This window comes from Arthrobacter sp. GAS37, assembly GCF_044908325.1.
GTDB lineage: Bacteria > Actinomycetota > Actinomycetes > Actinomycetales > Micrococcaceae > Arthrobacter > Arthrobacter ramosus.
The window spans coordinates 57672-114820 of the sequence record NZ_JBIYDB010000002.1 but is presented as its reverse complement, the minus strand read 5'-3'; the positions used below and the strand labels follow the sequence as shown (position 1 = coordinate 114820).

The following is a 57149-nucleotide window of genomic DNA, read 5'->3' as shown; positions in this document are numbered from 1 at the left end:
ATAGAGCGCTGCTGCGGCGGCGGCCTGCTTTTGCGGGATCCGGTCATTCTTGGACAGAATCCGGTGTCGGATGCGGAATGTTCGTGGCTGGCGGGCCTGTTGGTACCACCGCCAGTTGATCCAGCTGGAGGCCTGCCACGCCGTGCGGACTCGGGCGCGGCCGAGGCGTGTGATCAGGTTTCGGTGGTGTCTCCAGGCAGTCGTGATTTCCGGGCAGTCGCGCAGCGGGAGCTGGTCGACGCAGGAGTTTGTTCCCTCGCCGATCCAGAGTCCGTGACGGGGACAAATGACTTTGTCGTGGGTGGTGTAGATCTCGATGTTTCCGCCGATGCTGCGGGCCTGCGCGCACCGTCGGCAGGCGATACCGCGTATGGTGCGGTTGGGCCGGCCCGCGAGGACACGGTCAGGGAAGTGGTGGTCTCCGTCGCGGAGTAGCTGCGGCATGGCCAATGAGAGCACGTCCGGGTCATGTCCACTCCACGCCGACAGCGTGTTCAGCCAGGGCTCTCCCTGGCTGCGCAGTGCGTGGCGCAGTTGCCCCGGAATCAGGGCGTTTGCGTTTTCGAGTCGCCGCAGGAAGGAGGCCGTCGTTTCATCCGGGTAGGGGCGTATCGGGCGGGGGAGAGGCCGGAAGGCACCGGAGACGCTCACGGCGCGGTCCGCGCTGCCGGGCTGGGACCGGCGACTTCGGCAGCATGGTCGATGACGGTCTCGTCAAGTAGCTGACGGTCGATGCGTTCGGTCTGCAGCAGAATGGCGCTGATGGCGGCCTGACGGATGAGGTGCGAGAGGCTGCTGATGCCTCCGCCGGTGCGCCGGTGCAGATACCGGGCGTTCCGGGTGAGTGTTCCGGGAGCGTGGTCGTGGAGCCGGAGCGCGTCTTCGAGGGTGGCGATCAGGGATCTGAATTCCTCACCGTAGGGAAACGGGCCGGTGGTCTTGAGGACGGACCGGGCTGAGATCTGGCGTCCACGCAGGCCCGTGAACAGGCCTGAGTTCTCGACGTTAATGCCCGCGTAGACGAACGTGGCGGGCAGGTGTTCGGCGAAGTACTTCAGGTGGTCGGACATGTCCTCACCGGCACTGGTAGCCAGGTTCAGGTTGTGGATTTCATCGACGATGACCAGATCGGTCCGCGCGTCTGTCAGGACCTGGCAGACGGCGTCGGCAATGTCGGTGACGTTGTGCCGGGGTCGCTGGGGGATGCCGAGGAAGTTGGCAAACTCGCTGGCCAGTTTTCGCGGGGAGCCTTTCGGCGGGGTGGTGATGTAGACGACGGGGATACGGTTCTGACCCGGGTAGCGGCGCCTGATGCGCAGCTCATGGGTCTTTCCGAGTTGTTTGATGGCGGTGGTTTTTCCTGAGGCCCACGGACCCGAGACGACCAGGCCGCGGCGCGCGCTGACTTCGCGCTGGTTCAGCATGGTCAGCAGTCGTCCCTGATGGATGATGCTGCGGACTGTGGAGGTTTGGACGATGACGAGTTCAGAGTGGTAACTGATCCGTTGCTCGTCGTAGAGTTCACGCCGCACCGGAGTGAGGGCTTCCAGATCGCTGTCCGGGAGCGGGGCCAGGTCTGCGGGCTCGGCGTCCACGAAGCTGCGCCAACCCTCCAGCGTGGTCGTCGGCGCGCGGCTGAACATGGGAAGTTCCGGGGCTACCACCATTTCTCTGCCTCTGCTCTGGCATCGTAAATCTTCAGCGGGATGATTTTTGCGAGTTCCTCAGTGTTGTCCTGATCGTCGGAATTGTCATAGACGTCCGTAGGCGTGTTCTGGTTGTCTTCGGAAGCCGGCTGAGCCGGCGGGCGGGGCCAGCCGGGTGTGGCAGTGGCGGCTTGGCGGGCAAGAGCTCTTTTGTCTCGGGCCGACTTCCGGGGATTTTTCGGTGTTGGCGCGGCTCGATCCAGCAGTTCGTCCACGGCTGCTGCGATGCTTTCCTGGGAAGGGCTGGTGACGCCGCGGTCAGCGACGATTTGTCGTCCTCGTTCCCAGATCACTTCCCCGAACGGCTGGGGCGCGGAGTTCAGGTGTCGCCAGTACGCGATGATCCAGCCGCCATCGTGGTGGTTACGGACCCAGACCCGGGTGATGTCGTAGGGGTCGTAGTGGATTTCCCAAAGATTCTTCAGCGCCTTGATGCCGGAGTCCTGGCCTCGGTACGGGTTGAGTTCTTTGGCATCGTAGATGCGGTGTCTGATCTTGACGCCGTAGGAGTTGATGACCCGGGTCTCCGCCGGGAGCAGCTCGATGTAATCCGCGCCGGTCAGCGGCACCGGCACATAGCCAGTGACGGCGAGCAGGGCAGCATATTTTTCGTTGGGGGTGAGAGTCCTGTCAGGTGTGAAGGGATCACGCAGCCCATCGTGGGGACGATTCTGCCAGCCGGTAATGACCCACTCATCCAGAAGGTCCTGTAGCTCCGGAAGGGAGAAAACCGCCTCATGTTCGGCGTTCTTGCCCCGCCGTTCGACGGACGATCCAAGATAGCCGGTGACGTATTGGGCGAACAACGTGCCGACGGATTGCAACGTCCGTTCGACGACGGGCTTGTCCGTGGGCGTGTCCGGGTGGGCCGGCTGCAGGCTGATGCCCAGGGAACGGCAGGCGCTTTTGAACGCGGTCGACAGGTAGGCCTTGCCGTGGTCACACACTATGGTTTCGGGCACGATCACCGGTTTTGCCGCCGCTCCCTCCAGCCGATCGTCGATCGATCGCAAGGACCGGTAGGGCAACGCTGAGGCGGCCATCGCAACGGCCTCCGGCCAGCCAGGGCGCATCAACTCAGGTGTCATGCAGCGAGCCAACAGCAGGGCGGCATCGACGGCTTTGGTGGTCGGGCGCAGCACCGCCGCGCAGATGCTGCGCGTGGCAATATCAACCAACGCGGTCAACTCCACCCGCCCAACGGTTTCCGAGTCGAGTTCAACGGCAATGTCCAGAGGGGTGGAATCAATCTGCATCAATTCGCCCGGACGCACCGGATACACGGCTCCGAACGGGCCATCCGGTTGCTGATCCAGCGTCCTCCTGGTCCGGGCCGAACCAGTCGCATGCCGGCCTTCCCGCACTTTGCTGACCAGGCGCCGGAATGTTGACAGTGACGGCATAGGGACAGTTCCATCCCTATTCTCAGCAGCAACGCGCGTCTTCACATCCCGGAAGAGCCGGTCCATGGTGCCCGAGGAGCGGCCTGTGTTTTCTTCCAGAACCCGCAGCAGCACCGCCACGACCCGGTCGTCCACCCGGCCTGCCACTGGCGTTCGGCGGATCAGCCGTTGGTCAACGAGTGCAGTGATGCCGCGCTGCTGATAGCCGGCCCGGAGGCGTTGAAAAGACCGAAACGGCAAGTTCTCTCCGCCGGCTGTGAGCTCGTGGTGCTTGGCTAACTCGCGCTGCCGGAGGGTCCTATGGACTGGATCAAATGCGGGTCGGGGCCTTGCCCCCAGTTCTGCCGAGACAGGCACCCCGTCAATGACTTCCGTAATGTGCTCTTCCAGCCATCGTGCTCGTTGCTGAACGTCTGCCGGCAGTGCTTCGAAGACCGCCAGAGAAGCCGGTGACCGGCGGCCAGGAGCCGGGCCCGTCCCGGGCATGAATGTCGGGTCGGCGAAGAGTTCCTGCACGTTGACCGCTGTGGGGGCCATGTCAGCGGCTGAAAGGACGGCCATGTTCCCGTTGAGGCTCAGCAACCGGTATGCCTGGCCGCGGAGTTCAAGGTGTCCGCCGACCCGGAGTACATGTTCCGCGATTGGTCTCATCGCTATCTGGCGATCCGGAGGATACTGTGGGGCCCGAGCGGGGTCCCGTTGAGATCGGCGCTGATGGTGCCCCACCACATCAGATGGTAGAGGGTGGGATACGTGGCCACGGGATCGCCGACAACGCCCGCTACCTGCCCAAGCGCACGGGAACCAGGAGCACCGCTCAAGTACCCGGTGATGGCTGCGGAGATGTCCTGCACCAGGCACCGCGGATGCCGGTAGCCCGAGAGCCATCTCAGATTTGCCAGGTAGACGCGGGGGAGTCCACCCACACGCTTGTACTTCCAACCAAGTCCGCGGCAGAGGGAACCGGTCGCCTCGAATACCTGGCGGTCCCGGTCCTTTATCCTGCTGTCGGGCCGGACATCAACAACAAGTGCGGATCCGTCCTTGAGGCGCGCGAAGAAGTCCGGGACATGCCATCGCGGCCCGTCGGGCAGTTTGAAGTCGATCCTGAAGGGTTGGGAGGCGATACCAATGATTCTCGGGGCGCGGTCCATGCTCATCAGATGGTCGCGTTCAAGCCACGACTCATACGGAACCATCCGGCCGTTGGTTGAGCACCACCATTCGCCGGAGAAATTACGCTGACCCTTAAATACGGCGGTCGACCGGACGGGAGCGAAGTCCTCAAACTTCAGCCCCAAGGCTCCCGCCACGCCCTGTGAACTCAGCGACGCACCAGCGTGTTCACGAACCGTGAGTACACACGAACTGGCGAGCCGGTCAAGCCAGCTTGCCTCGTTCATTGCCAGCGCCACCGACGCGAACATGCGTCAACTGTAGTGACACCGATCAGCCCAATGCGTCACCTGTAATGAAACACGCCGGACAACGCGTCAAATAAGCTGGAACTGCGTCACCTTAGATGGAAAAGGACACTGACATCTGGAATGAGAACGGACATTGTTGGACGAGGCCCAATGCAACTTCCGTGCTTTTAACGCCGATAATCTACATTATGTAAAGTAGTACTTTGCGTATCGCATCAGATGAATCAATCAGACCCTCTCCCGCGGAATTCCGCGCCATGCGTTTGAGATGCCTTGCGCCGCGGCGTTCAGGGGTTTTCTCCGACTTCAATAACCAGAAGCCCGAACGGGTCGCTCTTCAGGTCATCGCTGCGATCTGCGACATCTTCTCCTGCGGACCCGAAGACCTCATCACCGTCACCGCCGCCGACGTCCGGGCACGCAAGACGGGAACCGCCAACTCCCCCAAGGTCGTGGACCTCAACCGCACCGTCCGCCCGCGCCGGGCCCGCATCATCGACGATGACCACTGAACTCCCGGAAGGACTCCTCCCGCGTCACACCGTCCGCGGACGGCCCCGCACAAGCGGAACCGTCCAGTGCGCCCGCTGCGGCCGCAACGCCGACAAGACCCGGGCGAGCTGGCCGGAAGGCAAGATCTGCGGTCCCTGCTTCACCGTGGCGACCCGCACCCACGGCACCTGCCCCGACTGCGGCCACCGCAGGCTACTCCCCGGCCCACCCGCACAGGATGGAGGACCACGATGCGCACCCTGCGCCGGTATCCTCCACAACTTCCACTGCGCCCGTTGCAACCAGGAAGGTGAGTTCTACCGCCGCGGCATCTGCGCCCCGCTGCGCACTCAGGGACGACCTCACCGCCTTGCAGCTCACGAATGCGGCGGATCGGATAACCGCAAACCGCTTGGTCGATGTCCTCTACCAAGCCGATCGACCGGAAAGCATCATCACCTGGAAACGCTCCGCCAAGGTCCAGACGCTCCTGACCTCCATCTCGAGCGGACAGACTCCCCTGACCCACGACGGCCTCGACGGTCACCGCGAAACGGCAGGACGGGCAGCTGACCATCTCCGGGCACTACTCGTCCATCACGGGCTCCTCCCCCATCAGGACCCCTACCTGAACCGCTTCGAAGCCTGGATCGACAACAAGCTCCGCCCCCTGGCCGCCGAAGTTGCCAAACCCGTCGAGCATTTCGCAAAATGGCACCACCTCAGACGCATCCGCGCCATGGCAACGCCGGACAAATCGGTCCAAAGCCCGGTGCACGCAGCTAAACAGGAAATCACCGAAACCATTAAGTTCCTCGACTGGGTCTGGCAGACCCACCACCGCACCGCCGGCACCTGCACCCAGCAGGACGTGGACACCTGGCTCACGAGTGGACCGACCACCAGAAAAGCCATCCGGACCTTCTTCATCTTCGCGAAAAAGGCCGGCACGAATATGGGTATCGAAATCGGGCACTACGCCGCTAAGGGCAGGCCTGCCATCCCGCAGGAACAACACCTTGCCTGGCTAAAGGAACTGCTCACAGGCACCAGCGAGTCCCTGCCCTACAGAGTCGCCGGGACACTGCTCCGCCTCTATGCCCAACCACTGGTCCGGGTCGCCGAGCTCCGCACCGATGCCATTAGCATCAACGACATCACCGGCACGATCACGATCTCACTTGGCACGCATCCAGTGCCTGTCCCGCAGCCTTTCGCAGAACTCCTCAACCAACACCTCCGGAACCGCCCCAACCTCAGAACAGCATCGGGCACGGAAAGCCCGTGGCTCTTCCCAGGAACCAGGGCAGGGCAGCACCTCCACCCGAACACGATCATGCTCCGACTCCGTCGCCTCGGAATTGAACTGCTCGGCGCACGAAACGCTGCACTGGACCAACACCTCTCCGTCACCCCGCCACCACTGGTCGCCGACGCACTCGGCTACAGCTACCAAGTCGCGTTCCTCCACGCCGACGCAGCCGGGGACGCATGGTCCCGCTACGTCGACCAGCGGACTGAACCCCGAATGAACCGAGGAACCCGATTTTCAACCGAGGCGGGAATCGGACGCGAAGAACCCTAATTAGAGGAGCCTTGCACCACGAATACGCTCATTGCACCGAAGATGGGAGCATTTGGAAGCCAAGGTGGTTCACCAGTCCCGCGCGCCTTCAACTCCGGAGAGAAGAGCCGATCGCTCGGCCACGAGAGAACGGCCCAGCTCCAGTTCCCGCTCAGTCATAACCGTGTTGAGTGCGGCGAACAACTCCTCGCGCTCCTCCGTCTCGATGAACGGGGACCGCCCATCGAGGCGATTGAACGCAACCGCATATCCGCGCCCAAGTTCCATCAAACGGGCCAAGGTGGACTCATCCTGTCGAGGGCCGAGCATAGAGAGAACTTCGCGCCGCGTCTTCTTGAATTGTTCGACAGCTTTCTTGAATCGGGCTGCGGTAATGTGCTCGCGCCCGTCCCAGTCGCGAAGCGGGTTCTCAAGATTTTCTTGCACCCACTCGGGTTTGCGTGCCTTCGAGATGTCCACGCTCGTGCCGTTAACCACCTCGGACCGCCACCGGGCCCGCATCGCAAGGGCGTACTCCTGAGGCACGCTGTGTAAGTCGAGGTATTCGAGATCGGGAACTTCGGCCGGGAGCAGACAGTCGGCCTTCGTCATGCCGAATAAGTCGGAGATGAAAAGGCCCTTGAGCGAGCTGAGCTGGTTGAGTTTGCCCGCGTTCGCGAACTGCCCGAGGCTTCCGCTTAGCGTCAGACGCGTCAGGTTGGGGAAGATGGCGGTTAGCCGGTCGCCGTCTACTTCGGACAGCGCCGTTGCCTTGAGGCTGCGTACCGCGTTTTGAGATGGTGCGCCGTCGGCGAGGGCCTGCTCAAATTCCGTAGGGGTCAGTTCGAGCGCGCCTGTTTCTTGCCAGTCATGTTCGCCCCGGTCCCACACGCGTTGTCGGACAAGTTGGTCACCCACGCGCCAGCGGCTGGTGTAGCTATTCGACCGCTGATCGTGCACCAGTGGCAGCCTGCCGAGGACTCGATAACTCCGAGGGAGCACCCAATCGCAGTTGGCGTGGGACAACTGGCCCTTCCAGGAATGGTGGGTGAGCCGGAGCGGCTCAACTGCACCCAAGTCATCCGTTGTGGACGGCTCGGGACCCGACCAATTGAGTTCGAGCACCCCGACCTTCTTCCAAGCGGGATCGATGTTCGTGATCTGTGCAGCGGCCCACTCACCAAGAAGGTCGTTCGGGCAGACGACGACGTCCCCGACGCTCAGGGGGCGGGGCGGACCGTCCGAAGTTGCTGGTGACACGGAGGCAATCCTACGGATCATCTGCAAATACTCAAACGAATACACCCGTACCTGATACGCAGAGGTGCCAGCAGAATCGTGATTATTGCATCTGATGCATCATCATCCTTCCTCCGCACCCGTCCCCGAGCCCTTCGCGTCGTTGCTCAGAGAACATCTGGCCTCACGTCCGAACATGCGAACCGGGAGCAGCATCGGCAGCGAGTGGTTGTTTCCTGGCTACCGTCCCGCGCAACACATCCACCCGAACACGCTCGTGGAGCGACTGCGGGAAGTGGGGATCAACCTCCTGGGAGCCCGCAACGCGTCCCTTCGGGGACTGGTCGTGGAAGTTCCGGCCCCACCTGTGGCCGAAATGCTTGGATACAGCTACCAAGTGACCCAGAAACACGCCGCCGCCGCCGCAGAACATTGGCAACGCTATGCGCTTGGCCAAGCGGCGGCCCGCTAGACTGCGATTTGAATTCCGCGACTGGCAAGGAGCCCCATGGAACAAGAGACAGGCGCCAGTTGCACTATGTGTGGGCGCAGCACGGCTGAGCACGAAAAGAATCTCCGCTTCCAGTTGCCGGATCCAGTACTCCAAAGCCCAGAGCAACATTTAGTACCCGGCGCCTGGTTAAGCCACGAGAACCCCAACACCTCTGTAATGATGCAGACCCCAGACCTAGGACCGTTCGTGAGGGCGCTCCTACCAATCAGGCTGGCCGGCGGCCGCAAGATCACTTTGGGAGTCTGGGTATCCATCCACCCCGACGAGCTTCAACGCGCGTACTCCGTAGGGTGGGAACCTGAATATGCAGATTTGCGCCTAACCGGCTACCTCGCTAATGCCATCAATCCGTGGGGCTTGCTGGGCGCGCCCGTGGAGCTTGCCGTCAGAGACACAGAGCAAACGCCGTATTGCGTGAGCAGTCCCCGCCAGGACCTTTCGGACCTACTCCTAAACGAGTGGCCGCACGAGATCCTCGACGAGATCTCGTAGAACGTCCGCAGCATCGAGGCCAAGGTCGCATTACGCGAGCATCCAAAGGGCATCAGAAGATTTAAGGTTGCGGCCCCGTCGACGGTAATCGCGTGGACAATGCAATCGTCCAAGCTCACGGAAACTGGAGAAACAATTGGTGGAGGACGAATTCATCTCGGCACTGGCATCCGAGTTCCCAGATCAAGTGAGCGTCGACGAGTCAACTGTTCTAATCGATATCAAGATAGTTTTTGAGGCCCTAGACAAGGCGCAGCAGCTTGGATTGAGGCTTGCCGGCCTGGATGGTTTTAGATCGGATCCGGACGGCGGCCTATACCCGATGCTGGATTTCATCATCGATCTCTCTCCCCTTCTTGAGCAGCGAGCTGCACTTGCCGAGCAGTACGACAGCGCCCGCAAAATACTTCGGAACTGGGGCACAGGGCCAGACTTAGTCGAACTTGTCCTACTCGAACCTAGCTGAGAGCCGACGAGAGGTTTGGAGGCTGACCGATGCTGAATGGGTTCTTTACCCGTGGCGACTCGAACCAAAACCCACGGCTGAGTTCCGAAGCGCACGACCGGTGAATAGTTTGACCACGACCGGTGAATAGTTTGACCACGAATATGCACGGTTACCAGTAGTACTCTGTATGACTCATCGGACGAACGCATTTCACTCCGCGCGTCGAAGTCCTTCGACCACTGGCCTAGAGTTCCCTGAAGTAGACCGCCACGGGAATCAGCGTGCAGCCAAGGCTCTCGTAAAGCGCGCGGGCATGAAACGGATCTCCGCCGGTTCCGATTTCGACGATCTTCGCCCCGAGAGCCTTCATTCCACGAATTGCGTGCTCGCAAAGTTCGCGGCCGATATGGCCGCCGCGAAAGGCGGGAGTCACCGCGAGGAGGTTGATCGTCCCGCGCTCCCGCAGTGGTTCGACGCTCCAGTCAACATAGCCCGCAACGGAACCTTCATCCTCAGCAACATCCACAAATCGGTGGTCAGCAGGTTTATGCAATTCGGGGATCACCAACGTGTAATCTTCGCGCCGAATCACACGCCAGCCCAATCATTGTCGACCACCCCCGCTCCCCTGGGCCATACGCCCGAACTTGATACGCAGGGGTGCCGGTAAAACCGCGATTTCGGCCTTAGAACACATCCTCAGGGCCGACCGTGGACGTTGCGTACTCCGGACGCCCGGCAGGCCGATAAGTCTGGATGGTGATGCCGCGGGACGTCGTCCGCGAGTTGACCAGCTCGAGCGCGAGGTCCGGACCGGATTCGGGGAACAACCGTGTGCCCTGGCCGACGATCACGGGATAGGTGACCAGCTCGAGCTGGTCGACCAGGTCGTTGGCGAGCAGCCATCGGACCAGGGCACCGCTGCCCGGCACCAGCAGGTCGCCGTCGTAATGTGCCTTCAGCTCGCCGATGGCCGTGGCGAGGTTGCCCGACAGGACGGTCGTGCCCGCCCATTGCGGATCGGCGAGGCTGGTCGATGCCACGTACTTGGGCCGGCTGTTCAGTGCGGCCGCGATCGGGTTCGTGCTCGGATCGATCATCGCTCCCCAATAGGGGGCGAAAATCTCGTATGTCCGCCGGCCGAAGAGGAACGCAGCCGCACCGCCGTAGACCTGGCTGAGATAGTCCCCGGTTTCGGTGTCCAGAAGTGGTATCGCCCATCCCCCGCGCTCGAAGCCGCCTCGGCGATCCTCGTCTGCTCCGCCCAACCCCTGCATCACGCCGTCCACTGAGACGTTGGTCGTGGTCGTCAACCTCATGTCGTTTCACCCCGTCGAACAACGGCCGCGGACCCCTTCTGGATCCACGCTGCTTGCCCTCATTCTCCCAAGCCTTTACGCCCAAGGCGGGGTACCGCCGTCGAACGCTGAGTTAATGGCAAGAGCGGTTCGATCATGACGGCGCCTTCCGTGCGACGATATCCGGATGGAAAAGACCCCGGATGTACTGCGTTTTGCCGCCTTTACCGCCACGTCCGACGGAGGAAATCCGGCAGGAGTAGTCCTGGACGCAACCGGCCTCGACGACGCCGGGATGCAGGCCATTGCGGCCGACATCGGTTATGCGGAAACGGTCTTTGTCACGGAGAAGACCGTTGACGGGGACTCCCGCCGAAACCGTGTGCGGTACTTCTCCCCCATCGCCGAGGTACCGTTTTGCGGCCATGCCACTATCGCTTTGGCTGTCGCTCTGTCAGGTCGTGATGGCGCGGGAACCTTTGTGTTCGATACGAAGGTAAGGCCCGTGGTGATTGAGACTGCGGCCCACGGCGCTGCGGTCACGGCAAGCTTCACGAGCGTGGAACCCCGGGTTGCCGGGTTCCCCGATGGTGTTCTGGATTCCCTGCTCGGGTTGCTCGGCGTGGGCCAAGGCGAACTGCACCCGGGCTACCCTGCGATGGTTGCTTTTGCCGGAAACTGGCACCCCATTCTTGTCTTCGCCGAACGGGACACCTTTGACTCCTTCGCCTTCGACCCGGATGCCATGCGCGCGCTGATCGATGCCCAGGGCTGGGCCGGCACCGTCACGACGCTCTGTGAGATCGGTACAGGCGAGTTCGACTCGCGCAACCTATTCCCGGTAGGAACCATCACTGAAGATCCGGCGACGGGTTCAGCAGCCGCGGCTTTCGGCGCATACCTCCGTTTGCTTTCGCTCGTGGAGACGCCGAGCCGGGTGATTGTGCACCAAGGCAGCCACGTCGGCCGCGCGAGTGTACTCACTGTGGACATTCCTCCGCAGGGCGGAATTGTCGTGAGCGGCGAAGCCGTGGAGATTGCTGAACCCTCGTAGCCAGTCGCGCCACGAAAAACATAGATAGTAAGGCAACCTTTTCAGTTTGCCTTACTATCTGCTAGCGTCATTGTTATGAACCCCCACCCGGATGCAGACGCGGCGGGCATGCTCGAAGCTGCCGCCGAGCTTCGTGTCCTCATTGGCCAGTTGACCCGGCGGCTGCGTGAGCAGTCCCAAGTGGACAACCTGACGAATGCGCAAAAGGCCGTGCTGATCCACTTGGAGCGTGACGGCCGTGCCACGCTGTCTGCGCTCGCCCGCGCCGAGGGAATGCGTCCCCAGTCCATGGGTGCCATCATTTCCGCCCTTTCCGGCGCCGGACTCGTTGAGAGCGGCCCTGATCCGGCCGATGGCCGTCAGAGGATCCTGTCCCTCACAACCGAAGCCCGGGAGAGCATCAGCGCCAGCCGAGCGGCGAAGGCGGATTGGCTTTACCGCACCATCCAGTCCAAACTCACGCCGGACGAGCGGGAACGGTTGCCCGGCGCCATTCACCTACTCAAACGCCTTTTGGAGCCGTGATACATATGACCATCACCACCTTGGACCCACAGACCGCCCTGATCATTGTTGACCTTCAGCGGGGAATAGTTGCCTCCCCGAAAGCTCATCCCCTCGAGCCGGTCGTCCGGAATTCCGCTGCACTCGCGGATGCCTTCCGCAGCCAGGGACTGCCTGTGGTGCTGGTCAACGTCACCGGCGGCGCGCCCGGCCGGACAGATCAAGGCAGCACAGGGGGAAGGGAGTTCCCCGCCGATTTCGCCGAACTGCTCCCTGAACTGAACCAGCAACCAAGCGATCACCTTGTCACGAAGAAGACGTGGGGCGCCTTCACCAACACCGGTCTTGGCGCACTCCTGGAAGACCTTGGGGTGACCCAGGTGGTGCTGACCGGTGTAGCCACCAGCATTGGCGTGGAATCCACTGCGCGGAGCGCCCACGAAGCCGGCCTTAATGTCACTTTGGCCCTCGACGCGATGACCGATCTGACCATGAACGCCCACGAAAACTCCGTCACGACGATTTTTCCCAGACTGGGCGAGACCGGAACGACGCAAGAGATCCTGGACGTGCTCAAAGCCACCCGGTCGTGACCGCGCCCGACGCTGCCCGGCCATCGAGCCTGTCGGCGGACTCGGGCAATTCACCACTGGCTCCCCCACGGAATACGGCCGGCGCCCCGGCTTCAGGCGAAGGGAATCGGCCGTCGAACCCGCTGGGCTGGAGGTTTACAGCACCCCTGCTGCTTGGCTCCACCCTGAACCCGATCAACAGCTCGATGATCGCCACTGCGCTGGTGGGCATCGGGGCTGACTTTCGCTCGAGTCCGGGCGCCACCGCCGGGCTCATATCCGTCCTGTACCTATGCAGCGCAGTGGCCCAACCGACCATGGGGAAACTCTCTGTTCTCTTCGGACCCAGACGCGTATTCCTCTCCGGTGTGGCTATTCTTCTGCTGGCTGGAGTCGTCGGAGTGCTGGCTCCAAACCTGGGCGTGCTGCTCGTTTCGCGGGCACTCATCGGCGTCGGGACCTCAGCGTGCTACCCCACGGCGATGGCGCTGGTCCGCAGGCGAGCCGATGAGTCCGGCATCGGCGTGCCGGGCCGCGTCCTGGGCAACTTTTCGATCGCAGCCCAGGTGACCGCCGTCGTCGGCCTGCCCCTTGGTGGAGTGCTGGCCGGCGCGTTCGGCTGGCGGGCCCTGTTCGCGGTCAACATTCCGCTGGCCCTGCTGGCGTTCACCTTCACTTTGCTCGGAGTGGCGAAAGACGCGCCGGTTCGCAAACAGGGCCTGGGCAGCCTGCTCACAATGCTGGACCTACCGGGGATCGCCCTCTTTGCTGGTGCGATCATCTCGCTGCTGGTGTTCCTTTCGGCGCTCACGACGCCGGCCTGGTGGCTTGCCGTCCTCGCCGTGGTGCTGGCGGGGGTGCTGCTGTTGCGGGAACGGCATGCGCGCAGTCCGCTGATCGACGTCCGGATGCTGGGCAGGAACGGACCGCTGCAGCGTACCTACCTGCGTTCGATCCTTGCCGCACTGGCAACATATGCCTCGATGTACGGGGCCAGCCAGTGGATGGAACAAAGCATGGGACTGAACCCGGCGATGGTAGGGCTGATTCTGATTCCGCTGAGCCTGCTGAGCATCGTCGTGGCACGGGTCGTCTCCGGTCGGGCCTGGGTCCGTTGGCCGTTGATCCTTTCGGGCATCGCTTTGACGCTCTCCGCAGGCGTGATGCTGCTGGTGAACCACGGCTCCGGCGTCGTGCTGCTCATCGGAATGACCCTGCTGCTGGGCCTGACCAACGGTTTCAGCAGTTTCGCCAATCAGGCGGCGCTGTACCTGCAAACGACTGCCGCGGAGATTGCGGTTGCCTCGGGGTTGCTGCGGACGTCAATGTATTTGGGCGCGATCGGGTCCTCCAGCCTCATCGGCATCGCCTTTGGGCCGTCTGCCACCGACGCAGGTTTCCACACTTTGGCCTGGATTCTGGTCGCCATCGGTGCATCGATGGTGGTCCTGACGGCGTTTGACCGCAGCGTTCCGGCCGTCGCCGCGGGGCATTGAGCCCGATGATCAGAAGGGATGACGCAGGCGCGTGCGGGCTTGGCTCGGGGCGGAGCCTTCAAAACCGGCAGTGAATAGCTGACCTAGTTCCCGGCGGGAGCGGAGGCCAAGCTTGGCCAGAACATTCCGAATATGGAAGTTCACAGTTGCCGGCGAAACAAATAGCTGGGCGGCGATTTGCTTATTGGTCATGCCGCGTTCGGCATAGAAGGCGATTTCCCGTTCCCGTCCAGTAAGGGACTCGAATGCGTGGAGGTACGGATTGCCGGGTCTGTCGCTCAGCCCGTCGAGCAACTTCATCGCGCGGCTGAGGTACGGGGCGGCACCGAGTGCAAGGAAGATCCGTACGGCGCCCCTCAGCGCGGTGGCGCCGGCTTTCGTGTTTCCAAGCGAGATGAGCAGCCGGCCAAGATCGAGGTGGGCAATACCCTGCGACAACGGGAAGCGTGATTCCTTCGCCGCGAGCCGGTAGTACTTGGCCGCCTGGTTGGATAGTCCATACGCTTCGCTGACCCTGCCTTCCAACCAGTCCAGCGAGCCATACACCGGCCACCATCCGCGACCGTTCATATCCTTGCAGGCCTGCAACAACGTGTCCGCTTCCTCCGCACGACCTAGTCCGGCCAGGGCGTCAATCCTGTAGCTGTGTGTCGATGGCGTGGCTAAGGTGATCGCCTCGGATGCGTCCAGCTGCTGTTGCCATTCACCTAGGGAACGGGCCCGTTCCAGCCTTGCGAGGCTACTGAGCTCGACTCCAAAAGTGTCATATTCGCTGATTCGGACTTCTTCCGCGCGGCGCAACGCAGCTTCGTATGTATCCGAGCGGCCTTGTACTGCCTCGAGGACCGCGGACATCGAGAAAACGAGGGGGCGGGAGGAGACATCGCTGACATCCAGAGAAAGCAATTGCGCCGTGCGGATCACCGTCAGCATTTCCTGCACCCTCCCCAGCAGGAAATAGCAGTATGCAAGCACGACCCTGGTGTGCCCGATTGCCAGGCCCGCACCGGTTGAAGCGGAGACCTCCATGGCCCTCTCCAGATCGACCGTGGCCTGCTCGATGCCACCAGTCACGCTGAGGAAGCCGGCTCTGCAGGTCAGCGCGTCGGCCAGGGCAGGACTGTCATTCGCACCAGCGATCCGTACACTGAGCGACGCGAAAGCCTTCGAGATCAGGTCCGGATCCTGGGTGCCGCTTGCGCCGATGAGGTTGAATCCATCGAATTGCAGGCCCAGTTCCGTTCCTGACGGCAGGTGCCGAAGCCGGGGGTCGTGGACTGCCCCCTTGGTCTGGCTCAGATGCTCCAGGTACCGGTGCGCTTGGGCAACAGCGACGGCGGTGGAGGACTTGTCGTCGGAGACCATCCGTGAGACGACTATCGCCAACGAAATGTGGGCCCGCAGCAGGGCTTCGTCAGGGTGGTTCAGTTCTTTGGTGATCAGATCTTCGGCAAATTGGCCGACACGGTCCAGATCCGGCCTCATTTGAAGCAACTGCAACAGCGCGAAGTCCCGCACTGCGCCGGGACGCATGGATTGCACCTGAGGCAGAAGGTCCATTACTTCGGCAATGCAATGGTGGACGGACGCAACGATGCAGGCTTCGATGGTGCAGTCGTCCCGGCGGCTTCCGCTGAACCTGTGCATCGCCGAGCGTAGGTATTGCAACGCGAGTTCCGGCTGGCCATCGGCTAAAGCTTGATCGACGCCGGAGGACACCTCGGCAAAAAGTTCGGCCGTCCCGGGTTCCTGCACAAGCAATCGATGCTGCAGAGCAAGTCTCGGATCATCGACTTCGCCTGCAATTGCCCGATGGATGCAAGACAAGCGGTGGCTCTTGAGGTTGTCCCGCACCCCGACAGCGAGCAGATCATGAAACGGGCGCAATTGAACGGTCTGCCCGATCCGTGTGCCCCGGACCAGCCCGCTCGCCAATGCCGCCGCGACATCCGTTGGTTCATTCAAAGCGTCGCCAATTCGCAGCACGCGCTCTTGTTCAATCGGGTCGCGACTGACACACACAAACTCGACGACGGATCGGGCAGGTCCAAGCTCCAATGCGTCGAGCATGGCGGCAAAGGGATTGTTTCCGGGGGCGATATACGGGACCGCGTCGGGCCAGGGGTTCTGGGCGGAATATTCCGGCCCGGCTGCATGCTCCATTGCGGCGTTGATCAACAAGGGAGTACCTCCGGTGCTCCCTCGAAGCCGTTCCGCTGTGCGCGCCGACATCGTTCGATCCCAGACTCGCGCCACGTAATCCTGGACCTGTTCAGGACTCAGCGGTTCGAGGGTGACCCGTTTGACAAAGCCCCAGGACAAGTCATCACACACCATCCGATCGATGGCGGCGGTACCGGGCCCTGAAACACCTGCCAAGACAACTGTGATCCTGTCGTCGGCGAGTCTCTGAAGCACGAACCGCACGGCCTTGGCGGAGCGTTCATCTATCCATTGGGCATTGTCTATGACAATGCAACTAATGTTCTTGGGCCGGGAAGCCAGCGCAGACAACAGTTGGCGGGCGGCAATGACAGGATCTGAGAGGGGATAGGCCTCGCGATGGCCTAGAGCCACAAGAAGCTTGTCAACAAAGGAGAGCGGAAGGGTACTTTCAAAAGTGTCCGCACTGCACGCCACCACGTTCGCCCGCCTCAGGGCATCCATGAGCTGCAAGCACCACGTCGTCTTTCCCACCCCCTGAATCCCGGTGAGCACAACAATCCCGCCACTGTACTGGCGCGTGCGTTTCAGTACAGCGGCGGGAGTGTCATCGTTTGATAGTCCGGGATGTACGACCGTGCGTGACGTCATGCCGCCATATTATGGGCAAATCAAACTCCTCCCTGTGCGCCGCGGGGGCCGCGAAAGTGTGGGGGTCGGCTCCAGAGCCGGAGGAACAAACCCAGGACGAGCGCGGCAACGGCCCCGAGTCCCAATCCGGCAAAGCCCGGACCGTTGGACCCGGTGTACGCCAGGTTGCCAAACGACGCCGTCGACCCAACGGGCAAGACCACCGTGGACGACGCCGTGCCCGGCGCGCCGGGTACTGCTTCCGGAACCGTGGGCACGACCGGAGCCGTCACGGCAACTGAAGCCGGCGCTCCCGAAGCGGGCAGGAAATAGGTGTCGCCTGAGTAGTCCACTTTTATTTCGTGGTTCCCCGTGGACAGCGCCGGAAGGGTGACAGCGGCCGAGCCGGAGACCAGGGTCACCGCAGGCAGCCGGACCTGGTTGTCAACTGTCAAAATGACGGTTCCGCCAGGCTGCACCGGAAGCGGACTGCTCGCCGTGACGTTTACCCGTACGTCCACGGTTCGGCCTTCCAGGACGGAAGTTGACGATGGAACAAGAAGGACGGTCGCCTGGGCCCGCGCGGCGTTCACTTGAACCGTGACCGGTTCAGCGGACTTGAAGTTGGTGTCGCCGTCGTAGCTGAGTTGAACTGCGCGATTACCCTCAGCCCAGGGGATCGCGGTGGTGAAGCCACCTCGCGAATCCAAGGGCGCCGTTCCGAGAACGTTGCCGTTGAAACTCAAAGTCACTTGCCCCGTGGGCACAGCAGGCGCAGAAGCGCTCGAAGCAATCGCGACCTTCGCGATCGCCGCGGCCATGTCAGCCGACACCGTACCCGTTATCGTAGCGGGCTTGCTCAGCAGATCGGCGGAAACCGTCGTATTGACGATCCGCGTTGCGAGAGGCTGTACGAGTTGGGTCAGGGATGCCGTGGAGGACTGGAATTTGTAGGAATCAGTGTTGCGTGGGCGGTAATTGAAGGTGAGAGCGTGGGAACCCGCGGGTAGGTCGATTGCTCTGATGGTGGCAGTTCCAGCGGCGTCGACAGGAACTGTTGCAAGCTCCGTGCCGTTATTGTCCGTGACCGCAACCTCGCCGCTTGGAACCACCCCGCCAAGGTCGGAGTTGACGACTGTTGCGACGTAGCCGCCGGGAGTGCCGAAGATGGAAAGATTCGTCGTCGCGACGACGCCGGTGGTTGTTGCGTAGTCGGGGGTGTACCAGATGCTGACCCGGCCGCTACCCGCGTTGTAGCCCCTGATCACGTTGCTCGCGGTTGGGACAACGTAGCTGCTGCCGCCACCGCCGCCACCGCCTCCGGCGCCACCTACGCGGCTGCCAAGAGCACCTGAACCACTGAGCCAACCGCCGCCGCCACCGCCTCCACCACCGCCGCTGGATGAATTTCCAGCTCCGCCACCGCCGGTTCCCGCTGTGCCGCTAGGCCCGATAGCCCCAGAGTGAGCGCCAGGTGCCCCGCCCGCACACCACCCGTCAGCTGACTGGCCATTCTGGTTGGCGGCACCGCCGGCACCGCCATTGCAGTACACGAAAGCAGCTCCGTGTCCTGCGCCCCCGCCGCCACCCGCGGCGACAACAAGGGGTGTCCCTTGCCCGTTGACTACGGCACTCGCGCCGCCGCCACCGCCGCCAGCAGATCCAGCGAGGGAACCGGTACCACCTGAACCTCCGCGAATGAAACCCAGTCCCCCGCCGCCTGGGTTGTGTCGCGACCCTGTTCCCCCGCCAGGTGTTGATGCGTAAATCTTCAGTGTCTCGCCGGGCGTCACTTGCAGCGTGGCGCGAATGTCGGCCCCTGCTCCGCCAGGACCATCATTGCTCACAACAAAAGCGGTACCAGGAATATTGATTGGTCCGCCACCGCCGCCGGCGGAGCCCCAGGCCCGGATATCGATGGAGCGCACACCGGCCGGTACGATCCACGTGTCTCCATTGACGTTGGCGAAGTCTCGTTTGGTGGGAGTTGGATCCGGAGCGACGGAAAGCTCTGTTGACGCAGCATTTGCAGGAGGAGCGCTGAGCCCTACAGCTCCAACGGCACCCGCGAGCAGGAAGATGGACAATTGCACAGCCAACGGCTTGCGTGCTGAAAGAGGCCTCATACCGGGAACACTAGGTACGGGACGCTGCCAAGCCCTTCGGCGGGATCAAATACTATTCACAACGAATAGGTGATTCCCCCTCAGCTGTTTGCTGAAACCGCGGTCCCCAGGCCAAGCGCGGTAAGGATCGCGGCAGAGGTCCGTTCGAGTGCTTTCGTCACAGATGGCCTCTTCAGCCAGAGAACGGCCTTGGTTGCCACCAAAGACAGGATTCCGAGGTAGAGCATCGAAATTGCGAAGTCGATGACTCCGAGCATCATCGTCAGCCCAAGGGATGCTTCCCCGGGAGGAAGGAACTGGGGCACTACGGCGAGGAAAAACAGACCCACTTTGGGGTTGAGCATGCACGAAACAAGTCCCGCGAAGAAACTCGAGCGCAGTTTGGGGCCCGTCCCCGGGGCATCCTCTTCCTGACGGGTTGGCTGCCCGCGCCGGCTGTGGATAAAGGCGCTGATCCCCAGGTAAATCAGATAAAGGCCACCGATGATCTTCACTACCCGGTAGGCCTCGGCCGACTGCTCCAGCAGGGCTGCCAATCCAATGCCGACAAGCCCTGCCCAAAAGATACTGCCTAGTGAGGAACCGAGACCTGCTGAGAGGCCAGTCTTGACGTTTGACAAGCTGTACCTCAGGACGAGGAACGAGTCAGGGCCTGGAGTGAGGGCCAAAATTACGCACAACCCGACGAACGCCGCAAGTGAACTCAGAGTCATGTTCCCATTCAATCATTGCGTGGCATCTGCACCGGGTGCCGCGGGCCTCACGGCAGCTTCCCAGACCCCCCGGCTACAATGGGGCCGTCCGTATTTCCCCTCGAGAGGTAGTTCCCTTTTGGTCACTCGCCACGATGCACCCAGCCCGGAGCCGGGTCAGTCACCCCCTGTAGCCTACCCGGGCCAGGGGAAGCTGGCTGCCCGCAGCCGGCGGTTCAGCTTTCGCCGTTCGCCCCGCTGGTTCAAAATCACCAGCGCCGCGGTGGCTGTCTTGCTGATCGCAGTCATCGCGTTTGGAGGGTATTGGGTATGGCGCCTTCAGTCCAACATCTCGTCGTCCGCACTCGGCGCCGGAGGCGTCAGAACGGAAGGTCCGGTGGACGACAGCAAGGACCGGCTTCAAATCCTCGTTCTGGGTACTGATACCAGGAGCGGGAAGAACGGGCAGTTCGGTACCACCGACCAATCCTCCGGCTACGGCCAGTCCGACGTCATGATGTTGCTGGATATCTCCGCGGACAACAACCATGTCAACGTCATCAGTTTCCCCCGGGACTTGTTGGTCGACGTTCCGGCTTGTACTGACAGCAAAACCGGCAAGCAATACCCCGAGCGGCAAAATGCGATGATCAACAGTGCGATGGCCGAGGCCGGCATCGGTTGTGCTGTTGACACCGTCAACAAGCTCACGGGTTTGGAGGTTGACCACTTCATGATGGCCGACTTCAATGCCGTGACCGAACTCTCCAAGGCCGTCGGCGGCGTCGACGTCTGTGTGAGCACTGCGGTCAACGACCCCGACTCCGGATTGCATTTGCCCAAGGGCACCTCGCAGGTGGAAGGCGACCAGGCCCTGGCCTTCCTGCGCACGCGCCATGCATTTACCGACGGCGGAGACCTCGGACGGATCAAGGCGCAGCAATCGTTCCTCGGTTCCCTCGTGCGGAAGCTCAAGGCTGACGGAACGCTCGGAAACCCGCAGAAGATGCTGGGCATCGCCGATACAGTCACGAAGAACCTCACCGTCGACAACGGACTCGCCTCGGTCCCCGCCCTGTTGACCATCGCGGGCAGGCTCAAGAACATTGACCCGGCCAAGGTCAACTTCATCACCGTGCCCAACGTCCCGGCGGCGTCCGATCCCAACCGGCTCGACCTCGACCAACCGGCAGCGAGCAACTTCTTTGCTGCGCTGACAAAGAGCGCCGACCTCAGCCAGCCCGCGCCAAGCGCCGCGGCGTCCCCGGCTCCATCGACGGGAACTCCGAAAGCCGCATACGACAAGGCGCTTCAACCGATCACCGTCGCCAATGGAACGGGTGTGACCGGCAGAAGCCAGGAGATCGGATCCGTTCTCTCCGCCGGGGGCTTCACGAAGCTGGCCAAGATCCAGGCCGATAGCAGGCCACAGACCATGGTCTATTACGGTGCAGGCTTTGCCGACGTTGCCGCGGATGTCGCCGCAATGTTCGGGTTGCCGGCGACGAGCGTGCAGCAGGTCGCCAGTGTCCAGGGAGTCCAGCTCTACGCCGGGCAAGACTTCGCTACCGGGGACAAGCCGACACTTCCGGCGCCCAAGCCTAACGATGTGGTTGCCCAGACCGCCCAGGACCAGACCTGCCAGACAACCAACCCGGTCGGATAGCCGGAAGACAAAGCGCCCTCCGCCCCGCATTGCGGGACGGAGGGCGCTTCCTGTTTTTGTGCTACTGAGGTTGCTCTCCCGAAACGTTGACCAGCCATGCAATGCCGAATTTATCGGTCAGCATCCCGAATATGTCCCCCCACGGTGCCTTCTCCATCGGCACGGTCACCGTCCCGCCGTCGGCCAGTCCGTCCCAATAGCCGCGAAGTTCCGCTTCGTCGTCGCCACTGAGCGACACCGAGATGTTGTTTCCCGGGCTGTACTCCATGCTATTGGGGGTGTCTGCGGCCATAAGCAGCAATCCGTTGTCTGTTTTGAGTGCCGAGTGCATGATCTTGTCGCTTTCGGCGGGGTCTTCGCTCGCGTGGAACTCCGCGAAGGTGCTTTGGGTCAGCTCGCCGCCGAAGACCGACTGGTAGAAGGACATGGCCTCCTTGGCGTTGTCCCGAAAGCTGATGTAGGGGTTGAGGCTCGTGGTCATTACATGGCTCCTCAGTGATTGGGGGCAGCACGATCAGCTACCTTTTCGTCATGCTAACAGCGCCGGCCGGGACCATCTACAGCCAGATTCTTTCTTGCCCGACGGCGGCTGTGCCGGTTTCATGCGCCGCTTGCCTCGCGGCCGACGAGGCCCACTGTGTTGCCCTCGCTGTCCTTGATGAAGGCCATCCATTCATCGGTTCCTGCCGGCCCGAGGCTTCCGTCGACGTGGCTATACACTAATTGCGGCTCCTGGATGATCTTGGTCCCTGAGGCGCGGAGTTCTTCAACAGAGAGCCGGAGATCGGCTACGTCAAGGTAGATCAGCGACGACGGGGCGCCTCGATCCAGGAGGAGCCGGACGCCGTCGAGGTCGAAGAAGAGCAGGCCGGGCGGATCGAATCTTCCGCTCGGTTCACTGCCCAGCAGCCGGGAGTAAAACGCCGATGCCCGGTCGAGGTCCACCGCCCGCTGGGCAACCTGGACCAGCCTCATGTTGTACCTCCGGGGATAGGGGCTTCAAGTGTCGTAGCCACATCCTCCGCGGTACTCAGTGCTGGTTCAAGATTCCTGCGGCACCTTCGGTTCGAGTTCGGCATCAGTGCGGGATAGTGTCGTGTCCATGCCTGCTGCAAAACCCGCCCTGGTCCGCACTGCCCTCATCGCCGGACTGGCCGACGCCGTTTTCATTCTTGTTTTCGCGGCCATCGGCCGCGACGCGCACCAGCGCGCAGATGTGCTGACCGGGGTCTTTGCCACGGCTTGGCCGTTTCTTGCCGGTGCCGCGATCGGTTGGCTCGCTGTGAGGGCCTGGCGGGCACCCTTCCGGATCTGGCCGGCCGGCGTCGCCGTATGGATTGGAACCGTGGCCGGGGGCATGCTTTTGCGTGCGGCTACCGGACAGACTGTGGTGCTCGCGTTCATCATTGTCGCCTTGATCAGCTTGGCGATCCTGCTGCTTGGCTACCGCGCCGTGATCGCCCTCGTGGTGCGGGTCCGTCGACGGAGCCGCCAGTCCTAAGAACCCGCCGATGGACTAGGCTTGCTACGTCCACTGCTGCACTTCGGAAAGGCTGCCCCCAGTGATCACCGCTTTTGTCCTGATCAAGACCGACGCTTCACGCATCCCGGAGACGGCCGAGGAGATCTCCGCCATCCAAGGGATCAGCGAGGTCTACTCCGTCACAGGGGAATGGGACCTTATTGCCGTGGCGCGCGTGGCGAAGCATGAGGAATTGGCGGACGTCATCGCCGACAAACTCTCCAAGGTCCCCGCAGTGGTTCACACCACCACGCACATCGCCTTCCGCGCCTACTCACAGCATGATCTGGACGCCGCGTTTTCGCTGGGTTTCGAGCAGTAACCGCCGGAATCCTGGCGCCTTGCCTAGCTTTGGCTGAGTCCGACCCACGTGTCGAGGACCCGGGTGGCCGCTCCGGAATCAATGGATTCCGCAGCCCGCAGCCAGGCCGACTTCATTCGTTCCAGGAAGGGTCCGTCGGCGGCAGTGTCGAAGGCCACCAGGCCTGCGGCGGCGTTGAGGACTACTGCGTCCCGGACCGGGCCCGGCTTCCCGTCAAGTACTTCGCGCACGACGGCGGCATTCGCCTCGGCGTTGCCGCCTCGAAGATCGGCGACGGTCGCCGCAGCGATCCCAAGAGCGGCCGGCGAGAACCGCTGCTCGGTGACTTGCCCGTTCCTGATTTCCCACACCGTGGATGGACCTGTGGTGGTGAGTTCATCGAGGCCGTCTTCCCCACGGAACACCAATCCGCGGCTCCCCCGGCGCGCCAGGACCCCGGCGATCAACGGAGCCATGGTGGCGTTGGCAACACCCACGGCTGAAGCCTGGACGTGGGCCGGGTTGGTCATCGGTCCCAGGAAGTTGAAGGCCGTGGGGATGCCAAGTTCCGCCCGCACAACACCGGTATGCCGGAATGACGGGTGGAATACCTGGGCGAAACAGAATGTGATCCCCGCCTCTTCGGCGTTGCGGGCTACGCGCTCGATCGGCAAGTCGAGCCTCACGCCCAAGGCTTCCAGGACATCGGCGGAGCCCGACGACGACGACGCCGCCCGGTTCCCGTGCTTTACGACGCGCGCTCCCGCGCCGGCTGCCACAAGGGCAGCCATCGTCGAGATGTTGACCGTATTGAGTCGATCGCCGCCGGTTCCCACAATGTCAAGCTTTTCGCCCGGAATGCTCACGGGTTTGGCGTTGGAGAGCATCGCCTCGACCAATCCGGTGACTTCATCCACTGTTTCGCCTTTGGCGCGCAAGGCAACCAGGAAACCGGCGATCTGGGAAGGGGCGGCTTCCCCGGACATGATCGTGTTCATGGCCCATGCTGTGTTCCCGATCGAGAGGTCATGCCCGTTGATCAATGCCGAGATGAGTCCGGGCCACGAGTTGCTTGCCTGCTCTGCAGATGCCTGTGAAGTCACCACTTGATGCTATCGATCCACCCGGCTCCGTGACCAATGCTAAGGACGCCGGGAACTTTTCCGCGCGAATTCGCGTGTTTGTAGAAAAAGTCTCCCCAAATGGCGGTTCGCATTGGGAAGTCCGGACTTTTACAGACATAATGTCTTTGTGACATCTGCGACCCATGCCCCCAGTACCCCGGCGCACCCGACGCTGAATCGCCCCAATTTGGTTTCCGTTGGAACCGTTGTGTGGCTTTCCAGTGAGTTGATGTTCTTCGCCGGTCTCTTCGCCATGTACTTCACCCTGCGCTCCACGTCAGGCGCGTTGTGGGCGGAAGAAACCGGCAAGCTCAACTTCCCGTTTGCGCTTGTAAACACGATCGTCCTTGTGTCAAGTTCCTTTACTTGCCAGATGGGCGTCTTCGCTGCCGAGCGACTTGAGCCGCGCCGTCGAGGTGGTGTGCTGCAGTTCACCCGCTGGGGTATGAACGAATGGTTCATCCTGACGTTCATCATGGGCGCCTTCTTCGTTGCCGGCCAGACCACCGAATACGCAATGCTTGTGTCCGAGCACGTGACGCTCTCGGCCAACGCCTACGGTTCCTCGTTCTACATGACAACCGGCTTCCACGGTCTCCACGTCATCGGCGGGCTCATCGCCTTCCTGTTCATCATTGGCCGCGCATACGCCGCCAAGAAGTTCGGACACTTTGAAGCGACCTCGGCAATCGTCACCTCGTACTATTGGCACTTCGTGGATGTTGTGTGGATCGGCCTCTTCCTGGTCATCTACGTCCTCAAGTAGCCCGGCACCGACTCTTGTTCCACAAGAGGATGAATTTTAAAGAAGCGGCTCATGGAGCCGACGCAGGATCGAATAAAGGAACCACCACGTGAAGGCACTCTCGCAGAAGCGACGTCATCCACTGGCAGCCATTGCGCTGCTGTTGTTGGGACTCCTCGTCACTGGTGGGCTTTACGCCGTTGCCACAACGGTCAACCAGGCGAAGGCAGACACCACTACCTTCAGCGCCAGCGACGCCCAGGAAGGTGGCAAACTCTTTGCCGCAAACTGTGCCACCTGCCACGGCATGGGCGCGAGCGGAACCAAGGACGCTCCGTCGCTGGTCGGCGTGGGCGCTGCTGCAGTTGATTTCCAGGTTGGCACCGGCCGTATGCCCATGCAGATGAACGGACCCCAGGCCCAGGAAAAGCCAAGGCAGTTCAACGACCAGCAGACGCAGCAGCTGGCGGCTTACGTCGCTTCGCTCGGCGCCGGCCCGGCCATTCCCGATGCATCGCTGCTCGACGAAAAGGGAGATGCCGCCAAGGGTGGCGAACTCTTCCGCGTGAACTGTGCGATGTGCCACAACGCTGCAGCCGCCGGGGGTGCCTTGACCCGTGGAAAGTTCGCTCCGGCACTCGCAGGGGTCTCGGGACAGCACATCTACGAAGCCATGGCCACTGGTCCGCAGAACATGCCCGTCTTCAACGACGCCAATATCTCTCCTCAGGGCAAGCGCGACATCATCACCTTCCTGAAGACGATCGAAGCCAACGGCTCGCCTGGTGGGAACGACCTCGGTGCGCTGGGTCCGGTTTCCGAAGGTCTCTTCGTCTGGGTCGCAGGCCTCGGCGTCATCATCGCCTTCACCATCTGGCTGACGTCCCGCACTTCGTAGGACAGACGCACTAAAGCTTCTGCTGTCCCCGCAGCAGTTTTGAATTGAACATTAACCCGGTTCCGGCCGGGACAACGAGAGAAGGATGAGGCGAATTATGGGCAACCATAGTGACGGCAGTCCGAACCACTCGGGCACCGTAGCTACGGCTGGTCAGAATGTTGTGGAGAAGTTCCAGGATCCTGGGCTTCCTCCGCACCGTTTGCGCCTGGCTGACACGGATCCGAGAGCCGCTAAGCGAGCCGAACGGCAGGTAGCCATACTGTTTGGCATCTCCGTCATCGGCACGGTGATCTTCCTGGTGTCGTACTTTGCCATCGATCTGCACACGGATGGATCGATCGCAACGATCCGCAACCAAAACCTGTTGCTTGGCCTTGGCACCGCATTCGCGATGCTCGGGATCGGCACCGGCATCGTGCACTGGGCCAAGGCCCTCATGCCGGACCACGAAGTGTCGGAAGAGCGTCATGCCATCCGCACTGAAGAAGACCGTCAGGCCGCCGTGCGGATCGTCGAGGACATCGTCGAGGAAACCGGCATCAAGCGTCGACCGCTGATCCGCAACACCCTTCTGGGTGCCGTGGCACTGGCGCCCCTCCCGGCTTTGGCAGTATTCGGTGACCTTGGTCCCCGCCCGGACAACACGCTCGCGCACACCATGTGGGCTCCCCAGGACGGCAAGCTCAAGCGCCTTACCCGCGACCCCGACGGAACTCCGATCAAGGCATCGGACGTGACCATCGGTTCTGCATTCCACGTGATCCCGGAAGGCCTCAACGAACTCCAGGAGGGCAAGCTCAACGCGAAGGCCAAGGCCGTCGTTTTGCTCATGCGCCTCAACCCGGATGACTTGACGATTTCCAAGGGCCGCGAAACCTGGAGCTACAACGGAATCGTTGCCTACTCCAAGATCTGCACCCACGTCGGTTGCCCCGTTGCTCTTTATGAGCAGCAAACGCACCACCTGCTGTGCCCGTGCCACCAGTCAACCTTCGACCTCGCCAAGGAATGCAAGGTTATCTTCGGCCCCGCCAGCCGTCCGCTCCCCCAGCTGCCCATCGCGGTAGATGCTGAGGGCTACCTCGTAGCCACGAGCGATTTCAAAGAACCTGTAGGACCGAGTTACTGGGAGCGTGACGAGCATGAGCGCCTCATCAACAGCTGAAGTCCCCTTCGTACCTAAAACCAAGGTTGGCCGGATTACGGACTTCGTTGACGAGCGCGTCGGCGGATCCGGAATCCTGCGTGAATTCGGCCGGAAGGTCTTCCCGGACCACTGGTCCTTCATGTTCGGTGAGGTGGCGCTGTATTCCTTCGTCATTCTCCTGATGTCGGGGACCTTCCTGACGTTCTTCTTTGACCCGTCCATGGCTGAGACCCACTATTCGGGCTCATACACTCCGCTGACCAATGTCGAAATGTCCGCCGCGTACAACTCGTCGCTGAACATTTCCTTCGACATCCGCGGCGGCTTGTTCTTCCGCCAGGTCCACCACTGGGCGGCTTTGCTGTTCGTGGCATCGCTTGGTGTACACATGCTGCGCGTTTTCTTCACGGGCGCTTTCCGCAAGCCGCGTGAAATGAACTGGGTGGTGGGCGGTGTCCTGCTCATCCTGGCCATGGCTGAAGGCTTCACGGGATACTCGCTTCCCGATGACCTGCTCTCCGGTAACGGCCTGCGAATCATCGACGGTGTCATCAAGTCCATCCCGGTGATCGGAACGTACATCTCGTTCTTCCTCTTCGGAGGCGAGTTCCCGGGAACAGCCATCATCGGCCGGCTGTACGTGCTGCACATCCTGCTCGTCCCGGCCATGATTCTGCTGATGATCGTCATCCACCTCTTCATGGTGGTTGTGCACAAGCACACGCAGTACCCTGGCCCGGGTCGCAACGACGGCAACGTCGTCGGTTACCCTCTGGGACCGGTTTACGCTGCAAAGGCCGGCGGCTTCTTCTTCATCGTGTTCGGTGTCGTCGCGCTCATGGCTGCGATGTTCACGATCAACCCGATCTGGAACTACGGGCCGTACGATCCCTCCCCCGTGTCGGCAGGTACCCAGCCTGACTGGTACATCGGCTTCGTCGATGGTGCCCTGCGACTCATGCCTGGCGTTGTCAACGATTTCCACTTCGAATACATCATCTTCGGCCATGTGCTGACGCTGAATGTGCTGCTGCCGGCATTGGTTCCCGCAGGCATCATTTTCACGGTTCTGTTCATGTACCCGTGGATCGAACGCTGGATCACCAAGGACAACCGTGAGCACCACGTCCTGGACCGTCCGCGTAACGCTCCTACCCGTACTGCCATTGGCGTCGCAGGCTTTACCTGGTACTGCGTCATGTGGGCCGCTGCCGGCTCGGACCTCATCGCAACGCACTTCCACGTTGCCCTGAACGACGTCACGTACTGGCTGCGTACGCTGTTCTTCATCGGCCCGATCATTGCATTCATGGTGACGAAGCGCGTGGCCCTTGCTCTGCAGCGCAAGGACCGCGAGATCGCCCTGCACGGCCGCGAAACGGGCCGCATCGTGCGCCTGCCGCATGGTGAATTCATTGAGGTACACGCACCGCTGGACGACTACAAGCACTACAAGCTTGTGGGCTTCGAGTCGCCTTCCCCGTTGCCGGCCGAGCCGAACGAGCACGGTGTGGTCACGCCGAAGGAGAAGCGCCGCGCGGCATTGTCCAAGTGGTTCTTCGAAGACCGTGTTGCTCCGGCAACGCCGGCCGAGCTTGAAGCCGCTCACGGACACGGCCACCATGAGGCCATCGAATCCGGCGAAGAGCACAAGAGCCTTAGCCACTAGCTCCCGCAGATAGCACAGAGAAGGCCCCGTCCACGTGGACGGGGCCTTCTCTCGTTGTTCGGGCTTTCAAGCGCTCGGTTCCCTGGCTTTGGGCTAGTGGGTGCGGTACCCCGTGGATTGGCTTCGGGTGGACCGCACGCCCGGACGCTGCAACGGGACCCACAACTTGTACCGGTCGGCACGGTAGTACGACACGGAGTAGTCCACCATGGCGCGGGCAACGAAAGCATGGCGCTGAATCTTGAGCAACGGAGTACCGACATCTACGTTCAAGAGCCGCGCTGTTGATGGCGAAGCTGCCGTTGCTTCAATCATGTCCTCTCCCCACTCCATCACCAGTCCGTACTTCTCACTCAGCACGTTGTACAGGGAAGTGGGAGGCGCATCGTCCAAAAGACCTGGCACGCGATGGGCAGGGATGAAGTTCTCGTCCACGCTCATGGGCTCGTTGTCAGCGAGGAGGAGCCGCCTGAAGCGGACCAACGGCGTCCCTTCCTCCAGCTGGAGTTCCCTCGCCAGGAAGGCGCTGGCCGAGATTTGTTCAAAGCTCAGGACCTTGGCTGCCGGAACCATGCCGCGGCGTTGCATTTCCTCGCTGTACGACGTGAGCTTCACCTGGAGGTCCAGCTTCGGTTTGCGGACGAAAGTTCCCAGTCCAACCACACGTTCAATGACTTCCTCGCCGACGAGGGCATCAATGGCCTGCCGCACCGTCATCCTGGCAAGTCCGAATCGTTCGGAGAGGTCCCGCTCCGAAGGCAACGCCGCACCGGGCTTGCAGGACTCGGAGATATAGCTGCGCAGGATCTCGCGCAGTTGAACGTAGATGGGAGTGCCGCTCTTGCGGTCGATCTCCCCCGCAATACGTGTTGCGTCAGTCGGCACGACGGTCTCCGGCCACGAAATCTCTCATGAAATAAGCGTAGGGCAATCCTCCGGCAGGTCTAGACCAGCTGGGCTCTGCGAACTGGGCCGTCCCGCGGCAGCGCTAGGCTTGTAGGGATCAAAATCGCAGTCGGCATCTGGCCGTCCGAGTCAAAGGAGCCGGTTTGCCCGAGCACAAAGCCATCGTCGCCGCAGAGATCGGCCTTCATGCACGGGCTGCTGCCGTATTCGTGCGGGCTGTGACGGCCACGGGCCTTCCGGTGATGATCCGCAAGCCCGGCCAACAAGCGGTTGATGCCCGGTCTTTGCTCGAGGTGATGACCGAAGATTTCGGCCACGGGTGCGAGGTGGTTCTGTCGGTCTCCGGAGAAGCGCTACAAGCCGGCCGCACGCTTGATGAGGTCAACGATGCTTTGGCCGCGCTTTCGGCCGTTCTGGAGGCCGTGGAAGGTCAGTGAACGGGCAAGCACGCTGACGACGCACCTGGTGTGTCATCCGGATAGAACGACGGCGGGCCCCACCACGTGGTGGGGCCCGCCGTCGTTGTTCAAGTACTTCTAGTGCGCGTGGTCTCCGCGGCTGTATTCGAAGACCCAGCCGACCAGGGCTACGACAGCAAGACCGGCGGCGACGAACGTGATCCAGAAACCTACGGCCAGGCCAAGGAACCCGCCGGCGCAGGCCAGGCCGAGCACCAGCGGCCACCAGCTCCAGGGGCTGAAGTGTCCCTGCTCGCCGGCGCCTTCGTGGATCTCAGCATCCGGACGGTCCTCCGGACGCATGCCGATGCGCCTGCCCGTGAAACCGAGATAAGCGCCGATCATGCCTGCCAGGCCACCGACCAGGAGGATACCTAGGGTGCCAACCCACTCAGACCAGTGGGTCAGGAAACCATAGACCAGCGCCACCGGTACGAAGAAAAAACTCCCGGCTCCAAAAATCCAAGATTCGATTTTCATTTAGCGTCCTTCTGATCAGCGTTGCCGAGCACCTTTGCTGCCGGCGCAGGGCTCTCTGCAGTGTGATGCTGGGCAAGTTCCGGGTGGTGGAGGTCCAAGGCAGGACGTTCGGAACGAATGCGGGGCAGAGAGGTGAAGTTGTGTCGCGGCGGCGGACAGGATGTGGCCCACTCCAACGAGGCACCAAAGCCCCAGGGATCGTCGACTTCTACCTTTTTGTTGCTGCGCCACGTGATGTAGACATTCCAGAAGAATGGCAGGAGCGATGCGCCGAGCACGAAGGATGAAATCGTGGAGAACTGGTTCATCCACGTGAAGCCGTCCTGCGGCAGGTAGTCGGCATAACGCCGGGGCATGCCCTCTACGCCGAGCCAGTGCTGGATCAGGAAGGTGCCGTGGAAACCCAGGAACAGGAGCCAGAAGTGGATCTTGCCGAGCCGTTCGTTGAGCATCTTGCCGGTCCACTTTGGCCACCAGAAGTAGAAGCCTGCGAACATCGCGAATACCACCGTGCCGAAGACCACGTAGTGGAAGTGCGCCACGACGAAGTAGGAGTCCGAGACGTGGAAATCCAGCGGCGGGGAAGCCAGGATGATGCCGGTCAGGCCGCCGAAGAGGAACGTGACCAGGAAGCCGATGCTCCAGAGCATGGGAGTCTCGAAGGTAATCGAGCCCTGCCATAGGGTGCCGATCCAGTTGAAGAACTTCACGCCGGTGGGTACCGCGATCAGCATCGTCATGAAGGAGAAGAACGGCAGCAGCACCGATCCGGTGACGTACATGTGGTGCGCCCACACGGTCACCGACAGGGCGGCGATGGCAATGGTCGCATACACAAGGCCCTTGTAGCCGAAGATCGGCTTGCGGCTGAAGACCGGGAAAATTTCAGAGACGATGCCGAAGAACGGCAAGGCAATGATGTAAACCTCAGGGTGGCCGAAGAACCAGAACAGGTGCTGCCACAAGACAGCTCCGCCGTTCTCCGGGTCGAAGATGTGGGCTCCGAAGCGACGGTCAGCGCCGAGGGCGAAGAGCGCGGCGGCGAGCGGCGGGAACGCCATGAGAACCAGGATGGCCGTCACCAGGGTGTTCCAGGTGAAGATCGGCATGCGCCACATCGTCATGCCGGGAGCGCGCATGCAGATGATCGTGGTGATGAAGTTGACCGCACCCAGGATTGTTCCGAAACCGGACAACGCCAGGCCGAAGACCCAAAGGTCACCACCCACGCCCGGGGTGAACGTGGTGTCTGACAAAGGTGCATAGGCGAACCAGCCGAAGGATGCGGCGCCCTGCGGGGTGATGAAGCCGGAAACGGCGATGGTGGAGCCGAAAAGGAAGAACCAGAAGGCCAACGCGTTCAACCGCGGGAAGGCAACATCGGGGGCACCGATCTGCAGCGGCATGACGACGTTTGCGAAGCCGGCGAAGAGCGGCGTCGCAAACATGAGCAGCATCACGGTGCCGTGCATCGTGAAGAGCTGGTTGTACTGTTCCTTGGTCTGCAGGATCTGCATGCCGGGCTCGAACAGCTCCGCACGCATCAGGAGCGCCATAACGCCGCCCAGGCAGAAGAACACAAAGGACGCGATCAGGTACATGTACCCGATGGTCTTGTGGTCCGTGGAGGTGATCCAGTTGACGACGATACGTCCCTTGGACTTCGGTACTACCGGAGCGTCAAGGACTCCGGCGGATTGAGTGTAAGTAGCCACGTCGCTTCCCTTAATTCTTTGCGTTCAGGTTCGGGTTGCGGTCGTACTTCGAATCGAGAAGACCGGTGTTGCCGCTCTGGCGAAGCTGGTCCATGTGAGCCTGGAACTCAGCATCGGAAACGACCTTCACGCGGAACAACATCTCAGAGTGGTATTCACCGCAAAGTTCGGCGCACTTGCCGTCATAGGTGCCCTCCTTGGTGGGGGTCAACCTGATGTAGTTGGTCTTGCCGGGAATCACGTCGCGCTTCTGCAGGAAGGCCGGAACCCAGAAAGAGTGGATGACGTCGCGGGAGTTGAGCTCGAGGTCAACCGACTTGTTCACGGGAAGGTACAGCGTCGGCAGCTGATTCAGGTCAATCGCGTTGCCCGTGAGGTGGGCCTGGACTCCTGCTTCGTGAAGGTCGTCAGTGATGACCGAGCCCTTGACGTAGTTAAAGTCCCAAGCCCATTGCTTGCCGCGGACGTCGATGGTGACGTCGGCCGGCTTGGAGCGATCATCAATCGCCTGCTGGTCCTGGTTGGTGAAGTAGAAGAACACCAGCACCATGAACAGCGGAATGGTCAAATAAAAGACCTCCAGAGGGAGGTTGTAGCTAAGCTGCTTCGGGAAACCCGTGGTGCCTTTGCGGCGCCCGTAGGCGATGATGCACCAGACCAGCAGGCCCCAAGTAATAATGCCGACTACGAGGGCGGCGATCCATGAGTTGACCCAGAGGTCCATGATCCGATCGGTGTTGCTGGTGGTGCCACGTTCCGTGGGCAACCAGCCTTTTTCTACCTCTGGTGAACATCCGGTCAAAACCAACGCGCCGGCTAGTGCCAAGCCAGTGATCGAGGTGATCTTTATGCGTCGGCTGCCGGTTCGGTTCTGCGAACTCACAGACGGCCCTTCCTCTTGTTGCTGCAGCCCGGCAGGCGGAAGGCCCACCGGGCACACTAAAGTTTTACTACCCGATGTAGAGCTTACCGCTACCGAGCGGTTTTCGCCGACATGCTGGCCCAGTGCGTCGGCCCGGGTTTAACCCGTTCCTGAACTGGGCCAACAGTCTGCAAATGCCCGGGTTAGTGGAACGAATCGCCGCAGGCGCAAGACCCGCCGGCGTTGGGGTTGTCGATGGTGAAGCCCTGCTTCGAGATCGTGTCCTCGAAGTCGATGCTGGCGCCGCTCAGGTAAGGCACGCTCATCTTGTCGACAACCACTTCGACGCCGTCATAGTCGCGGACGGCATCGCCGTCGAGCAGGCGCTCGTCGAAGTAGAGCTGGTAGATCAGGCCCGAGCAGCCGCCCGGCTGAACAGCGACGCGGAGCCGCAAGTCCGTGCGGCCTTCTTGTTCGAGAAGGCTCCGGACTTTACCTGCGGCAACATCGGTCAACTTGACCTCGTGCTCAGGAAGCTCGGCGCCTGCGAGCTGCGCTTCGGTGCTGTTTTCGTTGGTTGCAGTGCTCATTGGCCTACCTTCTTATGACGCTCTTGGCGGCTGCGCCTTCGCGCTGCCTGCCCTTACCCAAATACGTGCGGGTTATAGCTACATGCTACGTCGAGCCGGCGCATAGCTATAACTTCTAACGTAACCGGCCGGAGCCTTACCTTGTTCCCGGCCGGTGCAGGTGGGGGCTCAGAGGCCTTCCGTGTTTAAACGGGCGAGCATCAGTGCCTCAGCCAGCACAGCATTCCGGAAATCACCGATGTGAAGGGATTCGTTGGCGCTGTGTGCCCGTGAGTCAGGGTCCTCGACCCCGGTCACCAGGATCTGGACATCGGGATAGGTTTCCGTCAGATCCGCGATGAACGGTATGGATCCACCGATCCCCATTTCGACGGCGGGGACACCCCAGGCTTCACCCAGCGCCCACATCGCGATCCGGGCCGCAGCCGATGCTGTGTCGGTGGAGAAGGCGTTGCCCCGCTCCCCCGGCACGAACGTCACCTTCGCTCCGAAGGGCGCGTTCGCCTCCAGGTGCCTTCCTACTGCGTCCATGGCGGCATCGGGATCTTGCCCGGGAGCCAAGCGCAGGCTGAACTTTGCACGCGCTGCCGGGAGCAGCGTGTTGGATGCGACGTCGACGGCGGGTGCGTCGATGCCGATGATGGACAACGCGGGTTTGGTCCAGAGCCTCGAGGCGATGCTGCCGCTGCCGGCGAGCCGTACGCCGTCGAGCACGGAAGCGTCGGCGCGGTACTGTTCCTCGTCAACGTCCTCTACTACGTCATCCCTGGCTACCAGGCCCTCGATGGCCACGTTCCCGTCGTCGTCGTGCAGGGTGGCGATGAGCCGGGACAGAAGGGTCGGCGCATCCAGTACGGGACCACCGAACATGCCGGAGTGTACGGCGTGATCCAGGACCCGCACTTCGAAGGTGCCGTCCACCAAGCCGCGGAGACTGGTTGTCAGCGCGGGAACGCCGACTTTCCAGTTGCTTGAATCAGCCACAACGATGACGTTCGCTTCGAGGAGCACGCGGTGTGTTTCGAGGAAAGCGCGGAACGTCGGGGAGCCCGCCTCTTCTTCGCCCTCGAAGAACAAGGTGACCCCAAGGTCGAAATCGTCTCCCAGCACCTGGGTTACAGCGGCATAGGAAGCCAAATGGGCCATGATTCCCGCTTTGTCGTCGGCTGCGCCCCGGCCATAAAGGCGGCCATCGCGTTCCTCGGCGACGAAGGGCTCGGTCTCCCACAAGGTCACGTCGCCCGGCGGTTGCACATCGTGGTGCGCGTAAAGCAGGATGGTTGCTTTGCCCGGCGCGGCAACGCGGCGCGCAACAATGGCCGGGCCTCCTAGAGTCCCGTCGGCCTTGTCGCAGCGCAGGATCTGTACGTCGCGGAAGCCCGACTCGCGGACCAGCGCCGCAACAGCCTCGGCGCTCCGCTCCAGTTCCGCCGGGTCAAAGCTGGGCCAGGCGATCCCCGGGATGGCGACCAGGGCTTTCAAACGGGCCATGGTCTGGTCGAATGAAGCATCGATCGAGGACTTGAGCGCATCAACATTGATTGTGCCGGAGCCGCCGGAAAAGGTCTGCGGGATCTCCGCATTCATTGAAGTCATGGCGCAAACACTACCGCCGGGAGTGGCGCTGGGGAACCGGACCTGGCGGCGTGGCGGGCTCGTTCGGAGGGCGGCACGTCACGTCGACTTTTGCGCGGTTCCTGCGGGGTATTCTGTAGTGGTGTTTGGACGTAAAAAGGATGAGCCGAGCGCTCAAGACCAAGAAGACCAGCTTGCCGTCGATGCCGCCGTGAAAGGCGCTGGCAAGGGCGCTCCCACGCCCAAGCGCAAGGAACAAGAAGCGGCACGCAAGCGCCCCCTCGTGCCGACGGACCGCAAGGCCTCGAAAGAAGCCGAGCGCATTGCCGTGCAGGATCAGCGCCAGAAAATGCGCCAGGCCCTGGACACCGGGGACGAAAAGTATCTGCCGCTGAGGGACAAGGGACCCCAGAAGCGTTTTGCGCGCGACTATGTCGATGCCCGTTTCAGCTTGGGTGAGTACTTGATGTTCGGTGCCCTGCTTTTCGTGGTCATCTCCTTCATCATTCCTTCAGGAAGTGAGGCCCTCAGCTATATCCTGATCGGCTTCTGGGTCATGTTCCTCGCGGTGTTCGCGGATGTGTTCATCCTTTCCCGCAAGTTGCGTAAGGGCTTGACGCAGAAGTTCGGCGACGTCGAGCGTGGCACCGTCTGGTACGGCAGCATGCGTTCCCTGCAATTCCGTCGCCTGCGCCTGCCGAAGCCGCAGGTCCAGCGAGGCCAGTACCCCGCTTAACTCCCCCGATCGCCATGGACGAGAGTCCGACGAATCAAAAAGACCCTGGAACAGCTGTTCCAGGGTCTTTTTGATTGACCGCACGCGGTGGTTCAGGTGCTCGTCTCCCTGCTTAGCGGAGACGCTTCGCGAGGGCTTTGTTGATGCCGGCGGCCCAGAACGGACCTTCGTAGAGGAATGCCGTATAGCCCTGCACGAGGGTTGCCCCGGCGTCGAGCCGCTCCTGGACGTCGGCCGCGGACTGCACTCCGCCGACCGCGATGAGCACCAGGCCCTCCCCTACCGCAGCCTTGAGCCTGCGCAGTACCTCGAGCGAACGCTCCTTGAGCGGTGCACCGGAGAGTCCGCCGGCGCCGCACGCTTCCACTTTGCCCGGGTCGGAAACCAGGCCTTCCCGGCCGATCGTGGTGTTTGTCGCAATGATCCCGTCGAGCTTGAGGTCCAAGGCGAGGCGGGCGACGTCGTCGATGTCTTCGTCGCTCAGATCCGGTGCGATCTTGACAAGCAGCGGCACATGGCGGCCGGCGGATTCGTCTGCGGCATCTCCGACGGCGCGCAGGAGGGGGCGAAGCGTTTCGACGTTCTGGAGCAGCCGCAGTCCCGGGGTGTTGGGCGAGCTGACATTGACTACCAGGTAGTCGGCGGCGGGTGCCAGGCTGCGGGCGCTGACCAGATAGTCCTCAACTGCGTCGTCGAGCTCAACAACCTTGGTCTTGCCGATGTTGACTCCGATCACGGGACGAACGCCTGAATGGGTCCGCTGCAATGCCGCCCGCGCAGCTTTGAGCCGCGGGGCCACGGCCGCCGCGCCGTCGTTGTTGAATCCCATGCGGTTGATCACGGCCTTGTCCTCGATCAAGCGGAAAAGCCGTGGCTTCTCGTTGCCGGGCTGAGCCTGGCCGGTGATCGTACCCACTTCCACGTGGCCGAAGCCCAGTTCCGCGAGGGCCTCGATTCCGTGGCCCTCTTTGTCGAAGCCGGCCGCAAGGCCGAAAGGTGACGGGAACGTCAGCCCGAAAGCCTCCGTGCGCAGGGAGGGGTGGGGAGCCGTCATTTTGGCCAGAACGCGACCTGCGCCTGAGCGGTGTGCGAAGCGGATCGCCTGGAAGCCGATCTTGTGGGCTTTTTCGGCATCCATCCAGGAGAAGGCCAACTTGAAGAATGTGGGGTAAACGCGCATGGTCCTAGTTTTCCGGTTTACGGGTCGCGCACCAAACCAGCGCGGTTACCGGGCGGTAGCATGTATGAATGCCGAGCAATCCGCGTGATGGAGTTCACTCCAAGGCAAACATTGAAGCCGATGTCGTCGTCATTGGGGCGGGACTGTCGGGACTGGTCGCCGCCGCCCAAGCTTACGCCGACGGCAAGCGGGTTGCTGTCCTGGACCAGGAACCGCCCGCCTCCGTGGGCGGCCAGGCACACTGGTCCTTCGGTGGCTTGTTCCTGGTCAACTCTCCCGAGCAGCGGAGGTTGGGGGTCAAGGATAGCCCCGGGCTCGCCCTGAGCGACTGGCTGGCTTCCGCGGCCTTTGACCGGCCGGAAGACTCCTGGGCCCGGCGTTGGGCGGAAGCCTACGTGGATTTTGCCGCCGGCGAGAAGCGCCGGTGGCTGAACTCCCTTGGCGTGCGGTTCTTTCCGCTGGTGCAGTGGGCCGAACGGGGCGGCTATGGTCCCCAAGGTCACGGCAACACGGTCCCGCGGTTCCACGTCACGTGGGGCACGGGACCCGGCGTCGTGCAACCGTTCCTGGCAAAGGTCAACGAAGGCGCGGCCCGCGGAAGGATATCCCTCCTCTTTCGGCATCGAGCCACGGGGATTACGACGACGTCGGGCCGCGTCACCGGGGTCGGCGGCGAGATCCTTGAGGCGTCCGGAACCGGACGCGGCGAAGCGTCGCCAAGGACCGTCGTCGGGCACTTTGAGGCGACCGCGGGAGCGGTCATCGTGACCACCGGCGGAATCGGCGGGAACCACGCTACGGTGCGGAAGCAATGGCCCGACGGTAGCGCGCCGGAACATATGCTGAGCGGTGTCCCCGCTTCCGTCGACGGCGAGTTCCTCGCTGCCGCCGCAGCCGCCGGCGGAAGGCTTATCAACGGCGACCGCATGTGGCACTACCCCGAAGGCATCCACAACCACTCCCCCGTATGGCCTTCGCACGGCATCCGGATACTGCCCGGTCCGTCGTCGCTATGGATTGACGCGACGGGACGGCAGTTGCCCCCGCCGCTGTTTCCGGGCTTCGACTCGCTGGGCGCCCTCAGACATATCCTGGCGAGCGGGCACGGACATTCGTGGTTCGTGTGCAACCGCACCATCGCGCTGAAGGAATTCGCCCTCTCAGGCTCGGAACAGAACCCGGACCTCACTGGCAAGGACATCAGGCTCCTCGTTTCCAGGCTCAATCCCGGTAGCGAATCGCCATTGCGCCTCTTCCTGGACCGCGGCGTGGATTTCCTACAGGCGGCAACGGCCGCCGAGCTCGCCGCGAAAATGAACGCGCTGACGGGTTCAGCGCTGATAGATCCCGCCCAGCTCGATTCGCTCATCCACGATCGGGACCTGCAGGTGGCGAGCGGGCTGGGCAAGGATCCGCAGCTCGCCGCGATCCGGGCGGCCCGGCGTTTCGCCACCGACAAGATCATGCGCGTGGCCCCTCCGCATCCGCTCACCGACCCGGAACACGGCCCGCTCCTGGCTGTGCGGCTCTCCGTCCTGACGCGTAAGAGCCTCGGCGGACTCCAAACAGACCTTCGTTCACGCGTCCTTGACGATTCCGGAGTTCCCGTCCCGGGCTTGTATGCGGCGGGCGAGGCTGCCGGCTTCGGCGGTGGAGGAATCCATGGCTACCGGGCATTGGAAGGGACGTTCCTTGGCGGGTGCTTGTTCTCCGGACGTGCAGCCGGGCGTGATGCCGCGGCGAGTGTCTAAGCTGTTCCCATGGAGTGGCAGACCGATATCCTCGGTGCGGACTTCGAAAGTTACGCATTCGAGGCGGCTGGACCCGACGGAGTTGTCCGGCGCGCAACGCTGGTCCGCCATGTCCCGCGCCAGGGCGCCGGCAGTCCCGGTGATTCTCCCCCGCCGGCCAACCGCGCGGTCCTGTTCCTGCATGGATGGAGCGATTACTTCTTCAACGTCGCCCTGGCAGAGTTCTGGACGGAACAAGGCTTCCATTTCTACGCGTTGGACATGCACAACCATGGGCGCAGCCTGCAGGCAGGCACGCCAGGCGGTTACGTTGAGCACCTGAACGACTACGACGCCGAAATCAGCAAAGCCATTGACATGATCCGCTCCGGAGACCAGCTTGGCCGGGAGCCCGGCTCGTTGACCCTCATGGGGCATTCAACCGGAGGCCTCGTAGCCGCTTTGTGGGTCAGCAGCCATCCGGGCTCCGTCCAATACCTGGTACTCAATAGTCCATGGCTTGAAATGCATGGAAGCTCCGTGGTCCGCCGCGCAGCCCAGACCATGGTGAAGCCGCTCGCACGGTTCTGGCCCAAGACCATCCTGCGCTTGCCCGAACGGGGGTTCTATTACCGCAGCATCAGCAGCTCGGCCGAGGGAGAATGGCTCCTCGACGACAAATACCGGCCGCCTTTGGCTTTCCCCATGCGGGCAGGTTGGCTCAGTGCAGTCCTCAGCGGCCACACGAGGGTGGCCCGAGGGCTGAGAATAGATATCCCGATCCTGGTCTTGATTTCCGGGGCGAGCGCCAACGGCATGGTCTGGCAGGAGTCCATGCGGCATTCGGACGCCGTCCTGGACGTCAACACCATGGCCGTCCGTGCCATGACCCTTGGCCGGACCGTCACCCTGGAACGGGTGGACGGCGGCCTCCACGATGTGTTCCTGTCGGCCGGTCCGGTGCGGGCCGATGCCTACGACAGGCTTGCGCGTTGGATTCACGGGTACATCACCAACGGGCCACGGACGGATCCCGCGGCGCGCCGCGAGCTTGGACAAGCGGGGGAAACGCCATGACTACGGAACTGGGGTTGCCGGTCTGGCAACAGGACTTTCTGGGCGGTGGTTTCGAGGCCTTGGAGCTCGAACTTCCAGCGGACGAGGAGGGGCCGGTCTGCGCCACCCTCGTCCGACATGTCCGCCCGGCGGCCGCACCATCGGTGCCGCACGGACTCCTGGATGCGTTGACGGCATTCACTCGACGCCGGCGCCGGAGCGACGTCCCCGTCACCAAGGGGCCGCCGAGGGTGGTGCTGTATCTCCACGGCTGGGCCGACTACTTCATGCAGACGGAACTGGCCGAGTTCCTGGGCGCCTCCGGGTTCCATTTCTATGCGCTTGACCTGCGCAAATTCGGGCGGAGCCTGCGGCCGGGCCAGACTCCCGGTTACACCACCGACCTGTCGGTCTATGACGAAGACCTCGACGCCGCCCTGCAGGCCATCCAGCGGGATATCGCCGAGCTGACGGGTAGCGCGGAGGCACCTACCATCCACCTCCTGGCCCATTCGCTGGGCGGCCTGGTCGCGGCGCTGTGGGCTGACCGGAATCCGGGCCGCATTGCCACCCTGACGTTGAATTCGCCGTGGCTGGAACTCCAGGGCAGCAGCCTGATCCGCAGCATCGCGATGCACGTGGTGGAGCCGTTTGCGCGCACCGACCCCAAGCGTCCTTTCCGTTTCCCGGAGATGCCGGCTTACTGGGAAAGCGTGAGCAACCTGGCCCACGGCGAGTGGACCCTTGATCCGGAATGGAGGCCGCGGGCTTCCTTCCCGATCCGCGCAGGGTGGACAAAGGCAGTCCTGGCGGGCCACTCCGCCGTCGAACGCAAACTCAATATTGACGCGCCGGTGCTCGTGCTGCTCTCCGGCCGGACCCGGATCCAGGCTGAGTGGACCGCGGAGCTCATGCGCGTCGACGCCGTGATCGACGTCGAACAGACCGCCCGCCGGGCGCTGGGCCTCGGGCGCCGGACAGCGGTATTCCGCTATCCGGGTGCACTCCACGATGTGTTCCTGTCACGGCGTACCGTCCGTCAGCAGGCCTACAGGGACGTAGCCATCTGGTTGGCTTCCTATCCGGACTGAGCGGTTTCGCAGCACGCTCGTGCTAATTCGGCGCCGCGGTCAGCGGGGTGCCGCAGCGTCCACCGCGCCTCCGTAGCGGCGGTCCCGTTTGGCATAGATCTCGACGGCGTCCCACAAAGTCCTGCGGTCGACGTCGGGCCATAGCGTGTCCATGAAGACGAATTCCGCGTAGGCGGATTGCCACAAGAGGAAGTTCGAGAGGCGCTGCTCACCGGAGCTTCGCAGGAACAGGTCCACATCCGGAAGGTCCGGTTCATCGAGGTACTTCTGGATGGTCTTCTCGGTGACCGAGCCGGGCTTCAGTCGGCCATCAGCGACATCCTGCGCAATCGCGGCCACGGCATCGGCGATTTCGGCTCGGCCGCCGTAGTTAACACACATGGTCAAAGTGCACGTGTCGTTGCCGCGCGTGAACTCCTCGGCTTCCTCGAGCTCCTTGATGACGGAACCCCAAAGCCTGGGCCGCCGCCCGGCCCAGCGGATCCGCACGCCCCATTCATCAAGCTGGTTGCGCTGCCGACGTAGCACGTCCTTGTTAAATCCCATGAGGAAGCGCACTTCTTCAGGAGAACGGCGCCAGTTCTCGGTGGAGAATGCGTAGACACTGACGTACTTGATGCCCAGTTCGATCGCACCCGCCATCACATCCAACAGGGCCGGCTCCCCGGCCTTGTGACCCTCGATGCGCGGGAGGCCGCGCTGGTTCGCCCAGCGGCCGTTGCCGTCCATGACGATGGCCACGTGCCGCGGTACCAGTTCGGCAGGGATGGCCGGCGGCCTGGCGCCAGAGGGATGGTGGTAGGGGGCCCTCACCGGGGTGGTCCGCGCCGTTGCCGTCTTCTTTTTTCCCAGTGCCACTTTCAGCTTCGCTCCACATGTTTGAGGGACTTCAATGCTCGTTCAAGATGCCATTGCAGGTAACTCGCCACCAATCCGGCGGCCTCCCGGCGATGCAAGGTTTCAGACACATCCGCAGTAGCCCAGTCCCCCGTCAGCAGCGCCCCCAGCAAAACGACGGTCTCGGGTGCCGGCGCCGGCGAACCAGGAGGGCGGCAGTCGTTGCAGATCATTCCGCCCAAGGGAGCGGAGAAAGCGGTGTGCGGACCGCGCGCCCCGCAGCGGGCGCAATCCGTGAAACTGGGCGCCCAACCGCCGGTTGCCAAAGCCCGGAGCAGGTAGGAGTCAAGAATGAGTTCCGGTGGGTGGTCGGAACGGCTCAACGCGGCAAGAGCCCCGACAAGCAGGTTGTATTGGGCGGTTCCCGAATCGGCGTCGGCGTCCGTTAGCTTTTCTGCGGTCTCCGTCATGGCAGCAGCGGCGGTGTACCGGGAGTAATCGGCAGCGATCGAGCTCCCATAAGCTCCCTTGGCGACAGCCTGGGTGACGATGTCCAGGGTGCGGCCCGAAACGAGTTGCAGGTCAGCCACCATGAACGGCTCCAGCCGGGCCCCGAACCGGCTACTGGTTCGGCGTACGCCCTTGGCAACCGCCCTTACCTGTCCGTGGTGCTTTGTCAGCAAAGTGATGATGCGGTCCGCCTCGCCCAGCTTGTGGGTGCGCAGCACTACGGCATCGTCCCGATAGGACCGCGCTGCAAACGACGAAGGATTGGCCACAGTTAATCTTCGCACCACACCGGGCCTTATCGGGTCCGGCGGAGCCGTGCGGCGCCGTGTTGACGGCGCCGCACGGCAAATGGCTATGCCCGGACAGCCCTGATGGCGCGGTTGACGGCAGAGATGACTGCCTTGAGCGCCGCGGTGCTCGTGTTGGGATCGATACCGACACCCCAGAGGACCCGCTCGCCAACGGCGCATTCCACATAAGCGGCCGCGGAGGCGCTGCCACCTTCGGAAAGGGCGTGTTCCGTGTAGTCCAGGACGCGGACGTCCACGCCGTCTTGACGCAAGATGTCCAGCATGGCCGCGATCGGTCCGTTGCCCGTGCCGGTTCGCTGAACTACCGTGCCGTCAACGCGCAGGGCCGCATGCAGGGTAAGCTCGCCGGACTCATCGGTCTCCGTGCGGATGGAACCCAGCGAATAGCGTCCCCATTGGCCATCGGCCGTGCTGGCCGGCAGGTACTCGTCCTGGAACATTGCCCACAACTGGGCACCGCTGACTTCGCCGCCCACGGTGTCGGTGCGGTGCTGGATGACGCCGGAGAATTCGATTTGTGCCCGGCGCGGCAGGTCCAGGCTGTGCTCGTTCTTGAGCAGGTACGCCACGCCGCCCTTGCCGGACTGCGAGTTGACGCGGATGACGGCCTCGTAGCTGCGGCCCAGGTCCTTGGGATCGATCGGCAGGTACGGAACCTGCCACGTGAAGTCGTCCACGGCCTTGCCGGCCGCGGCGGCGTCCTTCTCGAGGGCTTCGAAACCCTTCTTGATGGCGTCCTGGTGCGAACCGGAAAATGCCGTGAACACGAGGTCGCCGCCATACGGGGAACGTTCGGGGACGGGCAACTGGTTGCAGTACTCCACGGTCCGACGGACTTCGTCGATTTCCGAGAAGTCGATCATCGGATCGACGCCCTGGACGAACATGTTCAGGCCCAGGGTGACCAGGTCCACGTTGCCGGTACGCTCGCCGTTGCCGAACAAGCAGCCCTCGATACGGTCGGCGCCGGCCAGGTAGCCCAACTCTGCGGCGGCAACGCCCGTGCCGCGATCGTTGTGCGGGTGGAGGGAGATGATGATGCCGTCGCGGGGATGCAGGTTCCGGTGCATCCATTCGATGGAGTCGGCGTAGACATTGGGTGTGGCCATTTCCACGGTGGCGGGCAGGTTGATGATGACCTGCTTGTCAGCGGACGCTTCGAAAACGTCGGCGACTGCGTTGCAAACACGCGTTGCGTACTCAAGCTCGGTTCCGGTGAAGGACTCGGGCGAGTACTCGTACGTGATGTGGGTGTCTGTGAGGGTTTCCTCGTACTTCTTGCACAACCGGGCACCCTGGAGGGCGATGTCCAGGATGCCGTCCTCGTCCTGGTTGAACACGACGCGGCGCTGCAGGACCGACGTGGAGTTGTACAGGTGGACGATGGCCTGCTTGGCGCCGACGAGCGATTCGTAGGTGCGCTCGATCAGGTGTTCACGCGCCTGGGTCAGGACCTGGATGGAGACGTCATCCGGAATGTGGCCGCCTTCGATGAGCTGCCGTACGAAGTCGAAGTCGGTCTGCGAAGCGGAGGGGAAGCCGACTTCGATTTCCTTGTAGCCCATCTTGACCAGCAGCTGGAACATTTTCAGCTTGCGGGCCGGGCTCATGGGGTCGATCAGGGCTTGGTTGCCGTCACGGAGGTCCACAGCGCACCAGCGCGGAGCCTTGGTGATGACCTTGTCCGGCCAGGTGCGGTCCGGCAGCTCGACACTGATCTGGTCCTGGAAAGGCAGGTACCGATGAATGGGCATTCCGGAGGGCTTTTGTGCGTTGCGCATGACTTAGGGGCCTTTTCTCTTAATCTTTGATGGAAGATTGGCCGGGCATAGCTAACTCCGCAGCGAGGGTTGGCCTAGCGAATGATCGCCTACGAGGCCCCGCCGCGGCAGCTAAGGAGAAGCATTCCTGCACGCACCATTTCACAGTAACACGGGTGCGTATGATGACAATGCAATACCAGAAGCAACGTCCACTATGCAGACGCGGTAACGGCGGTGAGCCGGTTCCGCTCGTCGTCCGAAGGAGTTCTTGTGCCACAGTCGGGGATCACACTGTCCAACATCGATGAAAGCGTCAGGCCGCAGGACGACCTTTACCAGCACGTCAACGGGGCGTGGCTGAAGTCGACGGTCATCCCCGACGACCGCCCGCTTGAGGGAACGTTCACCGCGCTGCGGGATGGCGCTGAACTGGCAGTCAAAGCGATCATCGAGGAGGCTGCCGCAAAGGGCGAGGACGCCAGCGGCATCGAACGCAAAGTAGGCGGGCTCTACAACAGCTTCATGGACGAAGAAGCCACCGAGGCCAAAGGCATGGAGCCTATCCGTGCCCGGCTCGCGGGGGTCTTTGCCACTTCTTCGCCGGCCGAAGTGGTTGCCCTGACCGGACGGCTGTTCCGCTCGGATGTTTCCGGCCTCTTCTCCATCTATCCCGCTCCCGACGCCGGGAACCCGGAGCGGGTCCTGTTGTACATCGGCCAGGGCGGCCTGGGCCTTCCCGACGAGTCGTACTATCGGGACGAGAAGTTCGAAGGCATTGTCAGCGCCTATGCGAAATACGTCGCCAAACTCTTCGGCCTGGCAGGCATTCCCGACGCAGAGGATGCCGCCGCGCGCGTTGTCGCCCTTGAAAAAGCCCTTGCCTCGCACCACTGGGACAACGTCACCCTTCGCGATCCGCAGAAGACCTACAACCTCAAGACCGCGGAGGAGGGCCGTGAACTGTTCCCGTACCTTGACTCGTGGTTCGATTCGGCCCGGATTGAAGGAGACAAATTCACCGAGCTGGTGGTAAGTACTCCTGATTTCTTCACCGGCGCGTCCGCCCTCGTCGAGTTCGAGTCCCTTGCCACGTGGCAGGAGTGGCTCGCCCTGCGTGTGCTCAATGCCGCCGCCCCCTATCTTTCGTCGGCGTTCGTGGACGCAAACTTCGATTTCTACGGCACCACCCTGAGTGGCACACCGCAGAACAAGGACCGCTGGAAGCGCGGAGTCGCCGTCGTCGAAGCCGCCCTTGGCGAGGCGGTAGGCCAGATCTACGTGGAGCGCCACTTCCCTGAAGGTTACAAGGCCAGGATGCAGACGCTGGTCGCCAAACTGATCGAGGCTTACCGCCAGAGCATCACGGCGCTCGACTGGATGGGCGAGGACACCAAGGCTGAAGCGCTGAAAAAGCTTGAGGCCTTCCGGCCCAAGATTGGTTTCCCGGACAAGTGGATCGACTATTCCGCCGTCGACATTGATCCGAGTGATCTTCTGGGGAACGTCGAGCGGGCGCACAACGCCGACGTCGACCGTCACCTCGATGAGGTCGGCAAGCCGGTCGATCTCGACAAGTGGCTCATGACCCCGCAGACCGTCAACGCGTACTACCACCCGATGCTCAACGAGATTGTCTTCCCCGCTGCGATCCTGCAGCCACCATTCTTCACGGCGGAGGCCGACGACGCGGTCAACTACGGGGGCATCGGCGCCATCATCGGGCATGAAATCGGCCATGGCTTCGACGACCAAGGCTCCCAGTTCGACGGAAGCGGAGCGCTGCGGAATTGGTGGAGCGAGGAAGACCGCAAGGCTTTCGAAGGACTGGCGGCGAAGCTCGTGGCCCAGTTCGACGCCCTTGCCCCCTATGCCGCTCCGGAGCACAAGGTCAACGGGAAGCTCACGCTCGGCGAAAACATCGGCGATCTGGGCGGCCTGACCATCGCCTACAAGGCTTACCTCCTGAGCCTTGATGGTGCGGAACCGCCCGTTCTCGAAGGCCTGACCGGCCAGCAGCGCTTCTTCATGTCCTGGGCTGCCGGCTGGCGCCAGGTCATCCGTCCTGAGGAAGCCATCCGGCGAGTCGCCACGGACCCGCACTCCCCCAACGAGTTCCGGACCAATGCCATCGCCAAGAACCTGGACTCGTTCCATGAGGCTTTCGCGGTGGAAGCCGGGGATGGCATGTGGCTGTCGCCTGAGGACCGCGTCAGTATCTGGTAGGCAGCGGGTGTTTCCTGTGTTGCTACCTCGCGATGAGTGCCGGGTTGACAGCCTGGCATTTCACGTCGCCTGCGGTCTGCTTGACGACGTCGGACGGAACGGAGGCAACTCCGTACTTGGTCCCGGAATTGAAGTCGCTGCCGATATAGACCTGGACTCCGACCACACCCTTGGATAGTTCGACTTGCGAGGCCGGGATCCCCAGAAGATTCGCGACATCCGGCGCGACGTCGGCATAGCCGGCCCCGTAGTAGACAACGGTCTTGGGCACGGCGACCGCAAGGAAGTGTGCGGCTTTCGTGAATCCGCCGCCAACCAGGGCGGCGGCGATCTCCTGGCCGCGGGAGGCGATGCCTGTTCCGTCGGCAACGGTCACTGGCTGAAGGGCCTTGTCATAGGCGGGAACAGCTGGAGCGCTCGGCGCCGGCGCCGTGCTGCTGGACGGGGTGCCCGACGCCGCGGGCGAGGGACTGGCCGATGGAGTGGCGGTAGCCCCCGGGGTGGTCAGGTCAAGGTTAGCGCGCATGGCGGCGAAGAGCTGGGAGGCCTGCGGTTGAACCAATTCGAGCCTGTTGGGATCGACGGCGGCGGGCTGGGTGGGAACCGAGACAAACGCGACCTTGGACAAGTCAACGTCCTTGAGGCGGCTCCCGATGGTCAGGAGCGACTGGACGGACGCCAGGCCTTCATCCACGGTCAGGTTCTTTGTCACGGCATCCGCGATGGACAGCAGGCTCTGCGGATTGCCCAGCGTGCCGTCGGACTTGATCTTCCGGGTCAGCGAAGAGAGGAAACCCTGCTGCGCCTGGATGCGGCCGAGGTCACTTCCGTCGCCAAAACCGTGGCGGGTCCGGAGGAAGGCCAGGGCCTGTTCCCCCTGGACACTCGATGTTCCCTTGGGGAGCCGGAGCCCGGAATCGGGGTCGTAGACGGCGTCGCTCACGCACACGTTGACTCCGCCGACGGCGTTGGACAGCTCCTTGACGGCGTTGAAGTCGGCCATCATGAAGTGATCGATTTGCAGTCCCGTGAGCTTGTTCACTGTGTCCACGGCGCAACCGATCCCGGCTTCTGCCATGGCCGAGTTGATCATGACGTTGGAATGGGCTTCATAGACGGTATTGGTTTTGGGATCGGTGCACTTCGGAACATTCACGAGGAGGTCGCGCGGAAAGCTCGTGAGGCTCACCCTCTTGTTGTCCGCCGAAATGTCCAGCAGCATCATGACATCCGACTGGCCATAACCAGTGGAGTCCTGCGTTGAACCGTATTGCGAGTTCTTCCCGTCCCTCGTGTCGGACCCGAGGATGAGGATCTGCAAGCGGTCCGTGGCGTCGTTTGCGGCGGCCCCGGTCCTGGGAGCGCCTGCCGACAATGGTGCTTTGCTGATGTTCGACTGCAAGCGGATGACCCAGTAGGCGGCGAAAGCGATACCGGCGACCAACAGCACTGACACAGTCACGGCAGTGACCTTGAGCCAGAGCGGCAGACCCTTCGGAGCATTCATGTGGCGGGGGGTGCCGGGAGCTTCCCCGTGGCGTGCAGCGCCGGGGGCACCAATGGTGCCGGGCTCCTGAACGCGTGCAGCGCGACGTCGCACGACTCGCTCAACCTTTCCTCGGAAAATGGGATTCGGACCATTTTACGGGCCCAAACTGGGAAATTCCCCAGCGCTTAGAATCCCAGCTTCACGAGTTGCTTCGGGTCGCGCTGCCAGTCCTTGGCCACTTTCACGTGCAAGTCGAGGTAGATTTTGGTTCCCAAAAGGGCCTCGATGCCCTTGCGGGCGTTCGTTCCGACCTCGCGGAGCCGGCTTCCGGCCTTGCCGATGATGATGGCCTTCTGGGACGGGCGTTCAACGTACAAATTGACCCGCACGTCGAGGAGCGGGTTGTCTTCGGAGCGGCCTTCGCGGGGCAGGATTTCCTCCACCACCACGGCCAGGGAGTGCGGAAGCTCATCGCGGACGCCCTCCAGCGCTGCTTCCCGGATAAGTTCGGCGACCATGATGGCCTCCGGTTCATCAGTGAGTTCACCGTCCGGGTAGAGAGGCGGAGAAGGAGGCATGTGGCCGATGAGGACGTCGGCAACCGTGCTGACCTGGAAGCCGTCGGTCGCGGAAACCGGAACGATATCTGCCCAGCCCTGTTCGCCGAGGACTTCGCGGCCCAACGCGGCCACAGCCAGGAGTTGCTCGGTCAAGGCCTGGCGGTCCACCAGGTCGGTCTTGGTGACAAGTGCGATGATCGGCTTGCGTCCGACGGCGGCGAGCTGGGCAGCAATGTACTTGTCGCCCGGTCCGATCTTCTCGTTGGCGGGCAGGCAGAAACCAATGGCGTCCACTTCGGAGAGGGTGTCCGCGACGAGATCGTTGAGCCTCTTGCCAAGAAGGGTGCGCGGGCGGTGCAGGCCCGGAGTGTCCACGAGGATGAGTTGGGCGTCCTCCCGATGGACAATGCCGCGGATCGTGTGCCTCGTGGTCTGCGGCTTTGCCGAGGTGATGGCCACCTTCTGGCCGACCAGAGCATTGGTGAGGGTGGACTTGCCGGCGTTGGGACGGCCGACAAGAACCGAGAAACCTGCGTGGAAGCCGCCGAAGTCCTGATCGGCGTCGAACTTCTTATTGTGCTTGCTCACGTGGAACTCCCTGTTGCGTTGTGTCGGCCTCGTCGAGAAGGTCTTCAAGGTCAGTGTCTTCTTTTGGAATGGCTGCCGCAATGATATGGCTGACCCGGTTTCGCCGGCCTTCCAGCCTATCGGCTTTCAAGGAGATCCCGTCCACCTCCACCGCGCTGCCCACGATCGGCACCTTGCCCAGGGTCTTGGCCAGGAGGCCGCCCACCGTGTCCACTTCGTCGTCGTCGAGGTCAATGTCGAAAAGTTCGCCGAGGTCGTCGATGCTCATCCGTGAACTGACGCGGTACGTGCCATCACCCAAGTCGGTGACCTCCGCATCGTTGGAGTCGTACTCATCCACGATCTCCCCCACGATTTCCTCAATGAGGTCCTCCAGCGTCACCAGCCCGGCGGTGCCGCCGTATTCGTCAATGACTACCGCCACGTGCGTGGACTCTTGCTGCAGCTCGCTCAGGAGGTCGCTGACAGGCTTTGATTCGGGAACGAAACGTGCCTCGCGGGCTATGGCATCAACGTCCTGGCGCACTGATGGTTGTTCCGGGCGGTGCAATGCGGCAGCAACGTCCTTCAAATAGAGAATGCCGCGGATTTGATCCGCGTTCTCGCCGATAACAGGGATCCTTGAGTACCCGGAGCGCAGGAACAGCGCCATGGCCTGCTCCAGGCTGGATCCGGACTCGATGCTCACAATGTCCGTTCGAGGAACCATCACCGAGCGCACCAGGGTGTCGCCGAAGTCGAAGACCGACTGGATGAGTTCGGCCTCGCTGTCCTCGATCATGTCCGATTCCGTGGCCCTGTCGACGAGTTCACGGAATTCTTCCTCGCTGAAGAATGCTTCATCGCCGCTGGGCGCGCCGGGTGCCACCACGCTGCCGATCCTCACGAGCCAGCCCGGAATGGGACCCAGGATCCAGCACAGGAACCTGATGAGCGGGGCCGAGTAGAGAACCACGCCGCCTGAGTGGGCGCGTCCGAGTTGGCGGGGCGAGACGCCCACCAAAACGAAACCAATGACGGCCATGATGCCCGTCGCCGCCAAACCGGCAAGCCAGACGTTCTCGAGGAGGCTATGCATGACGACCGCGACAGCAACTGCTGCCGCCATCTCGAACCAGACCCGCCAGAATCGCAGCGCCCGAATGTGCGCAACAGGCTGGGCGAGGATGCTGCGAAGCGAATTTCCCCGGCTCCTGACGATGGCTTGTTCCGCGTCGTGCCGCGGCAGGAAGGTGAAGGCAGCCTCAGCCGCGGTCAGCAGGGCGACGAAACTGAGGAACACCAACGCCATCCCGACCAGGATGAGCGAGGTCACAGCATGGTCTCCATGGGGGCGTCCTTGCCAAGGTACGCGGACAGCAGCTCACGCTGCAGGCCGAACATTTCTTCCTTTTCCTCCGGTTCGGCGTGGTCGAAACCGAGCAGGTGGAGGATTCCGTGGGTGCAGAGCAGGAGCATTTCATCCTGCGTTGAATGACCTGCGTTGCGCGCTTGTACCTCGGCTACTTGCGGGCAGATGGCGATGTCGCCCAGCATGCCCTGCGGAGCCGGCTTACCCGGTGTCCCCGGCGTCAACTCATCCATCGGAACAGACAGGACATCGGTAGCGCCGGGTTCGTCCATGAGCTCGATGTGGAGCTTTTCCATGGCAGGTTCATCCACCAGGAGGATGGAAAGTTCGGCCTGGGGGTGAATGTAGAGGCGCTCGAAGATGAAGCGTGAAAGCGTCACCAATTGTGCTTCGTCCACCTGGACGCCGGACTCGTTGTTGACCTCGATGCTCATCGGTGTTCTCCCCGTTTGTCGTGGATCGGCGTGTGCTGGGCACGCACCCGGTGCTTTTCATCCCATTTGCTGTAGGCGGACACAATGTCGGCGACGAGCCGGTGCCTGACGACGTCGGAAGCGTCCAGCATCGTAAAGTTCACGCCGTCGATTCCGTTGAGGATTTCCTGGACGATGCGCAGACCGGAGGTGGCGCCGAAGGGCAGATCCACCTGGGTAATATCACCCGTGACAACCATCTTGGAGCCGAAGCCCAGGCGGGTCAGGAACATCTTCATCTGTTCCGCGGTGGTGTTCTGGGCCTCATCGAGGATGATGAACGCGTCGTTGAGCGTGCGGCCGCGCATGTACGCAAGCGGCGCGACCTCAATGGTCCCGGCAGCCATGAGGCGCGGGATCGATTCCGGGTCCATCATGTCGTGCAAGGCGTCATACAAAGGACGCAGGTACGGGTCGATCTTGTCGCTCAACGTTCCCGGCAGGAAGCCGAGGCGCTCTCCTGCCTCGACGGCAGGCCTCGTGAGGATGATGCGGCTGACTTCCTTGAGCTGCAGTGCCTGAACGGCTTTGGCCATCGCGAGGTACGTCTTGCCGGTGCCCGCAGGACCGATCCCGAAGATGACGGTGTTGTCGTCGATGGCGTCGACATAGTTCTTCTGGTTGAGCGTTTTGGGGCGGATGGTGCGCCCGCGGCTCGAAAGGATGTTGTGGGTCAGGACTTCCACGGGGTTTTGCAGGGACTGGCTGCGCAACAGTGACACGAGTTGCTGCAGCACGTCCGGGGTGATGACCGTCCCCTTGCCGACCAGGCCGCGGACTTCTTCCAGAAGCCGCATGATCCGGGGAACATCGCTCGACGGTCCGCTGAAGGAGAGCTCGTTGCCGCGCACATGAAAGTCGACGCCGGGGAACTGGGCTTCGATGTAGCGCAACGCCTCGTCATGGCTGCCAAGGGTCTGAACCATCTGATCCGAGTTGTCGAAGATGACAACTTCCGTCCGGGCGCCCGGGACAGAGTGTGGGAACTCGGCCGGACCTGTGTCAACGCTGCCGGCCTTGGGCCGCCCGTTCAATGATTCTGTCATAGTGCTGGCCTTGCGGCCTGTGCTCCTCCGGCTTGGTGATGTCCATCGATTTTCTCCGATGTCCGCTTGCTGGATGGGCGCAGGATCGCGGGCCTCGGATTGCTTTCAATCCTACGCCAGCCAGTCTCCGGGGTGGTTCCAGACCGTGCCCGGCGGGGCTGCGGACGGCCCATCCGTGCCGCTTTGGTATCAACTCGGCATCGACCTCGTATCAATCGCATTGCAGTTGTTCGCCGGAGTATCGAAACGCCAGCCGCGGCCCTTGGGACTATGACAAGCTGATTCATGGGCAAAAATGCCCCTGTGCCCGGTCACCGGGCACATGACTCCCCCGCCTCACAGCGGCCGAACACGAGCAGGAATCCACCATCACCAGGCCAGCCGGGATTTCACACGGCACACGCATCCGGAAACGTTCCGCCATGCTTGTGACCGCACTGACGGCTGCCTTGGTCCTGTCGGGTTGCATTGCCGACCGCACCGGACAGGGATCCACGACGCCGGTCCCCATCCCGACGGCTGCCCTGCAGACGGCTCCCGAGAGCAATGCTCCGCTCGAAACAACCCAGGCCTCAAACAAGATCCCCGTGTATTGGATCGGGCGCAGCGACACGGACACCTTCCTGTACCGCGAATTCCGTGACAACCCAGGCAATGAAAACCCCATCACGACGGCCCTGCGGATCATGATGTCCCAGAAGCCGTTGGATCACGATTTCTTCACTCCGTGGCAGAACCCGGGCAGCCTGGCGACCTCGATTTCCGGTAAGAATGTGGTCACGGTCGATGTTTCCCGCGACGCGTTCAATTCCAATCTCGATGCCGGGATGGCACAGCGGGCGGTCCAGGAACTCGTCTACACCGCTACCGCTGCGGCCGCGAGTTCAGGCCTGATCGATTCCGGACAGCAGATCAAAGTGACCATCCTGGTGGACGGGCACACGGACTACATGGCATTCGGACAGGTCAAACTGGGCGATCCGATGGTCCGCGACGCATCCATGGTGGCACCGGTGTGGATCATTGACCCGCAGGAGGATCTGACCTTGCCTGCCGGTCCGGTCAAGTTCAACGGCCGGAGCGCGGATCCCTCGAAGAAACTGCATTGGCAAATCCTTCGCGAGAACTCAAACGGTGACAAGTCTTCCTACCTCGCCGGGCAGACCACCGCTTCGACGGTTCCCGGACAAGGCGGGGTCTTCAGCCTCACAGTGGGGCTCGGAGCGGGCCGCTATGAATTGCGGGTTTCCCTGGTGGGACCCAACGACGCCGACGTCGCAACGGATACCCGGAGTTTCAACGTTCGCTGAGGACGTTCGCTGATCCAGGACGTGCGCTGCGAGCTACCAGCGCCCCAGGATGTCGCTGGCCAGCACGACGGCGGCAGGACCCGCCGTCGACGAGCGAAGCACGTGGTGGCCCAAGAGCGCGGTGACGGCGCCGACGTCGCTGAGCTTCGTCACTTCGCGCGGTGAAATGCCACCCTCCGGGCCGACGATGAGCAGGACTTCCCGTCCCGCTCCGGTATCCGCCTCGGAGACCACGGCCTGCCACTTCTCCAGAACATCCCGCAGCGGACGTTTCGCGTCCTCGTGCAGGATGATCGCCAGGTCGGCCGCGGCAACCGCCGCAGCCAGGCCGGAGCCGTCGACGGCGGTACGCACCTCGGGGATCCACGCGCGCCGCGCTTGCTTGGCGGCTGCGGTGGCCACGGATTGCCACTTCGCGTGGGCTTTTGCAGCCCGGTCACCCTTCCAACGGACAATGGAACGTTCCGCCTGCCAGGGCACGACGGCATCGATCCCGAGTTCCGTGGCCGTCTCAACGGCAAGCTCGTCACGGTCGCCCTTCGCGAGGGCCTGGACCAACACGAGCCGCACGGTTGGCTGGTGCTCCTCCTCGACAGCGGAGGCAAGGACCGTCAAGGTTCCCTGCCCGGATTCCGTCACGCTGCCCGTGAGCCGTTTTCCGGCACCGTCGGCGATATCGACGGCTTCGCCGATTTCCAAGCGCTTGACGGTGACAGCATGCCTGGCTTCGGCGCCGTCGAGCACGAAAGAGTCACCAGGGCCGAGCCCGTCAAGCGTTCCGGCTGCTGTGAAGAATACGGGGTTGCTCACCGCTACAGGTTACCGAGCTTGTCCCGCAGCTTCGCGAACATACCGCCACTGGCCACAAGCTTGCCTTCGGTGAATTGCTCTCCGCGCAATTTGGCCAGTTGGCGAAGCAGGTCTTCCTGTGCGGCATCGAGCTTGCCGGGCGTCTCAACGTGCAGGTGCACCTTGAGGTCTCCCCTGCCGTAGCCGCGGAGATGAGTGACGCCCAGTCCACGCAGGGTGATGACTTCGCCGGACTGCGTGCCTGACTTGACGTCGATCTCCTGGGGACCGTCGAAAGTCTCTAGCTGCAGCTCGGTACCCAGTGCCGCGGCAGTCATGGGAACGCTCAGCGTCGCGTGAAGGTCGTCGCCTTCCCGGATGTAGGTGGAATCGCTGTTGACCCGGATCTCCACGTAGAGGTCACCTGGAGGACCACCCGCGGGACCTGCTTCGCCTTGCGACGACAGCTGGATGCGGGTCCCGGTAGCGACGCCGCCCGGCACCTTGACCGTCAGCGAACGGCGGCTGCGGATGCGGCCCTGGCCGTTGCACTCATTACAAGGATCCTTGATGATCGAGCCGAATCCTTCGCACGATCCACACGGTGCGGCGGTCATGACCTGGCCGAGGATCGAGCGGACAGCCCGCTGGACCTGGCCCGAACCGCCACAGATGTCGCAGCGCTCCGGGTGGGTGCCCGGACGGCAGCATGAGCCTTCGCACGTGGGACAGATGACAGCGGTGTCCACCTCAAGCTTTTTGTTGACACCGAACACCGCCTCGCGCAAGTCGATGCGCACACTGATCAGGGCGTCCTGCCCCCGGCGCATGCGTGATGCGGGGCCCTGCATGCCGCCGCCTCCTCCGCCGAAGAAGGTGTCGAAGATGTCCTGGAAGGCGAATCCCTGGCCCGCGTAGCCTCCGCCGAAACCGTTGTCGGTCCCGTTCTCGTTGCCGGTGGCGTCGTAGACGCGGCGCTTCTGGGGGTCGGAGAGGACCTCGTAAGCGTGGGTCACCGCCTTGAATTCCTCGGCAGCGCCGGCCCCGGGGTTCACATCGGGGTGCAGCTTGCGTGCGAGCTTGCGGTAGGCCTTCTTGATCTCCTCGCCGGTTGCTTCCGGCGAGACGCCCAGAACGTCATAGTGACTGCTCAAAGTCGGTATCTCTTCCTTGTTTACGGTTCCACTGCTTTTCTTGCGGGGCGGTTTCCAGCCGAGGCCGTCAGCCGCCCAGAATGCGGGAAAGGTAGCGTGCGACGGCACGTACGGCCGCCATGGTGTTGGGGTAGTCCATGCGGGTGGGTCCAAGAATGCCGATCTTGGCACTGCTGCCCGGACCGTAGCCCGTGGCAACCACCGAAGCCTCGGAGAGGCCGTCATAGGGGTTTTCGCGGCCGATGCTCACCGTGACGCCCCGGGGGTCCTCCGCCATGTCCGACAACAGCCGCAACATGACCACCTGCTCCTCGAGCGCTTCGAGGACCGGGCCGATGCTCAGGGGGAAGTCCACGTTGGAGCGGGCCAGGTTTGCCGTGCCTGCCATGACCATGCGTTCGTCGCGGCTCCGCTCGGCAAGCCTGTCCAGACCATGGGCAAGCGCGCCCGCAAGGTTCCGAAGCGCCGGAGGGCACAAGGCAACCACCGAGGGCAGGACTTGCGGCATGAGGTCGAGCTGGGAGCCGGCAATGCTTCCAAGGAATCGCGCGCGCAAGGCCATGAGCTCTTCGTCAGTGGCGTCTGTTGCTGCGTGCACAACGCCCTGTTCCACTTTGCCCGAATCGGCGATCAATACCACCAAGACCTGGCGCGGTGCCAAAAGGACAAACTCAATGTGCCGGACGCGCGCCCGGCTCAGGTGCGGATACTGGACGACGGCGACCTGGTTGGTCAGTTGGGAGAGGAGCCGGACGGTGCGCTCAAGGATGTCCTCGACGTCGTCGGGTCCCTCAAGCAACGAGTGGATGGCCCGGCGCTCGGCGGCCGAAAGCGGCTTGACCTCAGAAATACGGTCGACGAACAGGCGGTAGCCCTTGTCCGTAGGAATGCGGCCCGCACTCGTGTGTGGTGCCGCAATGAGGCCTTCTTCTTCCAAGAGGGCCATGTCATTGCGGATGGTTGCGCTCGACACTCCCAAATGGTGCCGTTCGACCAAGGCTTTGGAGCCGACTGGCTCGCGGGAGTGAACGTAGTCCTCCACGATGGCGCGTAACACTTCAAGCTTGCGTGGTTCGCTCACTGCCCACCTCCATTCAACAGCCGGTACTGATCGGTCAAGTACTCAACAATCCGGTATTTCAACAATTAGCACTCAACATGCCCAAGTGCTAACAAGTCTAGTATGAGCCACCTCGTTGTTAGCATTGGTACCGCTCGCGGCGAACATGGTTCCCGCGCGGTCCTGGGAAATGCCACGGACCGTGACCGATCCCCTAGCGCAAAGTGGTGTGAAGACCGTGTCTTATGACAATTGGGGCCCGCAAGACCTCTCCTCGCCTGCCAAACGGCAACTGCCTGAGGTGCCGGTTGAACGCGGGATGGTTCTCGAGGACGTGCAGTCCGGTTGGGTCGGGGCCGTGACCAGGGTGGAGAAGTCCGGAGGCATGCACATTGTGGTGCTTGAGGATCG

55 protein-coding genes (2 of these 55 cut by a window edge) are annotated in these 57149 nt (G+C 62.5%); 24 read left to right on the top strand and 31 right to left on the bottom strand.

What is annotated here, in order from left to right:
- The 4 genes in view from ABH924_RS02765 to ABH924_RS02750 are tightly spaced (at most 2 nt apart) and all read right to left on the bottom strand, a layout consistent with a single transcriptional unit that may run on beyond the window.
- Nucleotides 1-651 carry the 5' portion of a hypothetical protein gene (locus ABH924_RS02765; protein WP_404496717.1) on the bottom strand. 252 nt of this gene lie to the left of the window's left edge, so 651 of the gene's 903 nt are visible here — the first part of the coding sequence; its start codon is at nt 649-651; the stop codon falls past the left edge of the window.
- A complete protein-coding gene (locus ABH924_RS02760; RefSeq protein ID WP_404496715.1) occupies nt 648-1667 on the bottom strand; it encodes a TniB family NTP-binding protein in 1020 nt (339 codons plus the stop codon). Before ABH924_RS02760 ends, ABH924_RS02765 begins: the two co-directional genes overlap by 4 nt.
- Entirely contained in the window at nt 1658-3760 is a 2103-nt protein-coding gene (locus ABH924_RS02755) for a Mu transposase C-terminal domain-containing protein (RefSeq protein ID WP_404496713.1), read from the bottom strand. The genes ABH924_RS02760 and ABH924_RS02755 overlap by 10 nt, the downstream gene beginning before the upstream one ends.
- Nucleotides 3761-3762: 2 nt before the next feature.
- Nucleotides 3763-4536, bottom strand: a complete 774-nt coding sequence (locus ABH924_RS02750; protein ID WP_404496711.1) for a TnsA-like heteromeric transposase endonuclease subunit — start codon at nt 4534-4536, stop codon at nt 3763-3765.
- A gap of 257 nt (nt 4537-4793) precedes the next feature.
- Here ABH924_RS02750 and ABH924_RS02745 point away from each other — a divergent pair, with 257 nt between their 5' ends.
- Nucleotides 4794-5048: a helix-turn-helix domain-containing protein gene (locus ABH924_RS02745; RefSeq protein ID WP_404496709.1), complete on the top strand. Its 255-nt coding sequence runs from the start codon at nt 4794-4796 to the stop codon at nt 5046-5048.
- Nucleotides 5049-5338: 290 nt separating this feature from the next.
- On the top strand, nt 5339-6613 hold the full coding sequence (locus ABH924_RS02740; protein WP_404496707.1) for a recombinase XerD: 1275 nt from the start codon (nt 5339-5341) through the stop codon (nt 6611-6613).
- Between the two features lie 69 nt (nt 6614-6682).
- Here ABH924_RS02740 and ABH924_RS02735 read toward each other — a convergent pair whose 3' ends face one another.
- Nucleotides 6683-7852, bottom strand: a complete 1170-nt coding sequence (locus tag ABH924_RS02735; RefSeq protein WP_404496705.1) for a hypothetical protein — start codon at nt 7850-7852, stop codon at nt 6683-6685.
- A gap of 175 nt (nt 7853-8027) precedes the next feature.
- On the opposite strand from ABH924_RS02735, the gene ABH924_RS02730 reads away from it, so the two are divergent.
- From ABH924_RS02730 to ABH924_RS02720, 3 genes are all read left to right on the top strand, one after another.
- Entirely contained in the window at nt 8028-8303 is a 276-nt protein-coding gene (locus ABH924_RS02730; RefSeq protein ID WP_404496703.1) for a hypothetical protein, read from the top strand.
- A gap of 36 nt (nt 8304-8339) precedes the next feature.
- Entirely contained in the window at nt 8340-8837 is a 498-nt protein-coding gene (locus tag ABH924_RS02725; RefSeq protein WP_404496701.1) for a DUF2199 domain-containing protein, read from the top strand.
- Between the two features lie 139 nt (nt 8838-8976).
- Entirely contained in the window at nt 8977-9303 is a 327-nt protein-coding gene (locus ABH924_RS02720; protein ID WP_404496699.1) for a hypothetical protein, read from the top strand.
- Nucleotides 9304-9529: 226 nt separating this feature from the next.
- Here ABH924_RS02720 and ABH924_RS02715 read toward each other — a convergent pair whose 3' ends face one another.
- Nucleotides 9530-9853 (bottom strand): GNAT family N-acetyltransferase, encoded by a 324-nt coding sequence (locus ABH924_RS02715; RefSeq protein WP_404496698.1) that lies wholly within the window; start codon nt 9851-9853, stop codon nt 9530-9532.
- A gap of 118 nt (nt 9854-9971) precedes the next feature.
- Nucleotides 9972-10604: a dihydrofolate reductase family protein gene (locus tag ABH924_RS02710; RefSeq protein WP_404496696.1), complete on the bottom strand. Its 633-nt coding sequence runs from the start codon at nt 10602-10604 to the stop codon at nt 9972-9974.
- A gap of 166 nt (nt 10605-10770) precedes the next feature.
- On the opposite strand from ABH924_RS02710, the gene ABH924_RS02705 reads away from it, so the two are divergent.
- From ABH924_RS02705 to ABH924_RS02690, 4 genes are all read left to right on the top strand, one after another.
- Nucleotides 10771-11637 (top strand): PhzF family phenazine biosynthesis protein, encoded by an 867-nt coding sequence (locus ABH924_RS02705; RefSeq protein WP_404496694.1) that lies wholly within the window; start codon nt 10771-10773, stop codon nt 11635-11637.
- Between the two features lie 75 nt (nt 11638-11712).
- Entirely contained in the window at nt 11713-12162 is a 450-nt protein-coding gene (locus tag ABH924_RS02700) for a MarR family winged helix-turn-helix transcriptional regulator (RefSeq protein ID WP_284982912.1), read from the top strand.
- 5 nt (nt 12163-12167) lie between these two features.
- Complete coding sequence (locus tag ABH924_RS02695) at nt 12168-12734, top strand: cysteine hydrolase family protein (protein WP_234749260.1); 567 nt, start codon at nt 12168-12170, stop codon at nt 12732-12734.
- Nucleotides 12731-14209 (top strand): MFS transporter, encoded by a 1479-nt coding sequence (locus ABH924_RS02690; RefSeq protein ID WP_404496692.1) that lies wholly within the window; start codon nt 12731-12733, stop codon nt 14207-14209. Before ABH924_RS02695 ends, ABH924_RS02690 begins: the two co-directional genes overlap by 4 nt.
- A 9-nt stretch (nt 14210-14218) precedes the next feature.
- On the opposite strand, the gene ABH924_RS02685 is transcribed toward ABH924_RS02690, so the two are convergent.
- The 3 genes from ABH924_RS02685 to ABH924_RS02675 form a co-directional block, all read right to left on the bottom strand.
- Nucleotides 14219-17023, bottom strand: a complete 2805-nt coding sequence (locus ABH924_RS02685) for a LuxR C-terminal-related transcriptional regulator (protein WP_404496690.1) — start codon at nt 17021-17023, stop codon at nt 14219-14221.
- A gap of 20 nt (nt 17024-17043) precedes the next feature.
- Nucleotides 17044-19128, bottom strand: coding sequence for an Ig-like domain-containing protein (locus tag ABH924_RS02680; RefSeq protein WP_404496688.1), 2085 nt, complete (start codon nt 19126-19128; stop codon nt 17044-17046).
- An 80-nt stretch (nt 19129-19208) separates the two neighbouring features.
- Complete coding sequence (locus ABH924_RS02675; protein WP_404496686.1) at nt 19209-19841, bottom strand: LysE family translocator; 633 nt, start codon at nt 19839-19841, stop codon at nt 19209-19211.
- A 118-nt stretch (nt 19842-19959) separates the two neighbouring features.
- Here ABH924_RS02675 and ABH924_RS02670 point away from each other — a divergent pair, with 118 nt between their 5' ends.
- On the top strand, nt 19960-21486 hold the full coding sequence (locus tag ABH924_RS02670; RefSeq protein WP_372460906.1) for an LCP family protein: 1527 nt from the start codon (nt 19960-19962) through the stop codon (nt 21484-21486).
- A gap of 61 nt (nt 21487-21547) precedes the next feature.
- On the opposite strand, the gene ABH924_RS02665 is transcribed toward ABH924_RS02670, so the two are convergent.
- Together ABH924_RS02665 and ABH924_RS02660 are read right to left on the bottom strand one after the other, a co-directional pair.
- Entirely contained in the window at nt 21548-21967 is a 420-nt protein-coding gene (locus ABH924_RS02665) for a VOC family protein (protein ID WP_404496684.1), read from the bottom strand.
- Between the two features lie 119 nt (nt 21968-22086).
- The gene (locus ABH924_RS02660; RefSeq protein ID WP_234749256.1) at nt 22087-22461 is read right to left on the bottom strand and encodes a VOC family protein; all 375 of its coding nucleotides are present in this window, start codon (nt 22459-22461) and stop codon (nt 22087-22089) included.
- Between the two features lie 127 nt (nt 22462-22588).
- Here ABH924_RS02660 and ABH924_RS02655 point away from each other — a divergent pair, with 127 nt between their 5' ends.
- Nucleotides 22589-22987, top strand: a complete 399-nt coding sequence (locus tag ABH924_RS02655; RefSeq protein WP_234749255.1) for a DUF3054 domain-containing protein — start codon at nt 22589-22591, stop codon at nt 22985-22987.
- Nucleotides 22988-23048: 61 nt separating this feature from the next.
- On the top strand, nt 23049-23330 hold the full coding sequence (locus ABH924_RS02650) for an Lrp/AsnC family transcriptional regulator (RefSeq protein WP_078108932.1): 282 nt from the start codon (nt 23049-23051) through the stop codon (nt 23328-23330).
- Nucleotides 23331-23353: 23 nt separating this feature from the next.
- On the opposite strand, the gene trpD is transcribed toward ABH924_RS02650, so the two are convergent.
- Entirely contained in the window at nt 23354-24412 is a 1059-nt protein-coding gene (gene trpD, locus ABH924_RS02645; protein ID WP_234749254.1) for an anthranilate phosphoribosyltransferase, read from the bottom strand.
- Nucleotides 24413-24560: 148 nt separating this feature from the next.
- On the opposite strand from trpD, the gene ABH924_RS02640 reads away from it, so the two are divergent.
- The 4 genes from ABH924_RS02640 to ABH924_RS02625 all read left to right on the top strand — a co-directional run bounded on the left by ABH924_RS02640 (nt 24561) and on the right by ABH924_RS02625 (nt 28895).
- On the top strand, nt 24561-25199 hold the full coding sequence (locus ABH924_RS02640; RefSeq protein WP_404496681.1) for a heme-copper oxidase subunit III: 639 nt from the start codon (nt 24561-24563) through the stop codon (nt 25197-25199).
- A gap of 88 nt (nt 25200-25287) precedes the next feature.
- Entirely contained in the window at nt 25288-26076 is a 789-nt protein-coding gene (locus ABH924_RS02635) for a c-type cytochrome (protein WP_404496679.1), read from the top strand.
- A gap of 97 nt (nt 26077-26173) precedes the next feature.
- Entirely contained in the window at nt 26174-27244 is a 1071-nt protein-coding gene (locus ABH924_RS02630) for a Rieske 2Fe-2S domain-containing protein (RefSeq protein ID WP_404496677.1), read from the top strand.
- Nucleotides 27222-28895 (top strand): cytochrome bc complex cytochrome b subunit, encoded by a 1674-nt coding sequence (locus tag ABH924_RS02625; RefSeq protein WP_404496675.1) that lies wholly within the window; start codon nt 27222-27224, stop codon nt 28893-28895. The genes ABH924_RS02630 and ABH924_RS02625 overlap by 23 nt, the downstream gene beginning before the upstream one ends.
- Before the next feature lie 93 nt (nt 28896-28988).
- On the opposite strand, the gene ABH924_RS02620 is transcribed toward ABH924_RS02625, so the two are convergent.
- Nucleotides 28989-29780 (bottom strand): GntR family transcriptional regulator, encoded by a 792-nt coding sequence (locus tag ABH924_RS02620; protein WP_404496673.1) that lies wholly within the window; start codon nt 29778-29780, stop codon nt 28989-28991.
- 164 nt (nt 29781-29944) lie between these two features.
- Here ABH924_RS02620 and ABH924_RS02615 point away from each other — a divergent pair, with 164 nt between their 5' ends.
- On the top strand, nt 29945-30238 hold the full coding sequence (locus tag ABH924_RS02615; protein ID WP_234749248.1) for an HPr family phosphocarrier protein: 294 nt from the start codon (nt 29945-29947) through the stop codon (nt 30236-30238).
- A gap of 99 nt (nt 30239-30337) precedes the next feature.
- Here the strand turns inward: ABH924_RS02615 and ABH924_RS02610 are convergent, their stop codons facing one another.
- From ABH924_RS02610 to ABH924_RS02590, 5 genes are all read right to left on the bottom strand, one after another.
- Entirely contained in the window at nt 30338-30739 is a 402-nt protein-coding gene (locus tag ABH924_RS02610; protein WP_404496671.1) for a cytochrome c oxidase subunit 4, read from the bottom strand.
- Nucleotides 30736-32454: a cytochrome c oxidase subunit I gene (gene ctaD, locus ABH924_RS02605; RefSeq protein ID WP_234749246.1), complete on the bottom strand. Its 1719-nt coding sequence runs from the start codon at nt 32452-32454 to the stop codon at nt 30736-30738. The genes ABH924_RS02610 and ctaD overlap by 4 nt, the downstream gene beginning before the upstream one ends.
- Before the next feature lie 10 nt (nt 32455-32464).
- Complete coding sequence (coxB, locus tag ABH924_RS02600; protein ID WP_404496670.1) at nt 32465-33337, bottom strand: cytochrome c oxidase subunit II; 873 nt, start codon at nt 33335-33337, stop codon at nt 32465-32467.
- A gap of 182 nt (nt 33338-33519) precedes the next feature.
- Nucleotides 33520-33906 (bottom strand): iron-sulfur cluster assembly accessory protein, encoded by a 387-nt coding sequence (locus ABH924_RS02595; protein ID WP_234749244.1) that lies wholly within the window; start codon nt 33904-33906, stop codon nt 33520-33522.
- 168 nt (nt 33907-34074) lie between these two features.
- A complete protein-coding gene (locus ABH924_RS02590) occupies nt 34075-35502 on the bottom strand; it encodes a dipeptidase (RefSeq protein WP_404496668.1) in 1428 nt (475 codons plus the stop codon).
- A gap of 121 nt (nt 35503-35623) precedes the next feature.
- On the opposite strand from ABH924_RS02590, the gene ABH924_RS02585 reads away from it, so the two are divergent.
- On the top strand, nt 35624-36217 hold the full coding sequence (locus ABH924_RS02585; RefSeq protein ID WP_234749242.1) for a DUF3043 domain-containing protein: 594 nt from the start codon (nt 35624-35626) through the stop codon (nt 36215-36217).
- Between the two features lie 112 nt (nt 36218-36329).
- On the opposite strand, the gene ABH924_RS02580 is transcribed toward ABH924_RS02585, so the two are convergent.
- Complete coding sequence (locus ABH924_RS02580) at nt 36330-37397, bottom strand: quinone-dependent dihydroorotate dehydrogenase (RefSeq protein ID WP_404496666.1); 1068 nt, start codon at nt 37395-37397, stop codon at nt 36330-36332.
- Between the two features lie 68 nt (nt 37398-37465).
- On the opposite strand from ABH924_RS02580, the gene ABH924_RS02575 reads away from it, so the two are divergent.
- Genes ABH924_RS02575 through ABH924_RS02565 form a run of 3 tightly spaced genes read left to right on the top strand, consistent with a single transcriptional unit; the run spans nt 37466 to nt 41274 of the window.
- Nucleotides 37466-39148 (top strand): FAD-binding dehydrogenase, encoded by a 1683-nt coding sequence (locus tag ABH924_RS02575; RefSeq protein ID WP_404496664.1) that lies wholly within the window; start codon nt 37466-37468, stop codon nt 39146-39148.
- Nucleotides 39149-39157: 9 nt separating this feature from the next.
- Nucleotides 39158-40204, top strand: a complete 1047-nt coding sequence (locus ABH924_RS02570; RefSeq protein ID WP_404496662.1) for an alpha/beta hydrolase — start codon at nt 39158-39160, stop codon at nt 40202-40204.
- Entirely contained in the window at nt 40201-41274 is a 1074-nt protein-coding gene (locus ABH924_RS02565; RefSeq protein WP_404496660.1) for an alpha/beta hydrolase, read from the top strand. Before ABH924_RS02570 ends, ABH924_RS02565 begins: the two co-directional genes overlap by 4 nt.
- Before the next feature lie 39 nt (nt 41275-41313).
- Here the strand turns inward: ABH924_RS02565 and ABH924_RS02560 are convergent, their stop codons facing one another.
- The 3 genes from ABH924_RS02560 to leuA all read right to left on the bottom strand — a co-directional run bounded on the left by ABH924_RS02560 (nt 41314) and on the right by leuA (nt 44713).
- On the bottom strand, nt 41314-42132 hold the full coding sequence (locus tag ABH924_RS02560; RefSeq protein WP_234749237.1) for an isoprenyl transferase: 819 nt from the start codon (nt 42130-42132) through the stop codon (nt 41314-41316).
- Nucleotides 42133-42134: 2 nt separating this feature from the next.
- Complete coding sequence (gene recO, locus ABH924_RS02555) at nt 42135-42890, bottom strand: DNA repair protein RecO (RefSeq protein WP_404496959.1); 756 nt, start codon at nt 42888-42890, stop codon at nt 42135-42137.
- A gap of 83 nt (nt 42891-42973) precedes the next feature.
- A complete protein-coding gene (gene leuA, locus ABH924_RS02550; protein ID WP_404496658.1) occupies nt 42974-44713 on the bottom strand; it encodes a 2-isopropylmalate synthase in 1740 nt (579 codons plus the stop codon).
- 252 nt (nt 44714-44965) lie between these two features.
- Here leuA and ABH924_RS02545 point away from each other — a divergent pair, with 252 nt between their 5' ends.
- Complete coding sequence (locus ABH924_RS02545; protein WP_404496657.1) at nt 44966-46918, top strand: M13 family metallopeptidase; 1953 nt, start codon at nt 44966-44968, stop codon at nt 46916-46918.
- 22 nt (nt 46919-46940) lie between these two features.
- Here the strand turns inward: ABH924_RS02545 and ABH924_RS02540 are convergent, their stop codons facing one another.
- The 5 genes from ABH924_RS02540 to ABH924_RS02520 all read right to left on the bottom strand — a co-directional run bounded on the left by ABH924_RS02540 (nt 46941) and on the right by ABH924_RS02520 (nt 52425).
- Nucleotides 46941-48518, bottom strand: coding sequence for an LCP family protein (locus ABH924_RS02540; protein ID WP_404496655.1), 1578 nt, complete (start codon nt 48516-48518; stop codon nt 46941-46943).
- A 74-nt stretch (nt 48519-48592) separates the two neighbouring features.
- Nucleotides 48593-49555: a GTPase Era gene (gene era / locus ABH924_RS02535; protein ID WP_234749232.1), complete on the bottom strand. Its 963-nt coding sequence runs from the start codon at nt 49553-49555 to the stop codon at nt 48593-48595.
- Nucleotides 49539-50870, bottom strand: a complete 1332-nt coding sequence (locus ABH924_RS02530) for a hemolysin family protein (protein ID WP_404496653.1) — start codon at nt 50868-50870, stop codon at nt 49539-49541. Before ABH924_RS02530 ends, era begins: the two co-directional genes overlap by 17 nt.
- Nucleotides 50867-51340, bottom strand: coding sequence for an rRNA maturation RNase YbeY (gene ybeY / locus ABH924_RS02525; RefSeq protein ID WP_404496651.1), 474 nt, complete (start codon nt 51338-51340; stop codon nt 50867-50869). The genes ABH924_RS02530 and ybeY overlap by 4 nt, the downstream gene beginning before the upstream one ends.
- Nucleotides 51337-52425 carry a PhoH family protein gene (locus ABH924_RS02520; protein WP_234749230.1) on the bottom strand — a complete coding sequence of 363 codons (1089 nt, stop codon included), beginning with the start codon at nt 52423-52425 and terminating at the stop codon, nt 51337-51339. Before ABH924_RS02520 ends, ybeY begins: the two co-directional genes overlap by 4 nt.
- Nucleotides 52426-52847: 422 nt before the next feature.
- On the opposite strand from ABH924_RS02520, the gene ABH924_RS02515 reads away from it, so the two are divergent.
- Nucleotides 52848-53735, top strand: a complete 888-nt coding sequence (locus ABH924_RS02515; RefSeq protein ID WP_404496649.1) for a GerMN domain-containing protein — start codon at nt 52848-52850, stop codon at nt 53733-53735.
- A gap of 33 nt (nt 53736-53768) precedes the next feature.
- On the opposite strand, the gene ABH924_RS02510 is transcribed toward ABH924_RS02515, so the two are convergent.
- The 3 genes from ABH924_RS02510 to hrcA all read right to left on the bottom strand — a co-directional run bounded on the left by ABH924_RS02510 (nt 53769) and on the right by hrcA (nt 56759).
- The gene (locus ABH924_RS02510; RefSeq protein WP_404496647.1) at nt 53769-54545 is read right to left on the bottom strand and encodes a 16S rRNA (uracil(1498)-N(3))-methyltransferase; all 777 of its coding nucleotides are present in this window, start codon (nt 54543-54545) and stop codon (nt 53769-53771) included.
- Nucleotides 54546-54547: 2 nt separating this feature from the next.
- Nucleotides 54548-55678, bottom strand: coding sequence for a molecular chaperone DnaJ (gene dnaJ, locus ABH924_RS02505; RefSeq protein ID WP_059390014.1), 1131 nt, complete (start codon nt 55676-55678; stop codon nt 54548-54550).
- 67 nt (nt 55679-55745) lie between these two features.
- The gene (hrcA, locus tag ABH924_RS02500) at nt 55746-56759 is read right to left on the bottom strand and encodes a heat-inducible transcriptional repressor HrcA (protein ID WP_404496645.1); all 1014 of its coding nucleotides are present in this window, start codon (nt 56757-56759) and stop codon (nt 55746-55748) included.
- A 217-nt stretch (nt 56760-56976) separates the two neighbouring features.
- Here hrcA and ABH924_RS02495 point away from each other — a divergent pair, with 217 nt between their 5' ends.
- Nucleotides 56977-57149 carry the start of a DUF3097 domain-containing protein gene (locus ABH924_RS02495; RefSeq protein WP_404496643.1) on the top strand. It continues 685 nt past the right edge of the window, so only the first 173 of its 858 coding nucleotides appear in the window; the start codon lies at nt 56977-56979; its stop codon lies off the right edge, out of view.

Bases quoted from the DNA above. Each gene is read 5' to 3' on its own strand.
- ABH924_RS02760 (WP_404496715.1), bottom strand. From the start codon at position 1,667: ATGGTGGTAGCCCCGGAACTTCCCATGTTCAGCCGCGCGCCGACGACC.
- ABH924_RS02755 (WP_404496713.1), bottom strand. From the start codon at position 3,760: ATGAGACCAATCGCGGAACATGTACTCCGGGTCGGCGGACACCTTGAA.
- ABH924_RS02750 (WP_404496711.1), bottom strand. From the start codon at position 4,536: ATGTTCGCGTCGGTGGCGCTGGCAATGAACGAGGCAAGCTGGCTTGAC.
- ABH924_RS02745 (WP_404496709.1), top strand. From the start codon at position 4,794: ATGCGTTTGAGATGCCTTGCGCCGCGGCGTTCAGGGGTTTTCTCCGAC.
- ABH924_RS02730 (WP_404496703.1), top strand. From the start codon at position 8,028: ATGCGAACCGGGAGCAGCATCGGCAGCGAGTGGTTGTTTCCTGGCTAC.
- ABH924_RS02725 (WP_404496701.1), top strand. From the start codon at position 8,340: ATGGAACAAGAGACAGGCGCCAGTTGCACTATGTGTGGGCGCAGCACG.
- ABH924_RS02710 (WP_404496696.1), bottom strand. From the start codon at position 10,604: ATGAGGTTGACGACCACGACCAACGTCTCAGTGGACGGCGTGATGCAG.
- ABH924_RS02705 (WP_404496694.1), top strand. From the start codon at position 10,771: ATGGAAAAGACCCCGGATGTACTGCGTTTTGCCGCCTTTACCGCCACG.
- ABH924_RS02700 (WP_284982912.1), top strand. From the start codon at position 11,713: ATGAACCCCCACCCGGATGCAGACGCGGCGGGCATGCTCGAAGCTGCC.
- ABH924_RS02695 (WP_234749260.1), top strand. From the start codon at position 12,168: ATGACCATCACCACCTTGGACCCACAGACCGCCCTGATCATTGTTGAC.
- ABH924_RS02685 (WP_404496690.1), bottom strand. From the start codon at position 17,023: ATGACGTCACGCACGGTCGTACATCCCGGACTATCAAACGATGACACT.
- ABH924_RS02680 (WP_404496688.1), bottom strand. From the start codon at position 19,128: ATGAGGCCTCTTTCAGCACGCAAGCCGTTGGCTGTGCAATTGTCCATC.
- ABH924_RS02675 (WP_404496686.1), bottom strand. From the start codon at position 19,841: ATGACTCTGAGTTCACTTGCGGCGTTCGTCGGGTTGTGCGTAATTTTG.
- ABH924_RS02665 (WP_404496684.1), bottom strand. From the start codon at position 21,967: ATGACCACGAGCCTCAACCCCTACATCAGCTTTCGGGACAACGCCAAG.
- ABH924_RS02660 (WP_234749256.1), bottom strand. From the start codon at position 22,461: ATGAGGCTGGTCCAGGTTGCCCAGCGGGCGGTGGACCTCGACCGGGCA.
- ABH924_RS02655 (WP_234749255.1), top strand. From the start codon at position 22,589: ATGCCTGCTGCAAAACCCGCCCTGGTCCGCACTGCCCTCATCGCCGGA.
- ABH924_RS02630 (WP_404496677.1), top strand. From the start codon at position 26,174: ATGGGCAACCATAGTGACGGCAGTCCGAACCACTCGGGCACCGTAGCT.
- ABH924_RS02625 (WP_404496675.1), top strand. From the start codon at position 27,222: ATGAGCGCCTCATCAACAGCTGAAGTCCCCTTCGTACCTAAAACCAAG.
- ABH924_RS02610 (WP_404496671.1), bottom strand. From the start codon at position 30,739: ATGAAAATCGAATCTTGGATTTTTGGAGCCGGGAGTTTTTTCTTCGTA.
- ABH924_RS02595 (WP_234749244.1), bottom strand. From the start codon at position 33,906: ATGAGCACTGCAACCAACGAAAACAGCACCGAAGCGCAGCTCGCAGGC.
- ABH924_RS02590 (WP_404496668.1), bottom strand. From the start codon at position 35,502: ATGACTTCAATGAATGCGGAGATCCCGCAGACCTTTTCCGGCGGCTCC.
- ABH924_RS02580 (WP_404496666.1), bottom strand. From the start codon at position 37,397: ATGCGCGTTTACCCCACATTCTTCAAGTTGGCCTTCTCCTGGATGGAT.
- ABH924_RS02575 (WP_404496664.1), top strand. From the start codon at position 37,466: ATGCCGAGCAATCCGCGTGATGGAGTTCACTCCAAGGCAAACATTGAA.
- ABH924_RS02570 (WP_404496662.1), top strand. From the start codon at position 39,158: ATGGAGTGGCAGACCGATATCCTCGGTGCGGACTTCGAAAGTTACGCA.
- ABH924_RS02565 (WP_404496660.1), top strand. From the start codon at position 40,201: ATGACTACGGAACTGGGGTTGCCGGTCTGGCAACAGGACTTTCTGGGC.
- leuA (WP_404496658.1), bottom strand. From the start codon at position 44,713: ATGCGCAACGCACAAAAGCCCTCCGGAATGCCCATTCATCGGTACCTG.
- ybeY (WP_404496651.1), bottom strand. From the start codon at position 51,340: ATGAGCATCGAGGTCAACAACGAGTCCGGCGTCCAGGTGGACGAAGCA.
- ABH924_RS02520 (WP_234749230.1), bottom strand. From the start codon at position 52,425: ATGACAGAATCATTGAACGGGCGGCCCAAGGCCGGCAGCGTTGACACA.
- ABH924_RS02515 (WP_404496649.1), top strand. From the start codon at position 52,848: ATGCTTGTGACCGCACTGACGGCTGCCTTGGTCCTGTCGGGTTGCATT.